General features: G+C 60.7%; 50 protein-coding genes and 18 pseudogenes (1 of these 68 cut by a window edge). 31 read left to right on the top strand and 37 right to left on the bottom strand.

Translation table 11 applies throughout. The features are described from left to right. Positions 1-76 precede the first annotated feature (76 nt). The 6 genes and pseudogenes from L0A91_RS19655 to L0A91_RS05945 form a co-directional block, all read right to left on the bottom strand. A pseudogene (locus L0A91_RS19655) lies at positions 77-220 on the bottom strand (SAM-dependent methyltransferase); the annotation flags it as partial. A gap of 340 nt (positions 221-560) precedes the next feature. Beyond that, positions 561-2285, bottom strand: coding sequence for a ubiquinol-cytochrome c reductase cytochrome b subunit (locus L0A91_RS05960; RefSeq protein ID WP_311198057.1), 1725 nt, complete (start codon positions 2283-2285; stop codon positions 561-563). Beyond that, positions 2285-3169 carry a Rieske 2Fe-2S domain-containing protein gene (locus L0A91_RS05955; protein WP_397333816.1) on the bottom strand — a complete coding sequence of 295 codons (885 nt, stop codon included), beginning with the start codon at positions 3167-3169 and terminating at the stop codon, positions 2285-2287. The genes L0A91_RS05960 and L0A91_RS05955 overlap by 1 nt, the downstream gene beginning before the upstream one ends. Positions 3170-3224: 55 nt before the next feature. Then, positions 3225-3356, bottom strand: a complete 132-nt coding sequence (locus L0A91_RS18575; protein WP_311198056.1) for a hypothetical protein — start codon at positions 3354-3356, stop codon at positions 3225-3227. Beyond that, positions 3356-4176 (bottom strand): annotated as a pseudogene (locus L0A91_RS05950) (c-type cytochrome). Before L0A91_RS05950 ends, L0A91_RS18575 begins: the two are co-directional and overlap by 1 nt. A gap of 52 nt (positions 4177-4228) precedes the next feature. Continuing rightward, a complete protein-coding gene (locus L0A91_RS05945; protein WP_235246218.1) occupies positions 4229-4807 on the bottom strand; it encodes a heme-copper oxidase subunit III in 579 nt (192 codons plus the stop codon). 220 nt (positions 4808-5027) lie between these two features. Here L0A91_RS05945 and L0A91_RS05940 point away from each other — a divergent pair, with 220 nt between their 5' ends. Together L0A91_RS05940 and trpD are read left to right on the top strand one after the other, a co-directional pair. Continuing rightward, positions 5028-5444: a hypothetical protein gene (locus L0A91_RS05940; RefSeq protein WP_235246217.1), complete on the top strand. Its 417-nt coding sequence runs from the start codon at positions 5028-5030 to the stop codon at positions 5442-5444. After that, positions 5441-6498, top strand: a pseudogene (trpD, locus tag L0A91_RS05935) (anthranilate phosphoribosyltransferase). Before L0A91_RS05940 ends, trpD begins: the two are co-directional and overlap by 4 nt. Here trpD and L0A91_RS05930 read toward each other — a convergent pair. From L0A91_RS05930 to L0A91_RS18560, 4 genes and pseudogenes are all read right to left on the bottom strand, one after another. Further along, positions 6487-6768, bottom strand: coding sequence for an Lrp/AsnC family transcriptional regulator (locus L0A91_RS05930; RefSeq protein ID WP_235246216.1), 282 nt, complete (start codon positions 6766-6768; stop codon positions 6487-6489). The pseudogene trpD and the gene L0A91_RS05930 sit on opposite strands and share 12 nt — an antisense overlap. Continuing rightward, positions 6765-7184, bottom strand: a complete 420-nt coding sequence (locus L0A91_RS18570) for a hypothetical protein (RefSeq protein ID WP_311198187.1) — start codon at positions 7182-7184, stop codon at positions 6765-6767. The genes L0A91_RS05930 and L0A91_RS18570 overlap by 4 nt, the downstream gene beginning before the upstream one ends. Before the next feature lie 472 nt (positions 7185-7656). Further along, a pseudogene (locus tag L0A91_RS18565) lies at positions 7657-7827 on the bottom strand (GIY-YIG nuclease family protein); the annotation flags it as partial. 140 nt (positions 7828-7967) lie between these two features. After that, positions 7968-8411, bottom strand: a pseudogene (locus tag L0A91_RS18560) (exonuclease domain-containing protein); the annotation flags it as partial. Between the two features lie 319 nt (positions 8412-8730). On the opposite strand from L0A91_RS18560, the gene L0A91_RS05920 reads away from it, so the two are divergent. The 3 genes from L0A91_RS05920 to L0A91_RS05910 all read left to right on the top strand — a co-directional run bounded on the left by L0A91_RS05920 (position 8731) and on the right by L0A91_RS05910 (position 9736). Further along, positions 8731-8949: a hypothetical protein gene (locus L0A91_RS05920; protein ID WP_235246215.1), complete on the top strand. Its 219-nt coding sequence runs from the start codon at positions 8731-8733 to the stop codon at positions 8947-8949. A 149-nt stretch (positions 8950-9098) separates the two neighbouring features. Next, positions 9099-9425 (top strand): hypothetical protein, encoded by a 327-nt coding sequence (locus L0A91_RS05915; RefSeq protein ID WP_235246213.1) that lies wholly within the window; start codon positions 9099-9101, stop codon positions 9423-9425. Beyond that, positions 9419-9736 (top strand): DUF4157 domain-containing protein, encoded by a 318-nt coding sequence (locus L0A91_RS05910; protein WP_235246212.1) that lies wholly within the window; start codon positions 9419-9421, stop codon positions 9734-9736. The genes L0A91_RS05915 and L0A91_RS05910 overlap by 7 nt, the downstream gene beginning before the upstream one ends. 214 nt (positions 9737-9950) lie before the next feature. Here L0A91_RS05910 and L0A91_RS05900 read toward each other — a convergent pair. Then, a pseudogene (locus tag L0A91_RS05900) lies at positions 9951-11714 on the bottom strand (AMP-dependent synthetase/ligase). A 153-nt stretch (positions 11715-11867) separates the two neighbouring features. On the opposite strand from L0A91_RS05900, the gene L0A91_RS05895 reads away from it, so the two are divergent. From L0A91_RS05895 to L0A91_RS05880, 5 genes are all read left to right on the top strand, one after another. Continuing rightward, a complete protein-coding gene (locus L0A91_RS05895) occupies positions 11868-12344 on the top strand; it encodes an SRPBCC family protein (RefSeq protein ID WP_235246210.1) in 477 nt (158 codons plus the stop codon). Next, positions 12341-13195, top strand: coding sequence for an ROK family glucokinase (locus L0A91_RS05890; protein WP_397333814.1), 855 nt, complete (start codon positions 12341-12343; stop codon positions 13193-13195). Before L0A91_RS05895 ends, L0A91_RS05890 begins: the two co-directional genes overlap by 4 nt. Before the next feature lie 132 nt (positions 13196-13327). Beyond that, positions 13328-13735, top strand: coding sequence for an ROK family protein (locus L0A91_RS19650; protein WP_397333812.1), 408 nt, complete (start codon positions 13328-13330; stop codon positions 13733-13735). Further along, the gene (locus tag L0A91_RS19645) at positions 13732-14301 is read left to right on the top strand and encodes an ROK family protein (RefSeq protein WP_397333811.1); all 570 of its coding nucleotides are present in this window, start codon (positions 13732-13734) and stop codon (positions 14299-14301) included. The genes L0A91_RS19650 and L0A91_RS19645 overlap by 4 nt, the downstream gene beginning before the upstream one ends. 318 nt (positions 14302-14619) lie before the next feature. Further along, positions 14620-15060 carry a hypothetical protein gene (locus L0A91_RS05880; protein ID WP_235246209.1) on the top strand — a complete coding sequence of 147 codons (441 nt, stop codon included), beginning with the start codon at positions 14620-14622 and terminating at the stop codon, positions 15058-15060. A 4-nt stretch (positions 15061-15064) separates the two neighbouring features. Here L0A91_RS05880 and L0A91_RS05875 read toward each other — a convergent pair whose 3' ends face one another. From L0A91_RS05875 to L0A91_RS05865, 3 genes and pseudogenes are all read right to left on the bottom strand, one after another. Next, positions 15065-15337, bottom strand: coding sequence for a hypothetical protein (locus tag L0A91_RS05875; protein WP_235246208.1), 273 nt, complete (start codon positions 15335-15337; stop codon positions 15065-15067). Between the two features lie 104 nt (positions 15338-15441). Continuing rightward, on the bottom strand, positions 15442-15963 hold the full coding sequence (locus tag L0A91_RS05870; RefSeq protein ID WP_235246206.1) for a hypothetical protein: 522 nt from the start codon (positions 15961-15963) through the stop codon (positions 15442-15444). After that, positions 15956-16594 (bottom strand): annotated as a pseudogene (locus L0A91_RS05865) (alpha/beta hydrolase); the annotation flags it as partial. The pseudogene L0A91_RS05865 and the gene L0A91_RS05870, both read right to left, overlap by 8 nt. A 196-nt stretch (positions 16595-16790) precedes the next feature. Here L0A91_RS05865 and L0A91_RS05860 point away from each other — a divergent pair. The 3 genes and pseudogenes from L0A91_RS05860 to L0A91_RS05850 all read left to right on the top strand — a co-directional run bounded on the left by L0A91_RS05860 (position 16791) and on the right by L0A91_RS05850 (position 20113). Beyond that, positions 16791-17688, top strand: a pseudogene (locus L0A91_RS05860) (1-acyl-sn-glycerol-3-phosphate acyltransferase). A 46-nt stretch (positions 17689-17734) separates the two neighbouring features. Continuing rightward, positions 17735-19070 (top strand): annotated as a pseudogene (locus L0A91_RS05855) (class II 3-deoxy-7-phosphoheptulonate synthase). Continuing rightward, a complete protein-coding gene (locus tag L0A91_RS05850) occupies positions 19067-20113 on the top strand; it encodes a low specificity L-threonine aldolase (RefSeq protein WP_235246205.1) in 1047 nt (348 codons plus the stop codon). Before L0A91_RS05855 ends, L0A91_RS05850 begins: the two are co-directional and overlap by 4 nt. Here the strand turns inward: L0A91_RS05850 and pknB are convergent. Both pknB and L0A91_RS05840 read right to left on the bottom strand, forming a co-directional pair. Beyond that, on the bottom strand, positions 20110-22092 hold the full coding sequence (pknB, locus tag L0A91_RS05845; protein WP_235246204.1) for a Stk1 family PASTA domain-containing Ser/Thr kinase: 1983 nt from the start codon (positions 22090-22092) through the stop codon (positions 20110-20112). The genes L0A91_RS05850 and pknB overlap by 4 nt on opposite strands. A gap of 70 nt (positions 22093-22162) precedes the next feature. Then, positions 22163-23497, bottom strand: a complete 1335-nt coding sequence (locus L0A91_RS05840; protein ID WP_235246203.1) for a lytic transglycosylase domain-containing protein — start codon at positions 23495-23497, stop codon at positions 22163-22165. A 169-nt stretch (positions 23498-23666) separates the two neighbouring features. Here L0A91_RS05840 and L0A91_RS05835 point away from each other — a divergent pair, with 169 nt between their 5' ends. Continuing rightward, positions 23667-24044, top strand: coding sequence for an Rv2175c family DNA-binding protein (locus L0A91_RS05835; RefSeq protein ID WP_235246202.1), 378 nt, complete (start codon positions 23667-23669; stop codon positions 24042-24044). An 18-nt stretch (positions 24045-24062) separates the two neighbouring features. On the opposite strand, the gene L0A91_RS05830 is transcribed toward L0A91_RS05835, so the two are convergent. Then, positions 24063-25205, bottom strand: coding sequence for a polyprenyl synthetase family protein (locus L0A91_RS05830; protein WP_235246201.1), 1143 nt, complete (start codon positions 25203-25205; stop codon positions 24063-24065). A gap of 301 nt (positions 25206-25506) precedes the next feature. Here L0A91_RS05830 and L0A91_RS05825 point away from each other — a divergent pair, with 301 nt between their 5' ends. The 8 genes and pseudogenes from L0A91_RS05825 (at position 25507) to L0A91_RS05790 (ending at position 31917) form a co-directional block, all read left to right on the top strand. Further along, positions 25507-25866, top strand: coding sequence for a DUF6504 family protein (locus L0A91_RS05825; RefSeq protein WP_235246200.1), 360 nt, complete (start codon positions 25507-25509; stop codon positions 25864-25866). Next, positions 25866-26325 (top strand): annotated as a pseudogene (locus tag L0A91_RS19640) (SAV_6107 family HEPN domain-containing protein). Before L0A91_RS05825 ends, L0A91_RS19640 begins: the two are co-directional and overlap by 1 nt. Position 26326: 1 nt before the next feature. After that, positions 26327-26851, top strand: coding sequence for a PHP domain-containing protein (locus L0A91_RS18555; RefSeq protein ID WP_311198054.1), 525 nt, complete (start codon positions 26327-26329; stop codon positions 26849-26851). Positions 26852-26888: 37 nt separating this feature from the next. Continuing rightward, a pseudogene (locus tag L0A91_RS18550) lies at positions 26889-28533 on the top strand (hypothetical protein); the annotation flags it as partial. A 39-nt stretch (positions 28534-28572) separates the two neighbouring features. Next, positions 28573-30111, top strand: coding sequence for a hypothetical protein (locus L0A91_RS18540; protein WP_397333853.1), 1539 nt, complete (start codon positions 28573-28575; stop codon positions 30109-30111). A 78-nt stretch (positions 30112-30189) separates the two neighbouring features. Beyond that, positions 30190-30692: pseudogene (locus tag L0A91_RS05800) on the top strand (hypothetical protein). A gap of 144 nt (positions 30693-30836) precedes the next feature. Then, positions 30837-31373 carry a hypothetical protein gene (locus L0A91_RS05795; RefSeq protein WP_235246196.1) on the top strand — a complete coding sequence of 179 codons (537 nt, stop codon included), beginning with the start codon at positions 30837-30839 and terminating at the stop codon, positions 31371-31373. A gap of 118 nt (positions 31374-31491) precedes the next feature. After that, the gene (locus tag L0A91_RS05790) at positions 31492-31917 is read left to right on the top strand and encodes a DUF3040 domain-containing protein (RefSeq protein ID WP_235246195.1); all 426 of its coding nucleotides are present in this window, start codon (positions 31492-31494) and stop codon (positions 31915-31917) included. Here the strand turns inward: L0A91_RS05790 and L0A91_RS05785 are convergent. Next, entirely contained in the window at positions 31914-32402 is a 489-nt protein-coding gene (locus L0A91_RS05785; protein ID WP_235246194.1) for a DUF456 domain-containing protein, read from the bottom strand. The genes L0A91_RS05790 and L0A91_RS05785 overlap by 4 nt on opposite strands. Positions 32403-32500: 98 nt before the next feature. Then, complete coding sequence (locus L0A91_RS05780; protein WP_235246193.1) at positions 32501-32719, bottom strand: hypothetical protein; 219 nt, start codon at positions 32717-32719, stop codon at positions 32501-32503. Between the two features lie 150 nt (positions 32720-32869). On the opposite strand from L0A91_RS05780, the gene sigK reads away from it, so the two are divergent. Both sigK and L0A91_RS05770 read left to right on the top strand, forming a co-directional pair. Further along, positions 32870-33430 carry an ECF RNA polymerase sigma factor SigK gene (gene sigK / locus L0A91_RS05775; RefSeq protein ID WP_235246192.1) on the top strand — a complete coding sequence of 187 codons (561 nt, stop codon included), beginning with the start codon at positions 32870-32872 and terminating at the stop codon, positions 33428-33430. Further along, entirely contained in the window at positions 33427-34056 is a 630-nt protein-coding gene (locus L0A91_RS05770; protein ID WP_235246191.1) for an anti-sigma factor domain-containing protein, read from the top strand. Before sigK ends, L0A91_RS05770 begins: the two co-directional genes overlap by 4 nt. Before the next feature lie 469 nt (positions 34057-34525). On the opposite strand, the gene L0A91_RS05765 is transcribed toward L0A91_RS05770, so the two are convergent. Next, positions 34526-35257, bottom strand: coding sequence for a class F sortase (locus L0A91_RS05765; protein ID WP_235246190.1), 732 nt, complete (start codon positions 35255-35257; stop codon positions 34526-34528). Between the two features lie 6 nt (positions 35258-35263). Next, positions 35264-35965, bottom strand: coding sequence for a CHRD domain-containing protein (locus L0A91_RS05760; protein WP_235246189.1), 702 nt, complete (start codon positions 35963-35965; stop codon positions 35264-35266). A gap of 274 nt (positions 35966-36239) precedes the next feature. Here L0A91_RS05760 and L0A91_RS05755 point away from each other — a divergent pair. From L0A91_RS05755 to L0A91_RS05740, 4 genes and pseudogenes are all read left to right on the top strand, one after another. Then, positions 36240-38336: pseudogene (locus L0A91_RS05755) on the top strand (type IIA DNA topoisomerase subunit B). Between the two features lie 305 nt (positions 38337-38641). Continuing rightward, a complete protein-coding gene (locus tag L0A91_RS05750; RefSeq protein WP_235246188.1) occupies positions 38642-39808 on the top strand; it encodes a DEAD/DEAH box helicase in 1167 nt (388 codons plus the stop codon). After that, on the top strand, positions 39766-39858 hold the full coding sequence (locus tag L0A91_RS05745; RefSeq protein ID WP_235246187.1) for a hypothetical protein: 93 nt from the start codon (positions 39766-39768) through the stop codon (positions 39856-39858). Before L0A91_RS05750 ends, L0A91_RS05745 begins: the two co-directional genes overlap by 43 nt. Then, positions 39858-40946 carry a DEAD/DEAH box helicase gene (locus L0A91_RS05740; RefSeq protein ID WP_235246186.1) on the top strand — a complete coding sequence of 363 codons (1089 nt, stop codon included), beginning with the start codon at positions 39858-39860 and terminating at the stop codon, positions 40944-40946. Before L0A91_RS05745 ends, L0A91_RS05740 begins: the two co-directional genes overlap by 1 nt. 100 nt (positions 40947-41046) lie before the next feature. Here L0A91_RS05740 and L0A91_RS05735 read toward each other — a convergent pair whose 3' ends face one another. The 7 genes and pseudogenes from L0A91_RS05735 to L0A91_RS18535 form a co-directional block, all read right to left on the bottom strand. Beyond that, positions 41047-41364 (bottom strand): substrate-binding domain-containing protein, encoded by a 318-nt coding sequence (locus L0A91_RS05735; RefSeq protein WP_235246184.1) that lies wholly within the window; start codon positions 41362-41364, stop codon positions 41047-41049. A gap of 68 nt (positions 41365-41432) precedes the next feature. After that, a pseudogene (locus L0A91_RS19635) lies at positions 41433-41801 on the bottom strand (LacI family transcriptional regulator); the annotation flags it as partial. After that, the gene (locus L0A91_RS05725; RefSeq protein ID WP_235246182.1) at positions 41732-42013 is read right to left on the bottom strand and encodes a LacI family DNA-binding transcriptional regulator; all 282 of its coding nucleotides are present in this window, start codon (positions 42011-42013) and stop codon (positions 41732-41734) included. The gene L0A91_RS05725 and the pseudogene L0A91_RS19635, both read right to left, overlap by 70 nt. Positions 42014-42022: 9 nt before the next feature. Further along, on the bottom strand, positions 42023-42967 hold the full coding sequence (locus L0A91_RS05720) for a carbohydrate ABC transporter permease (protein ID WP_235246181.1): 945 nt from the start codon (positions 42965-42967) through the stop codon (positions 42023-42025). Next, a complete protein-coding gene (locus L0A91_RS05715) occupies positions 42964-43947 on the bottom strand; it encodes a carbohydrate ABC transporter permease (RefSeq protein WP_235246180.1) in 984 nt (327 codons plus the stop codon). Before L0A91_RS05715 ends, L0A91_RS05720 begins: the two co-directional genes overlap by 4 nt. Positions 43948-44063: 116 nt before the next feature. Next, entirely contained in the window at positions 44064-45083 is a 1020-nt protein-coding gene (locus L0A91_RS05710) for an ABC transporter substrate-binding protein (RefSeq protein WP_311198050.1), read from the bottom strand. Beyond that, complete coding sequence (locus L0A91_RS18535; RefSeq protein WP_311198049.1) at positions 45080-45439, bottom strand: hypothetical protein; 360 nt, start codon at positions 45437-45439, stop codon at positions 45080-45082. Before L0A91_RS18535 ends, L0A91_RS05710 begins: the two co-directional genes overlap by 4 nt. A 251-nt stretch (positions 45440-45690) precedes the next feature. On the opposite strand from L0A91_RS18535, the gene L0A91_RS05705 reads away from it, so the two are divergent. Both L0A91_RS05705 and L0A91_RS18530 read left to right on the top strand, forming a co-directional pair. After that, positions 45691-46965 (top strand): family 1 glycosylhydrolase, encoded by a 1275-nt coding sequence (locus tag L0A91_RS05705; protein ID WP_311198048.1) that lies wholly within the window; start codon positions 45691-45693, stop codon positions 46963-46965. Further along, a complete protein-coding gene (locus L0A91_RS18530; protein WP_311198047.1) occupies positions 46965-47102 on the top strand; it encodes a family 1 glycosylhydrolase in 138 nt (45 codons plus the stop codon). The genes L0A91_RS05705 and L0A91_RS18530 overlap by 1 nt, the downstream gene beginning before the upstream one ends. 78 nt (positions 47103-47180) lie before the next feature. On the opposite strand, the pseudogene L0A91_RS05700 reads toward L0A91_RS18530, so the two are convergent. The 3 genes and pseudogenes from L0A91_RS05700 to L0A91_RS05690 all read right to left on the bottom strand — a co-directional run bounded on the left by L0A91_RS05700 (position 47181) and on the right by L0A91_RS05690 (position 49726). After that, positions 47181-48202 (bottom strand): annotated as a pseudogene (locus tag L0A91_RS05700) (phosphatidylserine/phosphatidylglycerophosphate/cardiolipin synthase family protein). 491 nt (positions 48203-48693) lie between these two features. Then, entirely contained in the window at positions 48694-49422 is a 729-nt protein-coding gene (locus tag L0A91_RS05695) for a DUF389 domain-containing protein (protein ID WP_235246179.1), read from the bottom strand. A 73-nt stretch (positions 49423-49495) separates the two neighbouring features. After that, on the bottom strand, positions 49496-49726 hold the full coding sequence (locus tag L0A91_RS05690; protein WP_235246178.1) for a hypothetical protein: 231 nt from the start codon (positions 49724-49726) through the stop codon (positions 49496-49498). A 137-nt stretch (positions 49727-49863) separates the two neighbouring features. Between L0A91_RS05690 and L0A91_RS05685 the strand changes: the two genes are divergently transcribed. Further along, positions 49864-50211 (top strand): GntR family transcriptional regulator, encoded by a 348-nt coding sequence (locus L0A91_RS05685; RefSeq protein WP_235246177.1) that lies wholly within the window; start codon positions 49864-49866, stop codon positions 50209-50211. A gap of 39 nt (positions 50212-50250) precedes the next feature. On the opposite strand, the pseudogene L0A91_RS05680 reads toward L0A91_RS05685, so the two are convergent. The 6 genes and pseudogenes from L0A91_RS05680 to L0A91_RS18510 form a co-directional block, all read right to left on the bottom strand. Then, positions 50251-51053: pseudogene (locus tag L0A91_RS05680) on the bottom strand (3-oxoacyl-ACP reductase). A 43-nt stretch (positions 51054-51096) separates the two neighbouring features. Next, positions 51097-52448 (bottom strand): annotated as a pseudogene (locus L0A91_RS05675) (aldehyde dehydrogenase family protein); the annotation flags it as partial. A 29-nt stretch (positions 52449-52477) separates the two neighbouring features. Beyond that, positions 52478-53043 (bottom strand): annotated as a pseudogene (locus L0A91_RS18520) (gamma-glutamyl-gamma-aminobutyrate hydrolase family protein). 142 nt (positions 53044-53185) lie between these two features. Beyond that, on the bottom strand, positions 53186-54565 hold the full coding sequence (locus tag L0A91_RS05665; protein WP_235246176.1) for a glutamine synthetase family protein: 1380 nt from the start codon (positions 54563-54565) through the stop codon (positions 53186-53188). A 48-nt stretch (positions 54566-54613) separates the two neighbouring features. Continuing rightward, the gene (locus tag L0A91_RS18515; RefSeq protein ID WP_311198044.1) at positions 54614-55312 is read right to left on the bottom strand and encodes an amino acid permease; all 699 of its coding nucleotides are present in this window, start codon (positions 55310-55312) and stop codon (positions 54614-54616) included. A 32-nt stretch (positions 55313-55344) separates the two neighbouring features. Then, positions 55345-55426 carry the 3' end of an amino acid permease gene (locus L0A91_RS18510; RefSeq protein WP_311198043.1) on the bottom strand. The gene runs 407 nt beyond the window's last position, so 82 of the gene's 489 nt are visible here — the last part of the coding sequence; the start codon falls outside the window, past its right edge; it ends in the stop codon at positions 55345-55347.

Genomic DNA, 55426 nt, shown 5'->3' with positions numbered 1-55426 from the left:
GTCCGACATGCTGCGCGAAGTATGCTCCACCAGGTTGAAGCACTCGATGAATCTCGGCCCAATCAGGGGCGACCGGGTGCCGTGACGTTACAAGTTCAAATGATCGATCTGCCAGGGGCAGGGAACTTCCCTGCTCCGTCTGGACGACCGTTGCTCCGCGTGGAGTCAGCAGGCTGTGGGCCTTTCGGGCATTTGGCACCCAGCTTTCGGTGACAACCATGGTGTCTGGCAGAACCCGTGCCTCAGCGATGACCTCGCCGCCGCCGGTATCGATGTCCAGAGCTGAATGGGCGTTCTGAAGGCGGTGGTGCAACTGACGGGCGAAGCCCCAAGAAGGACGCTCTTCGCTTGCTCGGCCGTCGAGCCAGTCGAACCCCCAGCCAGAAACATCGGCCTCGAGCGCCTCGTCAACTAAGGCATCAAAGGAGCGCATATGCAATTGTCACATCAGATGCAGTGAGGCCCCACTCCGGGGGAGCGGGGCCTCACTGCGTGCGATTGGACGGACTGCTACTTGGCTGACGATCCTTGGTCGATGCCGACCTGGTCCGACCCGCTGGTCAAGGCCTGGTCGCTATGGCCGCTCTCCAACGCATCGTGCTCACCGTGGGGTGTGCCGCAGCAAGTTCGGCTGGTGTGACCGGCTGGATCTGATCCTTGAAGTAGAAGTCAGACAGAGCGCGGCGGGTCTTGTAGCCGAAGGACATCGGCTTACGTACACCATTCTCGTCAACCGGCACACCGTCGAGAGCCGACAGAGGCTCCTGGCGGTCATGCTGCACCAGCGTGTAACGGTCGTACTCGTTCAGCGGTTCGTGCACCTCGAAGAACTCGCCTTCGGGAGTGCGAACGATGCGACCCGATTCCGTGCCGTGCAACACCAAGTCGCGATCTGCACGTTGCAAGGAGATGCACAGGCGCTTGACGATCGGGAACGTGACGATCGGCGCAATGAAGAACAGTGCGCGGAACAAGATCGTCAAGTCGTTGATCGAGAGCCCGAATTTGATCGCGATGATGTCGTTGACACAAGCCAACGCTAGAACCAGGTAGATCGAGATGGCCGAGGCACCGATCGCAGTCCTGACCGGCGCGTTGCGCGGGCGGTCGAGGATGTGGTGCTCACGCTTGTCTCCGGTCACCCAGTTCTCAACGAACGGGTAAGCGATGATGATCGCCCAAACCAAGGGCAAGAGCAGCAACGAGCCCAAGAAGATGTTGAAACTCCAGGTCGTGCCAAAGACTGTGAACTCTAGCCAGCCCGGCAAGAGGCGTAGCGCTCCGTCAGAGAACCACATGTAGAAGTCAGGCTGTGAACCGGCAGTCACCTGCGTCGGGTCATACGGGCCGTAGACCCACACCGGGTTGATCTGGACCAAAGCCGAAATCAGGGCAGTGATACCGAAGACAATGAAGAAGAAGCCGCCAGCCTTAGCCATGTACACAGGCATGAGCGGGAAACCGACAACATTATTGTCTGTCCGACCAGGTCCGGGGAACTGGGTGTGCTTGTGAACCGCGACCAAGACAATGTGGGCGGTGAACAGACCGACCAGCAGGGCGGGCACGATCAGCACGTGGGCGATGAACAGTCGCGGAATGATCGCCTCACCGGGGAAAGCCCCACCAAAGACGAAGAAGGTCATGTAGCTACCGATGACCGGCGCAGACTGCATGAAGCCAGCCATTGCGCGAATACCGGTACCGGAAAGCAAGTCATCCGGCAGCGAGTAGCCAGCAAAGCCTTCGATGATGGCCAGAAGGCTCAACACAGCGCCAATGACCCAGTTGATCTCGCGAGGCTTGCGGAAAGCACCCGTGAAGAAGACTCGTGCCATGTGCAATGCGATGCCCACGATGAACAGCAGCGCTGCCCAGTGGTGCAACTGACGGATCAGCAATCCGCCCTTGATGTCGAAGGAGATGTCGAGAGTGGAGGCATAAGCCTCACTCATGCCGACGCCCTTCAAGGGCACGAACGATCCGTTGTATTCGACGTGTCCCATGCTGGGCACGAACCAGAACGTCAAGAACGTTCCAGTGATGAGGCAGATGACCATGGAGTACATGGCGACTTCGCCCAAGAGGAACGACCAGTGGTCAGGGAAGACCTTCTTCAGGAGAAAGCGCATGCCCTTGGCAGTGCCGACACGCTCATCCGACCAGACGATCGGCGCAGCCAACCTGGGGCTGGTGTCGGCCTTCTCGGTGGTCGCGGTTGCGCCAGCGCCAGAGTTAGCGCGCAGAGAATCGGCTCCCTGGGGGATTCCGGAGTTTGTGCTCATTAGCCACGCTCCCAGAAGCTCGGACCGACGGGTTCGCGGAAGCTGTCATCCGCGACCAGGTAGCCCTCGTCGTCAATGGTGATCGGCAGTTGTGGCAAGGCACGCTTGGCGGGGCCAAAGATGACCTTGCAGTCCTCTGTCATGTCGAAAGTCGACTGGTGACAAGGGCACAACAGGTGGTGGGTCTGTTGTTCGTAGAGAGCAACGGGGCAACCCACGTGGGTGCAGACCTTGGAGTAAGCCACGATGCCGTCGATACCCCAATCGAGTTGCTTTTGGCTCTTCACGTCGCTGGGGTCCAAGCGAACCAAGATGACCTGGTCCTCGGCCTTAGCCTTCATTTCCTCTTCAGCCGTGAGGTTCTCATCGGCGACTTCGCCGATGTAGCCCTCTGGCATGACGTGGAAGACCGAACCGATGGTGACGTCTGAAGCCTTGATGGGCGTCCCACTCGGGTCAATCATCAAGCGCAGGCCCTGCCGCCAGTTGGTGTCGTACAGCTCTTCGCCGGGTAGTGGTCCCAAGCTGCCAACGACCTGGACGACCAGGGGAATCGAGAAGAGTCCCATAGCGACGCCAGCACTCTGCAAGATCAACGGACGTCGACCCAACTGTGAGCCCTGCCAGCCAGAGCGAAGGATTGCTGCCGCACCGTCACGGTCTTCTTCAGGGGAAGCCTGGGGGTGACGCTCTTCAACAATCTCAGTGTCGGGCATCAAGGTTTTTGCCCAGTGGACGGCACCAAAGCCGATGCCACCCATGGAAGCAGCCATGGAAAGGCCGAGCACCAGGTGGTAGAGGCTGACCTCGCCGATACCAATGAAGTAAGCGCGTGCATCCAGGTCGATGAGGAAGTAGGCGACGATGAAAACCAAGGTGCCCAAAACCGAAATGGTGAAGAGAGCAACAACCTGCTTTTCGGCACGTTTTGCTGCCTGCTCATCGACATCGGCGCGACGCGGAATGTGGGGGTAGGCCCGGGTCTTCGAAACGCTCGGGAAGTGCTGCGTTCGACTCAGCGGGCAGGTTCTCGACGCCGTTCTGCTCAGCCGGGAGGTTGTGATCCGTCATCAGGGTGCCTTTCGTCCGAGCCAGACTGCGGCGCCGATCAAAAGACCGATGCCCAGAGTCCACACAAATGCGGCGTCACCGGCTGGGCCCAAGGAACCCATCGAGTTACCGCCATAGGCGTTGCCGCCCTCTTCAATGTCCTTCAGGAAGGCGATGACGTCTTCCTTTTCTTGTGGAGTGATGTTGCTGTCGTTGAAGACAGGCATCGACTGCGGGCCGGTCAACATGGCCTCGTAGATGTGCTGTTCATCGACGTTCATCAGGTTGGGTGCATACTTGCCGCGGGTCAGCGCGCCACCGGTGCCCGAGGAGTTGTGGCACATCGCGCAGTTGGTGCGGAAAATGCGACCGCCCTCAGCGATGTCTGCTCCTTCGAGGTCGAGCCACTCTTCGTCTGGGACCGCGGGGCCAGCGCCGAGGGAGTCGACATAGGCGGCCAACTGAGTGATCTCTTCGTCGCTGAACTTGAGGTTCATCGTGTTCTCGGGAGCCTGGACGCCAGGAGCGTTCAACGGCATCCGGCCGGTTGCGACTTGAAGTCCACAGATGCTGCGCCGACGCCAATGAGCGATGGCCCGGGGCTTTCGATGGATTCCGCAGCGACCCCACCCTGGGCGTTTGATCCGTGGCACGACGCGCAGTTCGCTTGGAAGAGTGCTTCGCCAGCAGCGATGTCGTCCACGCTCGAGGTAGCGGCAGACGTCCCCGGGTCAGCCTTGGGCTGTAGTGCTGCGTAGGCAGTTCCGGTCATGGTCAGACCCAGCAGGAGCAGGATCATCAGCGCTAGTGGGCTGCGACGGCGGGCGGCCAATTTCTTCACTTAGCTGACCTTTCGGTGTAAAAGTTCAAGGCGGACACGATGCGGGGTGTGCTCACTGCAGGACGTAGATCGTCAGGAACAAGGCAACCCAGACGACATCGACGAAGTGCCAGTAGTAGGAGGTCACCACGGCGCCGGTTGCCTGTGCGTGCGTGTAGCGCTTAGCAGTGAAACTGCGACCAATGATGAGGAGGAAGGCGATTAACCCTCCGGTCACGTGGATACCGTGAAAGCCAGTGGTCATGTAAAAGACCGAGGCGTAAGGGTTGGTGCCCAAGCTCAGCCCTTCATGGACCAGTGACGCGTACTCCCACACCTGGCCAGCAATGAAGATCGAGCCAAAGATGTAGGTCAGGACATACCACTCGCGCATGCCCCACTTACCCAGCTCCATCAGGCCTCCGGTGCGGCTTGGCACACCCTGCTCAGCCTTGAAGACACCCAACTGACACCACAGCGAAGAAATGACCAGAATCGTCGTGTTGATCAGTGCAAAAGGCACGTTCAACAGTTCGGTCTGAGTCTCCCAAAGCGTGGGTGCCACCGAGCGGATCGTGAAGTACATCGCGAAGAGTCCCGCGAAGAACATGATCTCGCTCGCGAGCCACACGATGGTCCCCACGGCCACCATGTCGGGTCGAGTCGCCGGCCCGTGGGCCGCTGCCGCACCTGTGGGGGCGCTTGCTGTCACTGATGTTGTCGTCGCCACAAAAACTAGTATGACCTACATAGGATTCCCAGTGGCAACTGACCCCCGAACAGCATCGGGTGATACCGAATCGTGTCCTAGTTGTTTGGCTACACGGCTCGTCCGGCTCACGAGCAGTTCTTCGATTGAGTAGCATCGCCTTATGACCGCTTCGACTTCAGCTGAGCAGACTGCCGGATTGCGCCGTATTAGCGTGCTGCTCTTCAGTGACAACCGGGCCACCCGCGACGCAGTGCGAGTCGGGGTGGGCTCGCACCCTGATCCAGGCGTGAAAGTCGAGGAGTGGATGGAGTGCGCGACTGCGCCAGCGGTGGAGCTGGCCCTGGACGAGGGTGACTACGACGTTCTGATCTTGGATGGCGAAGCGCAGCCCTACGGTGGGCTTGGTCTCTGTCGCCAACTCAAGAACGAGATTTTTGACTGCCCGCCGGTCCTGGTTCTCACTGGTCGACCCAATGACAACTGGCTCGCCTCGTGGTCCCTGGCCGACGGCTCGGTGGCTCACCCGTTGGACCCTGCAGCACTGGCCGCTGCGGTCGCTCGCCTCGCGCACTCGTGAGCGAGACGACCTGGCCTCAGGCATTATCCGCTCTGCTTAACGAGGAAGATCTTTCCGTTGAGCGTGCCGCTTGGGTGATGGACCAGGTCATGAGTGGGTTAGCGACTCCAGCCCAACTGTCAGCCTTCCTGGTGGCGCTACGCGCAAAGGCGAGTCAACCGCCGAGATGGTGGGCTTGTCGCAGACGATGTTGCGATACGCCAACCGCTTTGAGGTTCCAGGCGTGACTCTCGACATTGTGGGCACGGGCGGTGATGGTGCGCATACCGTCAATATTTCGACGATGTCGTCGCTAGTCGCCGCGGGCGCCGGAATTCGAGTGGTGAAGCACGGCAACCGGGCAGCATCATCCAAGACGGGTACCGCTGATGTGCTGGAGAGGTTGGGCGTACGACTCGACCTTTCACCAGATCAAGTTCGCCAGGTGGCACTTGATGCAGGGATTACTTTCTGCTTTGCGGCCATCTTCCACCCCGCGATGAAGTATGCCGGGGGCGTGCGCAAAGAGATCGGCATCCCCACTGCCTTTAACTTCCTTGGCCCACTCACCAACCCAGCCCAACCCACCTACGGTGCAATCGGTGTGGCAAACGAGCGGATGGCGCCGTTGATGGCTCGGGTTTTCGCCGAGCGGGGCCAGTCAGTCGCCGTATTTAGGGGCGATGATGGGCTTGATGAGATTTCGCCGGAAACGACGTCCCACGTGTGGTGGGTCGCGGCCGGTGAAGTAACCGAGTTGGTGTTGGACCCCCGCGAGCTAGGCGTGAGCCATCCCGTGTCATCTCTCACCGGTGGGGACGTTGACGTGAACGCAACAGCTGTCCGGGATCTGTTGGCAGGCCAGCAGGGCCCGATTAGGGACACCGTGGTGTTAAACACGGGCTTGGCTTTGGCCGTATTGACCAGCGGCGAAGAGGGCCTCCCGGCCCCATCAAGTGATAGCGAACTCTATGAGCGGGTACGCGCTGGGATGGCCCTGGCCCAAGAGTCGCTCGACTCTGGGGCGGCCCAGCAAGTGCTGGATCGCTGGGTCAACACAACGTCAGTCGTCTAGGCCGATCGAGAACCCGGCCTCGAGGTCATCGCTGGAGTAGGTCCGAAACGCAATGTGAGTGTTGGTCTCCAGCACACCTGCGACCTTGTTGAGTTGGTCGGCGATGACCGTGTGGAAGTCCTCGTGCTTGGCTACCTTTGCGACGGCCACCAAGTCAATGTCGCCCGTGACTGAATAGACCTCGCTGATCCCCTCGATGGCAGCAATCTCCTGCGCTGCCTCGGGAATGCGAGCTACTTCTGCTTTGATAAGAACGATCGCTGATATCACTTCGCCACCTTAGCCCGGTCGTCGTTCTTGCGGGCGAGCGACGCGAGAATTTGTTGGCGAGACTCCGATCCGCCGACTGGGCAGGTCCACGTCCCCTCAAGGTCAACGATGCGAATGCCCGGCGTGTCTAGCCAGCGCAAGATGAGCTCGGTCTCCTCAGGATGAGCGGCAGGAGAGGGGCTAACGGGGGGATCAACAACCTCTGCAGTTTCGATCATCGCTTGGATGTGTGGCATGGGGTCGACCCCACGGGCTGTCTGGCAACTCCCGGCGAGCCGTCCGTAGCGGATGCAACTAACCTCCCAGCCACCAATGGGGCTGCGGCGGGCTGCGACGATTTGGGCAGATTGTGCCAGCGGGCTGAGCCTTTGAGCCCGAGAGGTGCCGCGCACTGCTGAGGAAAGACGCTCGCGCACCGATATGGCGTCTTCGAACCTCTCCTGTTGGGAGATCCTCCATTCGCTGCTCCAATTGGCTAAACACATGGCTACCGTCACCAACGATGACTTGATGCGCGTGCGAAACGAGGGTGGCGTAGGCAGAACGAGATTGTTTGCCAGTGCATGGTGCTCCACACTTGCCGAGCTCATCAAGGACACAGGATGTGGCCGCTGGGTCGGGGTTGAGGGTTTGCGTGCACTGCCGCAGGGGAATCGCTTCAAGAATGCCCGCGATCGCCTGCTCTCCGCGGGCTCGGTTGGGAAAAGGGCCAGCGTAGGTGGCGCCGTCTGCCTTCACCGTGCGCACTAGAGAGAGCCGCGGGTACGCCTCTTTGGTGAGTTTGACCCACCAAATCTTCTCCGGGTAACGAGAACGGCGGTTGAACGGTGGCTGGTGCTCGGCTATCAGGCGTAGCTCGCGGACCTGCCCTTCAAGTTGTGTCGCACAAACGATCGGAGTGATCGACTCCGCTAGGGCGACCATGTCAGCCATCCGACGACGTGTTTCCGAGGCGGTGAAGTAGTTCTTGGTGCGACGCCGTAGGTCAGAGGAAGTCCCGACGTAAAGGGGACGACCCTTGGCGTCCTTGAAAACATAGACGCCGGGAGCGGAGGGCATCGTGTCTGCCAGGAAGCGCTTGGTTTTTGTGCGGGGGTCACCCGAGCTGAATAACTCGCGAGCTCTTCCATGGTGTGGATGCCCAGATTGCCGACTCGCGCGATGAGGCCGTGCAGCACATCGACGGTGGCTTGTGCGTCGGCGAGGGCCCGGTGATTTGGGGTGGTCGTCGCGCCAAACACTTTGGCCAAGCTAGACAACTTGTGGTTGGGAGATTCGTCACGGGTGACGAGTTGCCGGGCAAGGTGAACGGTGTCGAGGACTTGATTACCCGGCCAGGGATGACCCGTCTTATCTGCGGCTGCCTTAAGGAAAGACACGTCGAATCGTGCGTTGTGAGCGACCAGCACGGCATCCCCGGCGAAATCCAGAAAACTGGGCAAAACAGTGGAGATGTCAGGCGATGTCGCAACCATGGAGTTGGAAATCCCGGTCAAAACCGTGATGAAAGCCGGAATGGCCGTGCGCGGCCGCACCAGTGTTTGGAACTCGCCAAGAACTTCACCACCGCGAACTTTCACTGCACCAAACTCAGTGATGTGGTCGTTGAGAGCGGACCCGCCGGTTGTCTCGAGGTCTACCACCCAAAAGTCACGTCGTGCAACGGCTGACCCAGGTCCTCAAAGGACTGCTGGATGCCGACTGGAACGCGGGTGGTGGTGCTCATGGTGGAAACGTTAGGTCTTCCCTCTGACATACCTAGGGCGCATCGCCGAAAGGGTATGTCAGAGGTCAGATCTAATCTCGTCAGCATCCACTACGGAGGTGACGAATATGTCTCAGAAAGAACGCAACCAACAACGGTTGCCCAGCGGCCCACGCCGTGCCGACGGGCTCTCGCCAGGGCTTGCCACCATAGATTGTCAGTCGTGCCCCGTGCGAGGTCTGCGATGCGGATCTTGCATGGTCCCCGTTGTTGCGCAAGCGTGGATGGGGCACGAGATACCTGTCCGGGACGAATCTGCGGCCGACTCTGGTGAGGCCGATGAGTTGACTGATGAAGAGTGGGCAGCCGTGGATATTTTCGTCCAGGCCGGCTTGGTCAGCTTGTTGGATGCGGCCGATGCCACCGCCCAACGGGTCGTGGTCTCACCGCACCTGCGCCTATCGGACGTTGGATAGCCTCGCCACCTTAAAGGAGCGAGTGCTTCATCTGCTGTCGGCGCAGCGTCAACGTGAAGTGCCCAGGACGGTGTCGCGGTCTTGGAGAATCTCACGCCGGTGTCACGCTCTTGGATAACGAGGGCCGATGAGTACGTAGGCTGACTTGCATGGCATCACATCCGTTGTCGTGGCGAAGTGTGTCGCGGCGAAGTGCGCTCACGATGGTCGGCATGGGCTTCTGGGGGGCCGCTGGTCTCACCGCTTGTGGTCGTGACGCCGTTGATGAGGCATACGTTGAGGTTTCAGGGACATCACCATCGGGACGCCGAGATGTCTATCAGCAATTAGCCGAGGCAGCAGTGCCAGCCATCAACGAGTTGTGGGGGCCGGGGCTCTGCCACGTCCGGTCAAAGTGCTCGTGCCAGCGACGCAGGGTGAGTTCTCAGATCTCACGGGACTGGCGAGTGAACGAGAAGAAGTGCCCGCGGTGGTGATCCCGCAGGGTGAAAGCAGAGTGGTCGTCGTGCACCCGGCTGCCTACGATGCCCTCGATGCAGACGGCAAACGCTTGGTGTTGGCTCACGAGATGACCCACTTGGCTCAAAGCCAGCAAGGCGAAGTGCCGTGGTGGCTACGGGAGGGATCAGCTGAATTCAGCGCCTACCTACAACGTGATGGTGGCTATCCAGGTCGATGGCCCACGGTGTGGCAGGAGACCTCCGCCCTGGTCGAGGCCCAACCGGAGCTGCCGAACCAGCCAGAATCTGGCTCGGGGGATTGCCGACCGCGGTACCCGATCGGCTGACCAGTTATGCAACGGCGTGGACTGTGTGCGCTTGGATGGCGCAACGGTCGGGGGACTCAGGGGTAGTGCCGCGGGTCTATTCGGCGATAGCCGGTGGCGAGTCGATCGGGGCCGTCGCGGCCAAAGAGTGGGGATTAACGGAGTCAGAAATGATCGAAGCCTGGTCCGCATGGTTAGCGAAACAGGCTTCGATCAAGAACTGACGAGTAAGGATCTACTTGTCGTAGAGAGCGTCGACTCGCTCCGACATCGTCTCCATCACACGGTTTCGACGCAATTTCATGGATGGAGTCAGGTAGCCGTTCTCCTCCGTGAAATCTGCCTCAAGGATGTCAAACTTGCGGATCGACTCAGCCCGGCTCACCGCGGCATTGGCGTGATCCACAGCCTTCTGAACCTCAGCCAAAACCAGGTCGTTCGTTCGTGCCTGCTCAACGGTGAGGCCTTCGAGGCCATTGTTGGCAGCCCACGTCGGCAACATCTCGTCATCCAACGTGACAAGGGCACCGATAAAGGGCGCCCGTCACCGACGACCATGCATTGAGAGACCAGCGGGCTTGAGCGCAAGCGATCTTCAAGCACGGCAGGGGAGACATTCTTGCCCGCAGCCGTGACGAGAATTTCCTTCTTACGGCCAGTGACCTTCAGGAATCCATCATCATCCAATTCACCGAGGTCGCCAGTGTGGAACCAACCGTCGCGTAGTGCCTCGGCCGTAGCCTCGGGGTTCTTGTGATAGCCGCGGAAGACGTTGCTGCCCTTAATCAGGATTTCGCCATCTTCAGCGATCCGCACGCCAGCGCCCGGAAGCGGACGACCCACTGATCCAATCTTGATCAGGTCAGGGGTGTTGACGTTGGCAGGCGCTGTCGTTTCGGTCAGGCCATAGCCCTCCAGCACGATGAGGCCAACGCCTCGGAAGAAGTGACCCATGCGCTCGCCAAGGGCAGCGCCACCGGACACGGCATATTGCAGGCGGCCACCCATGGCGTCCTTCAACTTGCCGTAGACCAAGCGGTCGGCGACCTTGTGTTGGGCACGTAGGGCGAAGCCGGGTCCGCCGGTGTCTTGCGCCTTGCTGTAGTCGATCGCGACCTTGGCAGCCCAGGCAAAATTTTGCCCTTTCCGCCAGCCGTAGCCTTCTGCTCGCTCGAGTTGTAGATCTTTTCGAACACTCGAGGGACGGAGAGCAGGAACGTCGGGTGGAATGTGCCGAGGTCCTCAATGACCCGCTTGGGGTCATCGGTGTGACCCAAGGTGGAGCCAGAGTAGATGGCCAGCACCTCAACGAAGCGGGCAAAGACGTGCGCCAGCGGCAAAAGAGCAGAGTGCTCGCGCCGTCGACACTGACAACCTCTTGCAAACGCTCAGTCGCGTTTTCCGTCAGGGCGAGGAAGTTGTCGTGCGTCAACTCGCATCCCTTGGGGCGACCAGTGGTGCCTGACGTGTAAATGATGGTGGCAAGCGATGCCCGATCCAGGGTTGCCCGTCGCTCATCAAGTGACTCGTCAGAGATGTCGCTGCCCGCGGCGGCGAGCTCGTCCAAGCCGCCGGTGTCGATCTGCCAGAGGTCGCGCAACTGCGGTAGTTCCTGGCGAATCTTGGCGACGAGCGACGCGTGGCCAGCATCTTCGACAACCATGGCGACCACAGCAGAGTCAGAGCAAATCCAGGTGACCTGATCGGGCGACGACGTTTCGTAGACCGGCACCGGCACCGCGCCAGCAGTCCACAGCGCAAAATCCGACAAGGTCCACTCATAGCGAGTGCGCGACATGATCGCGACGCTTTCGCCGGCCTCGATGCCAGCAGCCATGAAGCCCTTGGCGAGTTGGCGAACCTCATCATTGAACTGCTTAGCGCTGACGTCACGCCAACTTGAGCCCTCTTTGATACGAACCAACACGTGGTCGGGGTCTTTGCGTGCCCAGTCGTGGGGAATGTCTGAGAGGTTTCCCTCGGTGGTCACGGGGATCAACGGGGGACGACGATGTCCTGCACTGCGGCCTCCTGGCTCCAGGGTGGGGCGGAACGTCTCATGTTAGCCCGAATTGGCCGGATGCGACCTGCCAATTGCCTGTTGGCCTGCGCGTGTCGAAGCCAACGGGTGCCAAGCGGTTAGCCTAAACACATGCCTGACCTCACCGAATCGACCGTTGTGATTGATGCGCTTCCCGGAACGGTCGTCGGCGTAATCGCTGACTTTGAGACCTATCCCGAGTGGGCGCGCGAAGTCCAACGGGTCGAGGTCTTGTCCCACGAGGGCGACGGTTGGGCTGACCGGGTCCGATTCGAGATGAACGCCGGAATCCTCAAAGACACCTATGTCCTGGACTATGCCTGGGAGATCGGCAACGCTGGGGTCGGAAGCATGTCCTGGGAAATGGTGGAGTCGAAGGCGCTTCGGGCGCTTTCTGGCTCCTACGAAATTGTTGAACACGACAGAGGCACTTTGCTCACCTATCGGCTCACCGTAGTGCCGCAGGTGCCCATGCTTGGCGCACTGCGCCGCAAGGCTGAAAAGATGATCGTCGCGACAGCGCTCACAGCGCTGCAGAAACGAGCGGTGCAAGTGCACACCCTTCGCCAGTCAGGAGAAAGTGAATGACCGTCTACATCGGTGTCGACATCAGGGGCACCAAGATCGCAGCGAGCACCGTGGACTCGACGGGCAAGGTGCTTGACAAGGCGCGGCGCGAGACCCCGGCTCAAGATGTCGCTGCGATCGCGAATGCGGTGGCTGAGGTCGCCGCAGAACTACAGGCCAAATCAAGCGGGCGGACCATCGGTGGGATTGGCGTTGCTTGCGCTGGCTTTGTAGACGCCGACGGCGAGGCGGTAGTTTTCGCCCCTAACTTGGCTTGGCGCGACGAGCCGCTGGCCCAGCGCCTGCGCGACGCGACGGGGCTGCCCGTCACGTTGGACAACGACGCCAACGCAGCCGCCTGGGGAGAGTTCAAGTTTGGCGCGGCTCGGGAAGCTAAGGACACCGTCATGGTCACCCTGGGCACAGGGGTTGGCGGCGGCATCGTCAGCCAGGACCAACTCACCCGAGGCGCTCACGGGATGGCCGCCGAGATCGGACACCTTCGCGTCGTGCCAGACGGCCGGCGTTGTGGATGTGGCAATCGGGGATGTTGGGAGCAGTACGCCAGTGGTACCGCCCTCGTGCGTGAGGCACGAGAGATGGTCGCAGCCCAAAGCCCGCACGCCGCCGAGCTGTCGGCACTGTGTGGCGGCGACCCGCAGGCGCTGAACGGAACCATGATCACCACCGCAGCCAAGGCTGGAGACCAAGCCTCGATTGAACTCTTGGAAGACATCGGCCGTTGGGCAGGGGAGGGGATGGCTAGCCTCGCCGCCGTTCTGGACCCTGACATGTTTGTGATTGGTGGCGGTGTCAGCGCTGCTGGTGATCTGGTGCTGGAGCCAGCGCGAGCTGCCTTGCCCGACAACTGACGGCGCGTGGGCACCGACCGATGCCGCCCATGGTGATCGCGGCCCTGGGCAACGACGCCGGAATGATCGGCGCGGCAGACCTGGCAGCGGTTCGATTTGGCCAGTGATCCTCTCGAACAACCGGAGCACCTCGTGTCAGCACCGTTGACAGTCGGTGTTGATATCGGGGGCACAAAGGTTGCCGCTGGCCTCGTCGACGAGGAAGGCCAGGTGCACGCGTTTGGGCGAGCCAGCACCCCGCATCGCAGCACGGAGCCAAGAGTCGTCGAAGACGTCATCGTTGAAGTAGTTCAGACCCTGCTAGGCCAGGCAGCCAATCAAGGTATGCCGGTTGCCGCCGTAGGTGTTGGTGCCGCCGGATTTGTCGCAGCGGATCGCGCGACCGTCACATTTGCTCCGCACCTGTCCTGGCGTGGAGAGCCGTTGCGTGATCGGCTAGAGCAGCGACTCTCGTTGCCGATCAGCGTGGACAACGATGCCAATGCAGCGGCCTGGGCGGAATACCGATTTGGTGCTGGACGGGTCATGCCCGACTCGTGACTTTGACGCTGGGGACGGGGATTGGCGGCGCCATCGTGATGGACGGGCGCGTCGAGCGTGGCCAGCACGGCATGGCCGGCGAGTTCGGCCACATGATCATGGTCCCGCATGGCCGCCGATGTGAATGCGGCAATCGTGGGTGCTGGGAGCAATACGCCAGTGGCAACGTCCTGCAGCGTGAGGGTCAAGCCTTGGCCCGCGCTGGCGGCCCATTGCGGCCGAATTCGAACGGCGGAGCGCGGGGCGACCAGAGGCAGTCAGCGGGCCTATCGTCACCGAAGCGGGGCTCGCGGGTGACCCAGCCGCCCAAGAGCTCCCTAGCCGAAGTAGGCCGCTGGCTGGGGCTGGGCCTAGCAAACTTGGCTGCCGCGCTTGATCCAGGGTGCATCGTGATCGGTGGTGGGGTGATCGCTGCAGGCGACCTGATCCTTGATCCGGCACGGGAAGAAATGGCTCGCAATCTGCCGGGGCGTGGACATCGACCGTTGGCCCCCATCGTTGCCGCCGAGTTGGGCCCAAGAGCAGGACTTATTGGTGCTGCAGATCTGGCTCGGCGAGACTTTTGAGGTCTCAGCCGCAACGACAAGGGGAAGACGAGTGATTGAAGCACCGATGACCGCAAGGCAGCCAGGTCAATGGCGCGTTGCCTCATACAACCTTCGAGCCCTTCAGGACGACGTCCCGGCGGCGGTCCGGGTGATGCGTGCGATCAAGCCAGATGTCGTCTTGTTGCAAGAGATTCCTCGGGTTCCGTTCAGCGCAGGGGCCATGCACGACTTTGCACAGCAATGTGGCTTGACCTGGCCAGGGCGCACCCGGCGGGTGTCGGGGGTGTCGATGCTGGTCCATCCGCAGTTACAGGCAAGCGCAGTGCAAGATCGGCTTTGCCGGTTGAGTTCCTGGGCAACCCCAGGACCTATACGGTCGCGCGCTTGCAGGATGAGTTTGGGTATGCGGCAGTGGCGGCGGCGATTCATCTCCCGCTCATCGCTGAGCAACGGCGCAACCACGTCGGCCAAATCCTTGCCGAACTCACTCGGGACGGGGCCACAGATAGTCTGCCGTGGATTATCGGAGGCGATCTAAACGAAGACCAGAGCGCGCCAGCATGGCAAATTCTCGAGGCCCATGCCAATCTCGCGACCCCGCTGAAGCCATCATTCCCCGCGCATAACGCCCATCGCGTGATTGACGCGATCTTCGCCACCCGCGGAGTTGCGGTTCTCCAAGGAGAAGCTGTCGCTCTGGATCCAGCCGACCTAAAAGCCGCCACGGACCACCTTCCAGTCTGGGCCGACCTGCAACTCCCGGCCCAGAGCAACTAACTGGTTACTGGCTCCCGGGCATGCGCCGGACCAAGAGCACAGCCCCGAGCACGAAGAGGAATGTCCCAAGAAAGGCCCAGGCATTGGCTATCGCTGGGACGAATTGTGTGAGCAGGACGAGCAATAGCCCCAGGCCAATCGAGCCAACAGCGAGCCAGAAACCCACTCCCCGGCCGGTTCGCCGGTCCGGGGGCTCTGGCAGATACCGATCGTGGCCATAGAACGGCATCGGCTCAGGGGTGTGCTTGGATTCCGGCTCTTGTGGCGTCTGCGTCATGTCGGACCCCTTCAACTAGTCCACTCCCAGGAGTGGTCCATCACCAATGGGTAGCTACGACTAACCAGCGCGCTGCTAGGTTCCGCGTTCTGCCGAGATCGATATTAGACCCGGGCACCCCGGTCGGGTCCGTGGCCACCTGGTGGGCGGCGGATCAGTGTCACAAACCCGGCCACTGTTGCTGCCACGCCGATCCACATCCACAGATCATTGCTCAGCACTGGCAGAACCAGGCTGAGGATGATGAGGATGGGGCCGACGGTAAGGCCACCGACGATCGTCCAGAAACTCAGGTCGCCTGCGGGCAGTGGAGGCGGCGGTTCGGGGACGAAGTGGTCGTCATCGTCCGTGTCAGGTCGTTGAGAGGCTCGCCAATCTGAGGTGTATGGCTGCTCTGGCGTCTGCGCCGCAGGCTCGGCTTTCGCGGCGGGCTCAGGTGGTGGTGGCGTCGGGCGCTCGGAGGTGGTTTCGGTTTCGGCCTCAGCCACTTCGTCCGGGGTTGTTATCGGGCCAAACCCAGCCACCATGTCGGCAAATCGCCGGTCAACTTCTGCCGCGCTGACCTCTGGCCTGCCACGGCCATCGGGTGTGGGGTCGGCATCATCGTCGCGGGCACCGTCAGCCATGGGTGCCTACGAAACTGATGACTTCCTCAAGCACCAGCTCTTGGTCATAGTCCAATGTCGCCACATGCCCGGAGTTGGGCAGCCACACCTGACGCACCGAATCACTGCCGACGTTGGCCAAGAAACGGTTCGCCGACGAGAGCGGCACTAGCTCATCGTGAGCTGAGCGCAGCAGCAGGACAGGCTGCTTGAGCAGCACCAGATCGCGAGCCAAACCATCCCAGCGCTGCACGAATGAGTGGAAAGCCTTGAGTGGGAGTCGGTCATACGCCAACTCTTGGGGCCCGTCAGTGCGACGGATTTGCCCAGCAAGACCAGGCAAGGTCGGGAGCACATGCTTGATCACAGGCAGAGCCACGAGACGGGGATCCTCAGCGGCGAAGGCCGGGTTGATGAGAGCCACCGCATCAACCAAGTCGGGACGACCGGCGGCGAGATCGGAAGCGAGGGCCCCACCGAGTGACATCCCGACAACGATCAGGGTGTCGCAGGACTCGCGCAATTCCGTGGCCGCCTGTCGCACCGCCACGAGCCAGTCGGCATACCGCGTGGTGTTCATGTCTTGCCATGTCGTGCCGTGGCCCGGCAACAGGGGTGCGCTGACCGCATACCCCTGGCCGCGAGGGCCTCGAAGATTGGGGACATCGACTGTGGCGTTGAGGTCAGGCCATGGACGACCAGCACGCCGATCCGCGAATTCGCTCCGTCGCCAGCTGACTTAAAGGGTTCTGCACCTTGCATTGTCTGCACATTCGGTATCGTCTCACGAATGCCCTGCACGGCATTGGTGCCGTATGCTCTCGCTCACCCTGACCAGAAAGGTTTCCATGATCTATTGGCTGCTTAAGTCGATCATTATTGGACCGATCGTGCGACTCCTTTTCCGGCCGGTCGTGAAGGGCGAGGAACACATCCCCGAGCAGGAGGTGCCATCTTTGCCAGCAACCACCTCTCGTTTTCAGACTCCATCTTTTTGCCGTTGGTGGTGCCGCGGCGGATCACTTTTCCGGCCAAAATGGAGTACTTCACCGGCAAGGGTGTGAAGGGCATGGCCACCAAGATGTTCTTCACCGGGGTTGGTCAGATTCCTATTGACCGCTCGGGTGGCGAAGCCAGTCTGATGGCGTTGAAGCAAGGCATGAAAGTCCTGCGTCGTGGGGATCTCTTCGGTATCTACCCTGAGGGCACCCGCTCACCCGATGGACGCCTCTACAAGGGCAAGACGGGTGTTGCCCGGATGGCGCTGGAGGCGAAGGTCCCAGTCATCCCGGTTGCGATGATCGACACCGATAAGGCCCAGCCAACAGGTCAAGCCATCCCGAACCTGCATCAAGTAGGCGTAAGTTTGGCAAGCCGCTGGACTTCTCGCGCTACGAAGGCATGGAAGAGGACCGTCTGGTCTTGCGGTCCATTACCGACGAAATCATGTACGAACTGGCGCAACTTTCGGGCCAGGAGTACGTCGACGAATACGCAGCAACCATGAAGGACCGCATCGCCAAGCGTGCCCGGGCCACCGTTGACCAGGCCAAAGCTGGGGTTGACCAGGCGCGCGATCAGGCTGCGCAGGTCACCAGTGAACTCTCTGCACGCTTCGCCCGGGAGCCTGCCGCCGCTGAGCCGTCGCAGAAAGATGCCGCTGAAAGCACTGGCCAACCCCAGGGCAGCGACGAATCCCCAACAAATTGGGCGACAAAGAGGGCTGATGTCCTGAGCACCCCCTGAACGCTTCTACCATGGTGGGGTGCACTCCGACGTAACCGCCGTTCCCGTGGGCCATGTCCTCGACTGGTCAGACCTCCCCGCCAAGCAGCAGCCGACCTGGCAAGACCCGGCGCGCTCGCTGATGTGCTGACGACGCTGTCGCACTATCCACCGCTGGTCTTTGCCGGCGAGTGCGATGTGTTGCGCGACCGGTTGGCCGTGGCCTCAGAAGGCAAGGCCTTCGTGCTGCAGGGTGGTGACTGCGCCGAGACGATGGCTGGCGTCACTGGCCCCAACATTCGCGACCGCATCAAGACCATCTTGCAGATGGCAGTGGTGCTGACCTACGGCGCTGGTATGCCGGTGGTCAAGGTCGGCCGGATGGCCGGTCAGTTCGCTAAGCCGCGCTCATCAAACGATGAAACGCGCGATGGCGTGACGCTGCCTGCATACCGTGGAGACATGGTGAACGGGTTTGAGTTCACTGCTGCCGCCCGTGCGCACGACCCTGATCGACTGCTGCGCGCCTACCACGCAAGCTCTGCCACGTTGAACCTTGTTCGCGCTTTCACTGACGGTGGATTCGCAGACCTGCGTCAGGTCCACCTGTGGAACAAGGGCTTCTTGTCCGGTCCGGCCCAGGCTCGTTACGAGACGATGGCCAACGAAATCGACCGGGCCATGCGCTTCCTGGAAGCTTCTGGCGCAGGCGATGGCGAGGCCCTCAAGCGGGTCGAGTTCTACTCCAGCCACGAGGCCTTGGTGCTCGACTACGAGCGCGCCATGGTTCGTCGTGACTCGCGCACCGGCAACCCCTACAACACTTCTGGCCACTTCATCTGGATCGGCGAGCGCACCCGTGATCTGGATGGCGCTCACATTGACTTTGCGTCGCGCGTTCACAACCCCATCGGGGTGAAGTTGGGCCCGACCACGACTCGTGATGACGTGATGCGACTGATCGACAAACTTGACCCCGAGCGTGTTCGTGGGCGTCTGACGTTCATCACTCGCATGGGTGCTCAAAGATCAACGAAGTGCTCCCGGAACTCCTCGACTCGGTGGGCGAAGACGCTCATCACGTCACGTGGATCTGCGACCCGATGCACGGCAACACCTTCACCTCACCCAGTGGCCACAAGACTCGTCGGTTGGATGATGTCGTCGAAGAGGTCCGTGGCTTCTTCGACGCCCACCGTCAGGTCGGCACCTGGCCAGGTGGCATCCACGTGGAATTGACCGGAAATGATGTGACCGAGTGTGTCGGTGGCTCCGAGCCTGTTGATTTGGATGACCTGGGCAAGCGGTATGAGTCGTTGTGTGACCCGCGGCTGAACCACCAGCAGAGTCTGGAGATGGCTTTCCGGGTGGCCGAAATGCTGGAGCAGGGCAACAAGTCGTGATTGTCGCCGACCTGCGCTCAGACACGCTGACCCAACCCTCGCAGGGCATGCGGGAAGCGATGGTTTCGGCGCCGGTCGGTGACGATGTTTTTGGTGAAGACCCGACTGTTGCTGCCCTGGAACAGCGAGTCGCTGACTTGCTGGGACATGAGCGCGGGCTCTTCACCCCGACCGGCTCAATGGCCGGTCAGTTGGCAGTGCGGGCACACGTTGGTCCTGGGCAAGAGCTCATCGCCGACCATTTGGCCCACGTGTTGCGTGCCGAACCAGGCGCCGCTGCCGCGCTGAGCGGGATCACCAGCAGGAGCTGGCATGCGACTCGCGGTGTCCTGGATCCACAGATGCCGCTGGGCATGATGACCCCCGATGCTGGGCCTTACATGGTCTCGACGACCTGCATTGTCGTCGAGAACACCCATAACTTTGGCGGTGGCACAGTGCAAACGCTTGAGGCGCTGCAGGCCGTTAAGCAGGGCGCTCAAGACGCTGGTGTTGCCGTCCACATGGATGGTGCTCGACTGTGGAACGCTCATATCGCGAGCGGGGTTTCACTAGCTGAGTATGGCGCTTGCGCTGACACCGTCTCGGTATGCCTGAGCAAGGGATTGGGTGCGCCGGTGGGCTCAGTCGTCGTGGGCGACGCCGAAATGATCAGCGAAGCCCGAGTCTGGCGTAAACGCTTTGGCGGGGGTATGCGCCAGATCGGCATCCTTGCCGCTGCGGCTGACTATGCGTTGAGCAACCAGTTGGCTCGGCTGGCTGATGATCATGCTGGCGCCCAGCAGGCCGCCCAGAGTATCCACGCGGCTCATGAAGGTGTGGTGGACCCGGACAACGTGCATACCAATGTGTTGATGTTGGATGTTACCCAAGCGGGGTGGAAGGCAGCCGACTTTGTCGATGCCGCGGCCGAGCGCGGAGTCCGTGGGATGGCCGTTGGCCCCACAGCCGTCCGCTTCGTCTGGCATCTGGGCGTGAGTGCTGAGCAAAGTGCTCACGCTGCCAAGGTGCTGGCTGAGCTGATTGACCGCAGCCCGGCCTAGAGCACCGTCAGGACGATTTCCGTGCCGAAGGGGACTTCCTCACCGGCATCGATGCTCTGGAAGCGAACCGTCCCGAAGAACCCGTCCGCGAGAAGCTCCCGGCTGACCTCGAAGCCCAAGTCTTCTAGTTGAGTCTTGGCCTCGTCGTACTGCGCCCCGATAAGGTCTGGCACCTCAACAGTCTCTGGACCTTCAGAGACGGTGAGAGTGATGACATCGTCGGCGAAGCCGGTGCCTGAGTCAGGGCTTTGTGAGGCGATTGACCCTTCTTCAACGTCGTTGTCGCGGACAGTGTCATCGGCGATTTCCACCGTGAAGCCAGCACCTTCGAGGCTCTGGCGCGCCTCATCTTGTGGGCTCCCGACGACGCTGGGGATGGTGATGGGTTCTGGCCCAGCGCTGACGGTCACATTGACGGCAACCGCCGGGCTGATCTCTGCGCCAACGGCTGGGTCGACACTCAAGATCTGCCCGGTCGGCACCTCCGGGTCGAAGGCGTCAGTCGGCGTTCCCAGCGTGAGGTTTGCTTCGGTCAAGGCTGTTCGGGCTTGGTCCACTGTCAGGCCAGAGAGCTCAGGAACGACGTAACGCTCAGGCCCTCGCGAGACCACGAGGTCAATATTGGTGCCCTTACGCACCGACTCACCTGGGGCAGGGGCCATCGACATCACCGAGTCGAGGGCGACTGTCTCGGAGTACTCCAAAGACTGTGCGGCATCAAGGTCGGCGTCGCTTAGCGTCGCGGTCGCGCTGTCAATGTCCTGACCGACGACGTCAGGAACCATCGTGAAGGCACCCGGACCGGCGGTATAGAACCAGGTAGCCCCAGCGCCACCAGCGCCGAGCACCACGAGGAGAATCGCCAGCAGCAGCCCTCGCCGTTTGCGACGCGGAGCAGGTTTAGGCGCCGTTGTTGTGGTCACCGTGGAGGTGCCTGATGGGGGCTTGCGATTGCCCGAGGTCCGAGCGAAATGACCAGGAGCCGAGGGGCTGCGCGTGGGCACGACAGTCGTAGGTTGATGCACCGGGGCAGTCGCATCAGGGATGGCTGCACCTGCGGTGATCGGATGGATTAGTTGAGTGGCGTCATCGGCCGTCCGGTGCCCAGGAGGCACTTCGTCCAACTCTTCGTTGGAGAGTTGGCCCACTCGTCGGCGCAATTCCAGCAGCAGGCTGCCTGCATCGCTTGGGCGCCCCTCAGGATCGGTGGCGGTTGCCATTGCGATCAGGGCATCGAGGTCAATGGGCACGGTGGGGGTGACTGCGCTGGCTTGAGGCACATCGCCATGCACGTGCGCAAAAGCAACCTGGACCGGGCTCTCGCCAGGAAAGGCCTTCGTCCCGGTCAGCATTTCAAACAGCAGCAGCCCAACGGCATACACGTCTGTGCGCTTGTCAGCCCGGCCATGTTCCACCTGCTCGGGGGAGAGGTATGCCGCGGTGCCCCACATCAGGTCACTAGTGCGGCTCATAGCGCTCGCGGTGATGGCCCGAGCTAGACCAAAGTCAGCGACCTTGACCGTTTCGTTGCGGGTCAGCAGGACGTTCTCGGGCTTGATGTCGCGGTGAATTAGACCAGCTTGGTGAGCAGAAGTCAGGGCCTGCAGGATCTGCTCGGCAATGGTGGTGGCCTGGCGCACTGTGAGCGGACCACGAGCAGCCATGCAGTCTCGCAGCGTCATGCCGTCGACCAACTCCATCACGAGGAAGACGTGGTCGCCGTCCTCGCCCTGGTCATACACCGACACGACGTGAGGGTGCGACAGTTTGGCCGCGGACTGCGCCTCACGCTGGAAGCGACTGACAAAGTCTGCGTCTCGAGCAAGGTCTGCTCGCATCAATTTCAGCGCAACTTTGCGGTGGAGGCGTAAATCGGTTGCCTGGTACACCGTCGCCATGCCGCCATCAGCAAGGTGCGCATCGATGCGGTAGCGGTCATCAAGGACGCTTCCGATGACGTCACTACTGGCAGAGATCACTGCTGCATTCTACGGATGACAGTGCCCTTTTCGTGGGAGGCCGGTCTTGGTGGGACGTCTCACGGGCTATCTACATGCGAGTGCGCAAAGACTGAATGTTCTTCACATACTGCTTCGTGTCGCTGTAGAGCCCGTTGCGTTCAACACTGCCCAAGCCTTGGTAGTAGCCGCCGATTGCTTCGTCTTCAGTGTCTGCGGTGCGCAAAAGCGCTCGCATGATGACGGTGCCGGCGGTGACGTTGTCTTGTGGATCGAGCAAATTGAGATCCCGGCCGACGAGACCAGAAGCCCATTCGCCAGAGGTGGGGATGACCTGCATCGTGCCGATCGCGTTGGCGGGGGAGACCGCCCGCTGGTTCCAACCTGACTCTTGTGAAGCCAAGGCCAGCATCAACGCCGGGTCAACGCCGTGGGCCCGTGCTGTGTCGGTGATCATTTGCTGAGTTTGGTCGGCGTTGGGCACCGGGACGCTGGCGAGGTAGTCACGGTTGGCGGCGGCCGCTCGAGCGGTTGCCGAGCTGTAGGTGTAGGTCAGGAAGGTGTTGTCGACATCTTCGTTGAGTTTGTAGTCGCCGATGTTGTTGGCGGTCCATGGGCCAGAGGTGCCGGCTGGAAGCGAGGCATTGTTTGTTGCGCTCGAACTGCCAGAGCTAGTGCTGCCCGACGCGCTGGGCTCCGTCGTTGTGCTGGCGGCAGAGCCGGTGGTCTTTAACTTCTGGCCGGGGTAGATGAAGTCCGAACTGCTGACCCCGTTGAGGCGAGACAAATTGGCAACGCTAGTGCCGTGTTGCGTTGCCAAGCCGTACAGGGTGTCGCCTGGGCGGACGGTGATAGTGGATGCGCCTGCAGATGACGTGCTCGAACTGGCCGAAGTGGAGGAGCTCGTGCTGCTGCTGGAGGTAGAGGTTGAGCTCGTTGCGGTGCCAGAAGTCTTGAGCCGCTGTCCGGGGTAGATGAAGTCCGAGCTGTTGACCCCGTTGAGGCGAGACAAATTGGCAACGCTAGTGCCGTGCTTTGCGGCCAAGCCGGACAGGGTGTCACCGCTACGCACGGTAATCGTTGCTGAACTCGTGGATGAGGTCGAAGAAGCGGCTGACGTGCTGCTGGACGCTCCGGAGCTGGGCTGGGCGGATGACGTCGCGACCCCTGGCACCTTGACCGTCTGACCAGGCATCAGCCATTTGCCGCCCTGTGGCAGAGAGTTGTGTCCAAGCAAGGAGTTCACGGTGGTGCCGTGGGCAGAGGCGATATCCCAGAGGGTGTCGCCGGCCCTGACGGTGTAGTCAGACCAAGAAGTCTTGGCTGCAGGAGCGAACGAGACGCTGAGCGCTGGGCCGGTCGAGTACGGGGCGTGTTGGGCTGTCGGTGCAGGCAGGTCCATCGGGGGTAGCGCAGCGTCGAGCATGGGGTTTCCTTTTCACTTCAACCTCGGGTGGGACTGACCCAAGAGTGACCAATGTGACATCCGAGACGGTTGTGGGCCGCGGTGCTGAGGGGACGTGTGGGACGCTACCCGAAAGTAAGGGGCGTTTCCAGATGGAAAGCGTGTCGCTACGTGTGGCAGACTTGTAGGCGTGGTAGATGACAGCAATGTAATTCATGAAGCACTAAATTCCGACGACGCATGGTTAGCCGTCCCCGAGATCATGGACCTCACCGGTGATTCTCTTGCGACAGTTAAGACTTGGCTGCAAGAGCGCGATGTGGTTGGGATCCGGCGGGGCAATAACAACGCTTTGCGGGTCCCGAAACTCTTTGTTACCCCCGAAGGCCCGCTCAAGTTTTTGCGGGGAACTATCACTCGTCTGACGGACAGCGGCTACTCGGATGAAGAAATCATCGACTGGCTATACCGCCCAGACTCCACCCTTTTGGGTGGCAGTGCCATTGCTTCGCTGTGTGAAGGTAATAAGACTGAAGTGCGCCGTCGCGCTCAGGAAACAGCCTTCTAGGTCGTCTGTTTCCCAGGCTTAGGTCGCCCTGGCAGTGCTGATGTCAATCAGGCTGTGCAGGGCGTCCAGGCCTTCGCTGGTCGCTTGGGTGATACGGCTGAGCGACTCGGCGGCAATGTCGCTCTGCTCGCTAATCATCTCTTCGGTGCGCTCAACAGCTCCACTGTGAATCAGGATTTCTCGACACCGCTCGACGTCGACGGCACTCAGATCGTGCTGTCCCAGCGATTTTAAGAGGAAGTCGCAGTCATCGGTGTTGGAGTGCTCAAGAGCATGCGCGATGAGCACGGTGCGTTTCCCCTCTCGCAAGTCGTCGCCCGCTGGTTTCCCAGTGCTTTCCGGGTTTCCGTATACCCCTAAGACGTCATCTCGCAACTGAAAAGCTTCGCCTAGAGCCATTCCGTAGGTAGAAAGATCAGCAATTGCTTCTGGCGGGGCACCAGCTGCCTGTGCGCCAATGAGAAGAGGGTGCTCAATGGTGTATTTGGCACTCTTGTACCGAATGACTGCCCTGGATTGGGCAATGCGTTGCTCGTAATTAAGATCTGCCCAATCGCGCATGCTGTGCAAGACATCAAGATACTGACCGGCCATAAGTTGCGTTCTCATGAGATCGAAAGTGGGTCGAGCACGGGCTAATTCGATGCTTGGCATCCCTGAGGTTGTATAAATTTCGTCGCACCAGTTGAGGCACATATCGCCCGCGAGAATGGCGGCCGCGCGACCGAAATCTTCCGGGTCGCCCTGCCACCCAGCTGCTTGGTGCTGCGCGGCGAAGGCGCGGTGAGCAGTGGGCTTGCCTCGACGCGTATCGCTTTTATCCATGACGTCGTCGTGCAAGAGGGCAGCGGCTTGAAAAACTTCAAGGGCGCTCGCGCAGGCGACGAGTTCATCTGAGTCTTCATTGTTGAACGCCCGGTATCCCCAGTAGAGAAAGCCAGCACGCAAGCGCTTGCCGCCGGCAAGCAATGAAGCGACTGCATCGACGAGATCGCTCACCTCAGGGCCGAGCTCTGCCAGCACCTCACGCTGTGCGCTGATGTGAACGTCGAGTGCTGCCTGGACCCGTTGATGCAGGTTGACGCTGGCGAGAGGGTGCGACGTGACGGCGCCCGTTGTTGGGGTGCCCTCAGTGGCAGTGGTTCGCTCAGTTGATGACACCGGATGTCCTTCTGGGTCGGCGCGGGCTTCATTGTGCAGTGCTGAGCCTACGCGGTCGTTCCGGGCCACCCCTCCTCGGCCCGGAACGATTGCGCTGGCGCACCCCGGTGGCCGTGATCTCTATGGTGCCGCAAGGCTGAAATCGAAGACGCACGTTATCCACAAGCAGTGTTTCCTGGCCTCGAGATGGCCCGACTGATGTTCGTTGAGCGCGGGTGTTGACACCCTGTCGGTGGCCTCGCGTACAGTCGAACACATGTTCGAACAAGTGTTCGACTGAGCAGTCAAGGAGGTTAATGCAATGAGTCGGCGATATGACGAGGCAGTGCAAGTCCAACTAGGCCAGGCGCAAGCTGTGGGTGGCCGTTGGCTCACCACAGGGCGTCCCCAGAGTAGTGAGATGGGTGAGATGCCAGATGAGCAGGGTCTGGTGCCGACGGCCTTTTTGTGGCGAGGAAAACTGCACTTAGTGCAAGAGGTGCTCGCTCAATGGACCCAACGACTGCCTTGGTGGCAGTCAGCATGGGAAGAAAGCGGTCAGATCGAAGTTTTAGAGCGTCAGATCTGGCGAGTTGAAGCGCGCGCCGGTCGGGAGTCCAACACTGGCATCTTTGATCTCGCCCAAGGGCAGCCTTGGCAGGTTCTGGGAGTGACTGACTGATGTCGGTGAACTGCGAGATCGAATCAGCCATACCTTCGGCAGATACCCCACCAGTGAGCTCGGTCCTAGAGCTTTTGGAACGCGCCTGGGAAGGCTTGTTAGAGGCATGCCACAGCTCCACTCCACAAGAGAGGTATGAGTTGGCGCACCTGGCTTCACTGCGTGCGGCATCCGCTCTCATAGCGGCCCGGACAACATCCTCTGGCTGGTCTAGGCCGCGCAGCGTGGGAGTTGTTGCCAGCAATAGCTCCAGAGCTAACTGAGTGGGCGATCTTCTATTCCATCTCAGGGCGTAAGCGACTGCAGTTCGGTGAGCCTGGAGCCAGCGCGATTACGAGCCGTGAGGCAGATGATCTGGTCCGGCAAAGCGAAGGGTTCTTGGAGTTAGTCAGAGCCATGCTTCACCTACCCGGCGCCTCCGCTTTGCCGAGCGGGTTGGCCGTCACCCGAAGGAGTTGAGATGGAGCAGGGGTTCCCCCACCTGCATGTTGCCTCGAGCTTTTCGCTGCGGCACGGCGCAAGCACACCAGCGGAGTTAGTGCGCCGTGCCGCCGATCTCGGTCAATCGACTTTGGCGTTGACCGACCGAGACGGGACCTATGGCGCAGTGCGCTTTGTGCAGGCGTGCCAAGAGGTGGGCATCTCACCAGTTTTGGGTGTCGATCTCGTATATGCCCACAGCGAGCAACCTCCTGGTCACCCGGGAGGCAAGCGGCCTCGGGCTCAACCAGCCAAGGGCGGGGTGGTCATGGATGATCGTCGCCCCCGGGTCACGGTGCTGGCACGTGGTCAGCAAGCAGGATTAGCACCAGGGCAGGGGTGGGCAAGAACCTGCCGGATGGTGACCAAGCCCACCTGCGCGGTGAGCGAGGTAAGCCCAGTGTGTCCCTTGATGGGCTTCGTCGGGCCGCAGCTCCAATCGACCACACCAGCCCGGTTGTCGTCATGCTCGGGCCAGATTCAGACTTTGGCCGAGCAGTGCTAGCCGGGCATCGACAACGGGCCGACTCTCTGCTGCGCGGATGGCAACGCTCATTGCCTGCCGATGCACTCGTCGTAGAGGTCGTGTGCCACGGGGGCCAATAGACACCGCCGGCAGTGTGACTCAGGCTGCTCGGATGTGGGCCTTGGCCCGCCAGGCCGGTGTTCCTGCGGTCCTTACCGCGATGGTGCGTCATGCCGCGGTTGCGCAGGCGCGTGTGGTTGATGTCCTCGATGCCGCTCGACGGATGGTGCCGTTAGCCGACCGCCATCTTGATCGGGTGACTACGGCCGGACACCTGACTTCAACAGGAGACATGGTTGCCATCGCAGAACGAGTAGCAGCGGCTTCGGGGTCTGATGCCGATGCATCCGCTTTGCTCCGCCAGACCTTTGCACTAGCTCAAGAATGCCGCTTGGACGGCCGCTCGGATCTTGGCATTGGTGCAGTCCATCTGCCTGAGCCTGAAGTCCTCGGCGCCAAAAGTGTCGGTCACGCTCAGCACATCCTGAGTCAGCGTTGTCACGATGCGCTTTCGTGGAGATACCCAACTCAAACAGCGCAAGCGCAAAAAACGGCACTGTCCCGGCTACAGGACGAGCTGGGGGTGATTGCCGGCCTGGGCTATGGCACCTACTTCCTCACTGTCGCCGCAGTGTGCGATCTCATTCGGGACAACGGTGTCCGGGTCGCTGCTCGAGGGTCGGGGGCCGGCAGTCTGGTGACCTATTTGTTAGGGATCAGCGGCGTGGACCCGTTGCGTCATGACTTATTGATGGAGCGGTTTTGCACCCCGCTGAGAGCGCAACTGCCTGACATTGATGTTGATGTGGAGTCCGCTCGACGGACTGAAATGTATGAAAAGATCCTGGACAAATTCGGCTCGGAGCGTGTCACCTGCGTTTCCATGATGGAGACCTACCGGGTTCGGCATGCGATTCGAGACGTCGCAGCAACCCTAGGAATGCCACCTGGTGAGATCGACGTCATCGCTAAAGCCTTCCCGCATATTCGAGCCAGAGACGCGCGGTTGGCGATCAACGATCTGCCAGAGTTGCGGCGGATGGGCTTTGATGCGCCACGGATGCAGACTCTTTTTGAGCTCGTGGAGAGCCTGGATGGTCTGCCGCGGCACGTCGCCTTGCACCCTGTGGAGTCATCTTGTCGAACACCGGGCTTCTGGATCGGACGCCAGTGGAGTCCAGTTGGCTGGGCTTCCCCATGAGTCAGTTCGACAAAGACGATGTCGAGGACCTCGGCCTGCTCAAGTTGGATGTTCTTGGCATCAGGATGCAGTCGGCGATGTCGCACGCTGTTCAAGAAATTAAACGAGTGGACGGAGTCAGCATCGATCTTGATGATGAGACCCAGATTCCCTTTGACGATCCAGCCACTTTCTCGCTGATTCAGTCCACGCGGACACTGGGCTGCTTCCAGATCGAGTCTCCGGGCCAGCGCGAGCTCATCGGGAAATTCGCGCCGTCCACTTTTGAGGACGTCATCATCGACATCGCTCTTTTCGCCCGGGGCCGGTTAAGTCAGACATGATTCGGCCATTTCTCAATGCCCGACAAGGGTGGAACGAGCCCGAGTATCTGCATAAGTCGCTCATCCCGGCGCTGCGGAGCACCTGCGGAGTCGTGGTCTTCCATGAGCAAGTCCTACGCATCGTGGCTGAGACCACGGGGGCGACGCTGGCTCAAGCAGATGAGGTGCGGCGGGCAATGGGCAGCAGCCAGGGCCAGATTCAGGTTGAGAAGTGGTGGCGCCAGGCTGCAGCGGATAGAGGCTATAGCGACACTGATATCAACCGCATATGGGAGGTGCTAGCGGCCTTTGCCTCCTTTGGGTTTTGCAAGGCGCATGCTGCAGCGTTTGCCCTGCCGACGTATCAGTCCGCATGGCTAAAGACGCACCACACAGCAGCCTTCCTCGCTGGCGTGCTGACTCACGATCCTGGGATGTACCCCAAACGGCTGATTCTGGATGAAGCACGCACGATGGGTGTCAGGGTCTTAGGGCTAGATGTCAACGCATCGCGCGCAGAATTCATCGTGGAGAGTCAGCCAGCTGTAGACGGCTCGGCAGAGCCTGAAGCAATAGCCGGGAGTGAAGCCAAAACTTCGGAGGCTGATGACCGGGTGGAGCGAGATATGGCGCTTATTCAAGGTCGCGCCGCCCACTACGGGATTCGACTCTCTCTTGCCGAGGTCAAAGGGATCACCGAGAGCGAGATGGCCCGCGTTATCGCTGGCCAACCCTTCCACTCGCTAGGTGACTTTTGGCATCGAGCCCAGATCAGCCGACCCGTGGCCGAGCGACTCATTGTGGCAGGGGCCTTTGACCAACTGTGTGGTGTGGGTGCGGCGGCAAGCAGAGGTTCAGGTTTAAGCCGACGCGATCTCTTGCTCCACCTCGCAGAGTTGGATCGCTGGAGCAGAAGTCACCAACGTCAGGGCCGAGGCCCGCGACGCCCCAAAACACGTTTCGCCTCGCGAAACACTGCCGGTGGCGAGGTCGCAGATTTGGCTCGAGGCCAGGCCCAAGGGCATCGGGATTGGGAGCCACAAGCTTCGGTGTCTGCGCAACTGGCACTTGATATCGGCGATCAACCCTTTGAGCAGAGGAGTAGTGGTCTGCCTGAGATGACGCCTGTTGAGCAAACCCAGGCTGAGTTGGAGGTGCTGGGGATGGATGTCACTTCGCATGTCGTCACAACGTATTGGCCGATGCTCAAAGAACTGGGTGTCACTCCAGCGGATCAACTACTGCACCATCGACAGGGTGCTGAGGTTCTCGTGGCGGGAGCCAAGGTGGCGACCCAGACACCACCAGTGCGGTCTGGTCGCCGAGTCGTCTTTCTGACAGTAGATGACGGAACTGGCCCGAGTGATTCGACCTTCTTTGAAGACGCCCAGGGCGAGTACGCCTCAACGGTCTTTCACTCCTGGCTGCTGGTGGTTCGAGGTGTGTTGCGTCGAACCGGGCCTCGTGGACGTTCTGTGCGTGCGAGCGCGGCATGGGACATGTCGCACCTCGCTCAGGTCTACGAGACCGAAGGCATCGAAGCGGTTCGAGCGTTGATGGACAGCGCCAAGAATCAGGAAAGCATCACGACTTCAACCGTTCAACAGCGCCGGGTCTTGCTCCACCCTTCGGGGTTCAAACAGTCGCCCTATGCCGACGTTGGTCCCGCGGGGTCGGGTATAAGCGAGCAAATGAGCAAACTGTGGCACTCAAGCCCCGGTAGCTCTGGTCGATGAGTGCACAGGGATGAAGAGCGAGGAAAGAACATCAAAGAAGTCCCCAGCGATGCTGGTTGCTTGATCTTGCATGTCGATATGGACGCTTTTTATGCCTCAGTGTCGTTGCTGGACCACCCCCATTTGGCCGATAAGCCCGTCATCGTTGGTGGGGGCTGGCGCAGCGTGGTCTTATCTGCGACCTATCCTGCTCGCGCGGCTGGTGTTCGATCAGGCATTCCGGTGGCGCAGGCAAAAGGCTGTGCCCGCAGGCCAGCATCATCCCCCCTGACTACGAGCAGTATTCAAGGGTCTCGGAGACAGTAATGGCCGTTTTTCGGGAAGTAACTGACCATGTCGAGCCAGTGTCAATGGAAGAGGCCTTCCTTGACGTCCGCGCTGCCCGGCGAAGGTGGGGATCCCCGACTCGTATTGGCCAATGGATCAGAGACACTATTGCCGACGAGCTGAATCTGCCCTGTTCTGTGGGTGGTGCTGGCACCAAGGTGGTGGCCAAGATGGCCTCTCGCGCAGCAAAGCCAGATGGCATTTTGATGGTGCCACCGACCGAGGTCGTCAGCTTTTGCACCCATTGCCGGTGAAGTCTCTCTGGGAGTTGGCCCGGCGACCGAGTCCGAACTGCACCGACTCGGTCTGCATACTGTCGCTGATATCGCTCATCTACCGCATTCGACTTTGGCGAGGGCGATGGGCAATGGTGCCGCTGATTACCTCAAGTCCTTGGCTTGGGGGCTGATCATGATGCGGTCAAACCGGTTAAGAGTGAGCGCAGCACGGGAGCCTCTCAGACGTTTGACTATGACATTGATGACCCGGAGCTTTGTCGCAGACAGTTGCTCCACCTCAGTGAGCGGACGGCGGGCAGAATGCGGCGCAGCAACATGCTGGGCCGCACGGTGGTTTTGACCGTACGATTCGCTGACTTCACCACCATTACCCGTTCGCGAACTCTTGCTACTCCAACCAACAGCACGAGAGAGGTTCATGCTGCAGCACAAGCAGCATTAGCGGCACTGGGTCTTCAGCGCGCTCGTGTGCGGCTCTTAGGGTGCGGGTCGAAGGTCTATCCGCGGGATCTGAAACATTGGTTCAACACCGATTGGATGAGCCGAAACACGGCTGGGCAGATGCCGAACGGGCGATGGACCGAGCAGCTTCGCGCTTCGGAGAGGGTGCCGTTCGACCAGCAAGTTTGGTCGGGCCAGACGCCTTACCGGGGCGTCACCCGGCGGCTCTTTGAGCGCAACGGGAACCCGGGGTAGTGATTCAGACGTTGACGACATATCCTGATAACTAAAGCGTCATCGATGACCACGTCGGGCGCTAGCCACTGTCGAGCCGTCCCCTGGCGGTTTGCATCGAACAACCGGGAGGTTCCCCGTGCCGCTCTCCGATCACGAGCAGCGAGTGCTTGAGCAGATGGAGCAGGCCCTCTACGCCGAGGACCCCCGATTCGCCTCAAACCTCAAAAGCACCGGGCAAGCTAAAGTCGCCCGGCGGCGTGCTGCCGTGGGCGTCGTTATTACCCTGGCTGGTCTCGGCCTTGTCGTGCTCTCCGTCGTCCTCCAACAAATCTGGATTGGCGGCCTTGGCTTCGGCGCAATGGTTCTCGGTGGCGCATGGGTTTTCGCACCAGCCCCCGAAAAGAAGCAAACTCTCGGTGCAGTGAAGCCGGATGGTTCTGTGAAGCCCGGCCCCAAGTCCTCACGCAGCAGTAAGCCCGCCAAGAAAAACACTTCGGGCGGCTTCATGCAGCGGATGGAGCAGCGTTGGGAGAAGCGTCGCGACGAGGGCAACGGCTTCTAGCCGCTCAGCGTCAACGTTCCGGCCCAGAGTGCGATCACTGCGAGGGCCGTTAGAAGTTCGATCAAGATATTGAGCCCGATCGCCTTCAACGCGTGCTTAGTAGCGTCCCAAGCATCCCGGTGGTCTCGGCGCCGAGTGCGTTGAACGAGGTAGATACCCAGCGGGAAACCGATAAAGAAGCCGACTACCGGGATAAGAATCGCGCAGATCACCCCGACGATCACCGCGACCAAAAGTGTTGAAGTTGCGACGCCGGCCGCTTTCATCCGCTTGCCAGGCAGTAAAAACTCCAGGAGCACGCCGCAGCCAATAATTGCGCTGCAGGCACCCAACAAGACCCACCCAGTCGTTGAGGATTCCGCGAAAGCCCAGACCGCCACGCCGCCCCAGACCAATAAGAGCCCCGGCAGAATCGGCAAAACGATGCCGATGAGTCCCACCAACATCATCAGCGTGCAGAGCACGGTCACGGCAACCATGCGCATCAGTCTGCCACCGATATAGGCGCGCACCCCCAGCGCAGAACAAGGAAAAGGCCCTTCCCGACAATCGGGAAGGGCCTTCACTCGTTGATGAGGGCTTGCTACTCGGCCGAAGCCTTTGAGTCAGCGAGCAGACGGTCGGACTCGTCGGTGATCTCGACGTTCTCCATGTCGCGCAACTTGTCGTTGTGCTCTCGGCCATGGTGGGCGCAGAACAACAACTGCAAGTCACCGGCAAGACGAGCGCGGACGTAGGCCTGAGCGCCGCAGCGGTCGCACCGGTCTGCAACAGTCAGTTCAGGGGCCATAGTGGTGTTCACGTCAGTGCTCCTTTCATAAAGCAAGAGGCCTTCTGTTGAAGCCTCCGCAAGTAATAACAGTCAAACACGCGACCTTAATCCCCGCCTCATTCAAAACGGCTATTCGTGTCGGTTTCTGCCAATGGCGTAACAGTGAGGCAGCATGGGGGCATGCCCGAGCCGAGCACGACTGACCTTGCCGCGTTGCTACAAGCGACCGCTGCGCAAGACCAAGACGCTTTTGCCCAGCTCTATGACCTGGTCAGTCCACGTCTGCATGGCCTTGTCATCCGCGTCTTGCGAGACGTGGCCCAGGCTGAAGAGGTGACCCAAGAGGTCTTCCTTCAGGTCTGGCGAACAGCGGAAAACTACGATCCCGAGCGTGGAAGTGCCTTGTCGTGGCTGCTAACCCTCGCCCATCGCAGGGCCATTGACCGAGTGCGTTCGGCCCAGTCGCAATCCGATCGTGACCTTGCCTACGAATCACGTGCTGACAGACCTCCACCGAACCCAACGATGGAGGAAGTAGAAGAGAAGATGGCTGCACAGGCCGTGCGTTCCGCCGTGACGGACCTCGGCCCACCGCATCAGGAGGCGCTTGAGTTGGCGTATTTCGATGGGCTAACTCACCGTGAGGTCGCTGACCGACTTGGTATCCCCCTGGGCACAGCTAAAACGCGGATCCGTGATGGGTTACGCAAACTCCGAGAGCAGATGGGAGGTCTGGGATGAAGACCCCTGAAGAGCATGTTGATGGACTCCTGGCCGCCTACGCTGTAGATGCGGTCGATGACGCTGAGCGCGTCCAGGTAGAAAGCCACCTGGCAGAGTGCGCGCCATGTCGTGAAGAACTCGCTCTGTATAGCGAGTCCGTGACCGAGTTCAGCGTTGGTTTGGACGTGGCTCCACCCCAGCACCTACGGGATCAAATTGTTGAGTCTGTAGCGCAAGAAGCGGCGGTCGTGACTCCGCTTGCTCCACGGCGGAGTCGTCGCACACAGCAATGGTTGTGGGGCGTGGCCGCTGCCGGAGTCCTGGCTGTCGGTTCGTGGGGCATCGTGGATATCCTCAACGGTGAGCCCACAAGCGTCACTGACGAGATCATCCAAGCTGATGACACCACGAAGTATTCAGTTGACTTCGAGCAGACGGCACTGACTGTCTATGTATCGCCAACGTCGGACCAAGCAGTTTTGCAGGCGCCTGATATGCCGGCGCTCGCTGAGGACGAGGTCTATCAGGCCTGGTTCGTGACCCCAGAGGGCACAGTGGTATCGGCAGGGTCATTCCCGAAGGCGAGGACGAGTTCGTCCTTGACGGTGATCCATCGCAGGCGACGGCCGTTGCGCTCACGGTAGAGCCCAACCCCGGCGTTGAGCAGCCCACAACTGACCCTGTGGCCGCGATTCCTTTCGAGGCATAGTTGGGTTCTTGACTGACAAACGAAGTGGCCCGGTCTTTCGAGACCGGGCCATTTAGCTGTTGATATGTCGGCAGTTGCCCTCCGTCGTCAGGAGACAAGGCTGCCGGGACCGTCTAAGCCTCGAGAAGTTTTGCAAAGACGACGATGTTGTCGAGGTGAGACCGCTGTACGGGGGCGTAGGCCCCTCAACAAGTCGGACTGGCTGTGGCGGGGATGACCTCGCCCAAGGGTTGCGACGGCGGCCAGGCCAATAGCTCCGGCGCCAAGTGCCAGTGCACTGAAAGCGGCAACGCCCAGCCTGAACGTTCACTTGATCAGATACAGAAATATGACCCCTCGACCTTTCGGCCGGGGGTCATATTCGTGATTGACGATTGAGCTATGAGTTCAAGACAGGACGGAATCTAGGATTCAACCAACTTCGCGAAGACGACGATGTTGTCCTCGTGGGCTCGGTCGTCGGCCGAGTAGGTTCCGCCGCAAGTAATGACTCGCAACTCGGACCCAGTGGTGTTCCCGTAGACGGCCAACGTGGGGAACTCGTCCTTGGGAAACGACGAAATGTCGTACACCTCAAAGGAAGCGGTTGAGCCGTCTTCACGGTCAACGTCGACCACGTCACCGACTTCCACAGCACCCAACTCGAAGAACACCGAAGGGGTTGAACCTGCACTGGTCACATGCCCTTCGATAACAGAGGGGCCGACTTCGCCGGGTGTGGGTGAGCCGTCATACCAAGCGGCCTGGTCATACAAGTCGCCAGAGGGCACCTCAAGCGACCCATCGTCCGCGAGCCCGAGGGCATGGAGATCAGAGGTCACGTCGATGCTGGGGATAGAGATAGAAACGGGCTCCGAGGCCGCCAGTGAGTATGCCGGGGGAGCGGGCGTGTTCACCGCGGTCACAGGCTCATCGGTCTCTGACTCACTCACGTCCTCAGTGGGTGAGGCGTCGGCTGGGGCGCTGGTAGGCGCCGGTTCGCTGCTGACCCCAGCAGTAGCGGCGGAGGCGGGAGCAGGCGGGTCCGCTTGCTGATTCATCCAGACCCAGACCACGCTGACCAACCCGATGAGTGCGATGACCGCGAAGACCGCGGGCAAGAGTCCTCGCCCGCGGCCGTTCGTGGTGGTTGTCATCTCAGGTCAGCTCGAAGCGTTCTCGCGACGACGGGTGGCTGCAATGCCGACAACACCTGCACCGAGTGCGAGAGCACCGAAGGCTGCGACGCCTGCATACTCCATGCCAGCGGTCGAGCCGCCACCGGTGGCGACACCGCCAGCGGGCATGTCCATGGTCGGGTTCAGCTCACCACAGGCAGCAGGGTCAGTTGCTTCGGAGGGCAACGAGGGGTCCAGGTCAGACTCGATGTCGCCGCCGTATTCTCCGTCGCCATCGTGGTCGACACCGTGGACGACAACGACGCCATCACCGGCTGCGATCTGGTCGGCAACTTCCTGGGACACTTCGATCGTCCGCGAGTATGTCGCGTCACCCGTGGGGAAGTTGGCAACGTCGAGGGCAGCATCCGGGCCCGTCTCGCCGGGCTCCTTGGTCAGCGAAACCTGCACACCGCCATAGGAGTCCGCTGCGTCGAGGGTGCGAATAGCACCTTCAAAGCCGGTTCCTTCCATGTTTGGGTCGGGGCAGGAGTTAGTGCCACCGATGTGGATGTGCTGGGCGTGGGGTGCATCTGCGAGAAGACCGGAGGTCTCCAGCGAGATGGTCACCTCAGTGCCGCTCACGCCGGCGTAAGCCGTGCCTGAAGCACCTGAGTCGTTCAACTGGGTCAGTTCCGCCATCAAGTCTTGCTCGTGTTCTGCCGCTGCTGGGCCAGCAAAGGCCATAGGCAAGCCGACGATAGCTGCGATAGCGAGGGGCCGAATCGTGTCTTACGCATCAAATGCTCCTAGTTGACGTGGAGACAAACCGTTGTGTCGTCTCGCTGGTCATGGAGGCATTCGGGGCGGACTCCGCTGTGGATTGGATCACAGCAAAAACTTTGAGATTGAGTGTTCTGCACGGCTGTGTCAGGGCTGAGAGTTACTCTGCTGAAGCAGGGGAAGTTCAAGCAGGGCGTCCAGTGGCGTCCGGCTCGCGTGTCAGCAAGGAGCACTCGTCATGGCCACCGATTATTCGGCCCGCCACCTCCAAGTCCTGGAGGGGCTTGAGGCTGTCCGCAAGCGGCCAGGCATGTATATCGGTTCAACCGACTCCCGCGGGCTGATGCACTGCCTGTGGGAGATCATCGACAACTCGGTTGACGAGGCCCTAGCTGGCGTGGCTGATTGCATAGACATCGTGCTCAAGGCCGACGGCGCCGTTGAGGTCAGCGACAACGGTCGCGGAGTGCCAGTAGACATCGAGCCACGCACGGGTCTGTCTGGCGTCGAGGTCGTCTTCACCAAACTGCATGCCGGTGGCAAATTCGGCGGTGGCTCCTATGCAGCGTCGGGTGGGCTACACGGTGTTGGTGCCTCAGTCGTCAACGCGCTGTCGGCTCGCCTTGACGTCGAGGTCGACCGAGCCGGCAAGACGCACTCCATGAGTTTCCGCCGTGGAGAACCCGGTGCGTTCGATGACCAGGAGGCAAAGACCCCAAGCCGATTTCGCGCCCTTCGACAAGACCTCTGAACTGCGGGTGACCGGAAAGGTCAAGCGCGGTGTGTCGGGCACTCGGGTCACCTACTGGGCAGACCCGCAGATCTTTGGCCGTGGAGCCAAGTTCTCTTACGAAGATCTCGCCAGCCGTGCTCGACAGACTTCGTTCCTGGTGCCTGGCCTACGGATCACGATTCGCGATGAGCGCGGTATCGCGGGGACGCCGGGGGCGGACGGCCCGCACGAAGAGCTTTTCGTGCACGACGGCGGGATCACCGAGTTCGTCGAATACCTAGCTAAAGATCCTGCCGTGACGGACACCTGGCGCTGGCAGGGAGCGGCATCCTTCACCGAAACTGTCCCGGTGCTAGATGACCGGGGCCACATGGTGTCCACCGACGTAGAACGCGAGTGCGTCGTCGATATTGCCGCGCGCTGGGGCACCGGCTACGACACCACCGTTCAAAGTTTCGTCAACATTATTGCTACGCCCAAGGGCGGTAGCCACATGGCAGGTTTTGAGCAAGCGCTGCTCAAGGTGTTTCGCAAGCAGATTGAGGTCAACAGTCGCAAACTGAAAGCGGGCAACGACAAGCCGGACAAGGATGACGTCCTGGCTGGGATGACGGCAGTCGTCACAGTGAGCCTTGCTGAGCCGCAGTTTGAGGGCCAGACCAAAGAGGTGCTTGGCACTGCCGCTGCCCGGCAGATTGTGGCCAAAGTTGTCGAGAAGGAGTTGACCGCGCAGCTCACCTCGGTCAAGAAGCATGACAAATCTCAGTCCAGCTTGCTGCTCGACAAAGTCGTTTCGGAGATGAAGTCCCGACTTTCTGCCCGACTTCACAAGGAGACTCAACGCCGCAAGAACGCACTTGAGTCCTCAACCCTGCCAGCTAAGTTGGCCGATTGCCGCACTACCGACACCGAGCGCTCAGAGCTATTCATCGTTGAGGGTGACAGCGCGTTGGGCACGGCCAAGCTTGCGCGGTCGAGCGAGTATCAAGCCCTGTTGCCAATTCGCGGCAAGATCCTGAACGTCCAAAAGGCCTCGGTCTCTGACATGTTGAGCAATGCCGAGTGTGCAGCAATCATTCAAGTGATTGGGGCGGGCTCTGGCCGCTCTTTCGATGTTGACCTCGCCCGCTACGGCAAGATCATCATCATGACGGACGCCGATGTGGATGGTGCCCACATTCGAACTCTCCTTTTGACGCTCTTCTTCCGGTATATGCGACCGCTCGTTGAAGCAGGCAAGGTCTATGCCGCTATGCCTCCGCTGCACCGCATTGAAGTCAATGCTTCCGGCCGTGCCAAAAAGAGATGCTCTATACGTTCACTGAGGCCGAGATGCGCAAGACCGTGGCTGCCTTCAACAAGCGTGGCCGCACGGTCAAGCAGCCAATGCAGCGGTACAAGGGCCTTGGCGAGATGGATGCAGACCAACTTGCCGAAACCACGATGGATCCGCGGTATCGAACCCTGCGGCGCGTGACGATGGCCGATGCTGCGAGGTCCGAAGAGGTTTTCGAGCTGCTCATGGGGTCCAGCGTGGCGCCTCGTAAGGAGTTCATCATCGATTCTGCTCACGACCTGGATCGTGACCGAATTGATGCCTAACTCCTGGTAGCATTACAGACGGTCCGCCCACGTGAGTCGGACCCTCATGCCCCGGGACGACCCGATCCTGGAGGCCCATCGGGCGCCAAAGAGAGCGCCTGGAGGTAGGTACCAGACACGCTCCAAAGCGTTGAGGCGAACCGACCTCGATGATTTGAGAAGCGAGCGATGCCTACATGGCACAAAGCCCGCGCGCTCTAGCGCGCCCAAGAAAGCCCGACACAGTGCTGCCCAAAGAAGCAGGCACGTGTGCAACGTCAGCAGGGTGGCAGCTCTGCTCCCTCCAATGGCGAAAAGGCTCCCCGTTGGAACGACGAGATGCGCGCCGCCCGCGGCGCAATGGCCAAGCACGTGGTCGTGCCGCTGCGTCTTGGGAAGACCGCCGCGAATCCCGACCGTCGGAGGGCCGCTCTGAGCGTTCCCCCGAGTCACGTGGCTACCGTGGCCGCGACGACAACCGTTCCGGTGGCGGCTACCAGCGTGATGACCGCTCCGGTGGCGGCTACCGTGGCCGCGACGACAACCGTTCCGGTGGCGGCTACCAGCGTGATGACCGCTCCGGTGGCGGCTACCGCGGCCGCGACGACAACCGTTCCGGTGGCGGCTACCAGCGTGATGACCGCTCTGGTGGCGGCTACCGCGGCCGCGACGACAACCGTTCCGGTGGCGGCTACCAGCGTGATGACCGCTCCGGTGGCGGCTACCGCGGCCGCGACGACAACCGCTCTGGTGGCGGCTACCAGCGTGATGACCGCTCCGGTGGCGGCTACCGCGGCCGCGACGACAACCGTTCCGGTGGCGGCTACCAGCGTGATGACCGCTCTGGTGGCGGCTACCGCGGCCGCGACGACAACCGCTCTGGTGGCGGCTACCAGCGTGATGACCGTTCCGGTGGCGGCTACCGCGGCCGCGACGATCGTCAGGGTGGCGGCTACCGCGGTCGCGATGACAACCGTGAGCAAACCCGTGGGTATGGCGAGCGCAGCTTCCGCACCCACCGTGAAGAGCGCGAGGGTCGCCCCGACCGCTACGAGCGTCCCGAGACGCGTCGTCCGTCCAACCGTGACCGCGCGTCGCACGAAGCAACACGCTATGAGCGTCCAGCCCGAACAGAACAGGCCCCAGTGAGCGCACCGACCACCACCGCAGCACCCCAGGCTGCATCATCAGTTCCGGCCGCAGGCTCGGCAGCGCCGCGTTCGCGCGGCCCCGAGGCCAAGGAAGTGACTGGCGACAACGGCTTTGCCGCACTTGGGCTGCACGCCGACCTGGTCGCAGCGCTGGCACGTCAGGGCATCACCGACCCGTTCCCGATTCAGGCTGCCACCATCCCGGATGCTCTCGCTGGCCGTGACCTTCTGGGTCGTGGACAGACGGGCTCGGCAAGACGATGGCCTTCGGCCTTCCGACACTGCACCGTTTGGCCGAGATGCCTCGGGCAACGCCGCACCGCCCGCACGCCATCATCTTGACGCCGACTCGCGAACTGGCCAACCAGATCTACGACGCCTTGCGCCCCTGATGTCGGCATTGAAGCTGCGTCAGCAGTTGATTGCTGGCGGCATGTCCTACACGCCGCAGCTGCGCTCCCTTGAGGAGGGCGTTGACGTCCTCGTTGCCACGCCAGGCCGTTTGTCCGACCTGATTGAGCGTCGTTCGGCTGACTTGTCCAAGGTCGCTGTGACGATTCTGGATGAGGCAGACCACATGGCCGAGATGGGCTTCGTTGAGGCAATTTCGGAAATCCTGGACCTGACGCCGGACAACGGACAGCGCTTGTTGTTCTCCGCCACCTTGGACCACGGTGTCGACAAGGTCGCCAAGAAGTACTTGACCGACCCGATCACCCACTCGACCAACGATGCTCAGGCAAGCGTGTCGACGATGGATCACCACGTCTTCTTGGTGCACCCGCACGACAAGAAGTCGGTGACTGCAGCTATCGCCAACCGCGAAGGCCGCACCGTCGTCTTCGTTCGCACCAAGCTCGGCGCAGACCGCGTGGCTCTGCAGTTGCGTGAGTCGGGCGTCTTCGCGGCGGCCCTGCACGGTGGCCTGAACCAGGCACAGCGCACCCGCGTTCTTGAAGGCTTCAAGAGCAGTGAGATCCCGGTCCTCGTCGCGACCGATGTTGCCGCTCGCGGTATCCACGTTGACGATGTCAGCCTGGTGCTGCAGGCTGACCCGCCGGCAGACCACAAGGACTACCTGCACCGCTCTGGCCGTACCGCTCGTGCAGGCTCCGACGGCGTTGTTGTGACCTTGGCGCTGCCGCACCAGAAGCGTCAGGTCCAGCGCATGTTGGACTCCGCCGGTGTCGATGCCTCGCCGATGAACGTGAATCCCGAGGATGAGGCAGTCATTAGCACTGCAGGTGGCCGGACCCCGACCGCCGAGCCGATCCCGCAGTCGCGTCTTGACGATGTCCTTCGTCCCCCTCGCCGTGGCCGTCCAGGTGGACGCCCGGGTGGCGGTGGCTACCGTGGACGCAACGGTGGCGGAGACCGCGGAGGACGCTCGGGTGGCGGCTACCGTGGCCGAGAGAACTCTGGCGGGCGTGGCGGCGACCGTGGCGGACGCCCACCACGTGGGGCAGATCGCTCCAGGTGAGGTAGTCCGAGGAACGAGTGAGCGCTGACCGTGCCACGATGAGGTGCAGTCGTACGACGCGGCACCAAGTCAGTCGGGACAGTCAGCACTCGGTCGCAACTCATGTTTGAGGGCAGTGAGGGGAAACCTCTTCACTGCCCTCAAGCAGTTCGTGGAGCAAAATCGTGGCGGCGGCGCTGCCTTGGGTAAGGACGTCTTGACGCACAGTCGACAGTTTGAGCACCTCAGAGAGGTAGTGATCGTCAATCCCGATCACCGAAAGGTCTTCAGGTATGCGCAGGTCGGCTTCGGCGGCGGCGGATATGACTCCCATAGCCATCTCGTCACTGCCGGCGATAATTGCAGTTGGGCCTCCGGGCTCGGCAAAGAGGAGTCTGGCCTGACGCGCTGCGTCGGAGGCAGTCCAATCGCAGGACACCACCAAGCATCAGCGACGCTTAATGCGTGACCAGCGAGCGCTTCACGGAAGGCCTTGAGGCGTCGATAGGGCACAAGAGTGTGGGCAGAGTCAGCGGGGACCGCGCCAACGTAGCCAATGCGCTCATGCCCAAGCGCGACGATGTGATCGACGGCAGCGGTCACCGTTTGAGTCTCGTCAATCTGCACGAGGGGATACCCGGGCACGGGATTGCCGATCGATACCAATGGCAGATCAAGGCGGGTGATAAGAGCGAGCTCTTCATCCTGTAACGGGATGTTGACGGCGATCAGGCCATCGACGCGCTTGCTCATCATCTGAGTCGTTAGTTGTCGTCGGTCATAGGTGCTACTGCCTTCAAGATCGATCAGGAGCGCGTGGAATCCATGCTCGCGCAGCGTCTTTCGATTGCGCTGATGGCATTGGCAAAGAACCATCGCGCTAAGAATGGGGTGATGATGCCAATGACCCGAGTGCGGCCAGAGGCAAGGGAGGCGGCGGTGGGGGAGACGACATAGTCCAGCTCTGCGGCGGCCTCAAGCACACGCTGGCGAGTCGATTCTTGAACGGTGTTGATACCCCGGAGGGCGCGAGACACAGTCGCCACAGAGACTCCTGCGACCCGCGCCACATCCGAGATATTTGTCATGGTGTCTGACTAGCCCTTCACGCCACCGGCCAACAGGCCGCGGACGAAGAAGCGTTGCAGGCCGAGGAAGACGGCCAGCGGAACGACCATGGCGATGAAGGCACCAGCGGAAAGCAACTGCCATTCAGAGCCGCGGCTACCAGCAAGGTCACCGATCTTCAGCGTCAACGGCGCCAGATCCGGCCCAGCAAACGTCAAAGCAATCAGCAAGTCATTCCAAACCCAGAGGAACTGGAAGATCGAGAACGACGCGATAGCTGGCACCAACAGAGGCAGCAGCACCTGGAAGAAGATCTTGACGTGTCCAGCGCCATCGACCCGAGCAGCCTCGATGAGGGAGCGTGGAATGTCCATCATGAAGTTGTGCAGCAGGAAGATTGCCAGCGGCAACGCAAAGATCGAGTGCGACAGCCACAAGACCCACAACGAACTGTCGATACCGAAGTTCACGTACTGCGTGAGCAGCGGAATCAAAGCAATCTGGATCGGGACGACCTGCAAGGCAAAGACCGCCACGAACAAGAAGTTGCGACCCTTGAAGTCCATCCAGGCGAACGCGTAGGCAGCCAACAAAGCCAGCGTGATCGGGATGACCACGGCCGGGATCGTGATGACCACGGTGTTCAAGAAGGCTCCGGCGAAGTCCGTGTTGCCGTTCAGAACTGCATCGTAGTTTTCCAGCGACACCTCAGGGTTGCTGAAGAACGTCCACCAGCCCTCGGTCTTAATAGCGCGCTCCGGACGGAACGAGCTAACGAACAGCCCGAACGTGGGCACGGACCAGAGAATCGCCAGCACCAGGGCGAAACCTGAAGCCCACGGCGAGGCCAAACGAGTCTTGGCGTCAACTGAGCGCTGCTCCTTGCGGGACAGCTTGCGTGTCTCGCTAGGACCGGCGACTGCGTCGGCCTCATCAAGTGCTGACTTTGCCTTCGGAGTTGTTGTTTCGCTCATCGCTGCTCCTCCGAAAGTCGCATCTGGCGGATGTTGTAAAGAATGATCGGAATGACCAAGACGAAGAGCAAGACAGCCAAGGCGGCACCGATATCGGGCCGGCCAAAGCTAAAGCTCTGGCTGTAGAACTCGTTGGCCACAATCGATGTCTCGAACTGGCCACCAGTCATCGTCCTGACAATGTCGAAGACCTTTAGCGTTGCCATCGCCACGGTGGTGATCACGACAACGACTGCCGGACGCACCGACGGAAGCGTGACGTAGCGGAACATTGCCATGCCCTGGACTCCGTCCATCTTTGCCGCTTCGATGATCTCGTCCGGAATGGACTTAATTGCAGCCGAGAGGACGGTCATCGCGAAACCGGCCTGGATCCATACCATCACGGCGATGAGGAACAGGTTGTTCAGTGGCGGGCTGAGCAAGAACTGCTGGGGCTCAAACCCAACCATGACGAGCAATTGGTTCAACAGACCAATCTGCTCGATGCCTGCTTGGTCTGGACGGAACTCGTAGACGAACTTCCAGATGATCGATGCCCCCACCATCGAGATGGCCATCGGCATGAAAACGAGGGTCTTGGCAAGTTTTTCACCGAAGGCCCGGTCAACCAGGACGGCGTACATCAGGCCGAAACCGGTCGAGAGCAACGGCACCAGGACGACCCAGAGCGCGGTGTTGAAGAGCACTGTCCGGAAACTTGGCGTGCCAAAAATTGTGGCGTAGTTGTCGAGGAAGACGAACTCTTTGGTTGTGCTCTGGAAGGACTGAATGATGGTCAAGAGCGCCGGATAGAGCAGGCCCAGGACCAAGAGCAAGAGCGCCGGGCCAACGAAGCCCGCGACCGTGACCAAACGGGGCACGCTGGGCTTGTCAGCGAGCCACAAAACGAAACCCATGACCGCGACAAAGAGCGCGACCGCGATCAGCATGACGATGATTTTTTCGCCCGCTGTGGTGGTGTCAAGGAGAAAATCCACTGCGTAAACCTCCTAAAGATTGTGAATTGGCAGGTTGAAGTGTCTACTACGCGAAAGTGGCGGGTGCAGATCACTCGAAGTCATCTGCACCCGCCACCCTCTCTATTCGCTAGGTCCTACTTGGAGGGCCAGCTGGCTTCAACCTCGGCCAGCACCGATTCAGAGGAGTCGCCGGGGGCGATCCACTTCGTCATGGCGGTCCACAGGGTGCCTGCACCAACGGCGGCCGGCATCAGGTCCGAGCCATCGAAGCGAACTTCGGTTGCCTCATCCGTCAGCAGGTCATAGGACAGACGGTCAATGGGCGAGACCAGGAGGTCAGCGTCCATACCACCGTTCGCCGAGATCCAACCGGCACCGGTCGTCTGAGCCTTGACGTCAGACCACTCGGGGCTGGTCAAGTAAGCCTGGAAGGCCTGAACCTCGGGACGGTCGGAGAAAGCAACGGTGAACTCGCCACCAACCAGCAGCGGGCTATCGTCAGCGGCCTCACCAGGCAGGTAGAACGCGAAGACCTCGCCATCCTCGGAGACGTCGGTGCCCTCAGGCCACTGGGCCTGGTAGAAGGACGCCTGACGCATCATGAAGCAGTTGCCATCCTGGATCGGGTAGCCGGCGTCACCAAAGCTGGTGGAGGCGATGGATTCAACGCCGCCCAAGCCACCGTTGACGTAGGCGTCGTTCTTCAGGATCTTGCCTGCCTCGTCCAATGCGGTGACCACAGCCGGGTCATCGAATGGAATCTCGTGGGCGACCCACTGGTCATAGACATCCACGCCAGCGGTGCGCAGCATCATGTCTTCCAGCCAGTCGGTGGCCGGCCATCCGGTAGCGGTACCGGACTCGATGCCTGCACACCATGGCTTGATGTCAGGGTTGTCGGCGACCATCTGGTCGGTCAAGGTGTACAACTCGTCCAGTGTGGTGGGGATCTCGTAACCAGCGTCGGAGAACGCGGTCGGGGAGTACCACACGAAGGACTTCGCGTTGGCGCCAAGGGGTGCACCGTAGAAGGTGTCGTTCACGGAGCCGTAGGTGCGCCATGCCTCGTTGTAGAACTCATCAACGTTGGACTGTGCGGCAGGCGAGACTTCCTGGATGACGTCCGGGTAGCCGTCAGCGATCGTCGCAATCAAGCCGGGCTGGGGATGATGTAGGCGACGTCCGGCGGGTTGCCAGCCTGAAGGCGAACCTGAAGCTGTGCCTCGAAGTCACGTGAGCCTTCGTACTCCACCGTGGCTCCGGTGCACGTCTCAAACGGTGCGTAGGAGTCGATGTGTGGCTGGTCTTCAGGGGAGATGATCGAGGTGTAGACGGAGACAGACTTGCCGTCCAAGTCGCCGTACTCCTCGAAGTCAGCGCAGTCCACGTTGCTGGTGACGTCGGCCAACGGGCCGCTGTCATCGCTGCTTCCGCCACAGGCTGCCAGGGTCACAGTCGCCATACCAGCCGTCATGGCTAGCAAGCGACGAGAAATCTTACGTGAGGGCATATGCCCGCCTCCGTTTCAGCAGGGTGTGCCGAGACGCAGACGCGCCTCGGCGATGAGGGATGTCCCAAATGTAAGCGATCTCACGGCGCTCATGTGATTCATCGCATAACGAGGCCGTAACGATTGTTTCGTGAACTCCTGTACCAGCTTTGGGGAAACTCACAGGTCTGGCCAGTCGTGGAGGCACTAGTGTGGTCGTGGTTGTCAGACGTGAAGCTGGCGACTTCGCCCTTTCGGAAAATGGAGTTCCTATGACTGACCAGGCAACCTTCCCGCCCGAGTTCCTTTGGGGCTCTGCGACAGCCGCCTACCAAATCGAAGGTGGGCGTCATCTGGGCGGGCGCAAGGACAGCATCTGGGACGTTTTTTCACGGCAGCCGGGGGCTGTGCTGAATGCCGACAACGGGGATGTCGCTTGCGATCACATCCACCGGTATGCCGAGGACGTCGACCTCATGCAGCAGCTCAACCTCGGGGCCTACCGGTTCTCCGTCTCCTGGGCACGGGTGTGTCCCGATGGCGGCCCGCCGAGCCAAGAGGGCCTTGACTTCTACTCGCGCCTGGTCGACGAACTCCTGGATAAGGGGATCAAGCCGTGGCTGACTCTCTACCACTGGGATCTACCTCAGGCGCTGGAGGAGGCTGGCGGTTGGCCCAACCGCGACACGGCATACAAGTTTGTTGAGTACGCCAAGATCGTGCACGACGCGCTGGGGGATCGCGTTCCTTACTGGACGACCTTCAACGAGCCGTGGTGCTCGGCATTCTTGGGCTATGGCAACGGTGTTCACGCACCCGGGCGCCGCAACGGTTCGGATGCCTTGGCTGCCGGACACCACCTGATGCTGGCCAGCGGGATGGCCATTTCAGAACTTCGCGCTCGCGACCCAAAGTTGGAGTTTGGTCTCACCCTCAACTTCACCGACATTAAGCCGGCCGATCCGGCCAACCCAGGCGACGTTGATGCCGCTCGCCGCATTGACGGCCTCGCCAACCGATTCTTCGTTGAGCCGATCACCACCGGCGCCTATGCCACTGACGTGATGGAGGATGTCAAGGACCTTTGGCCCGCTGACCTGGTGCAAGAGGGCGATATGGAGATCATCTCCACCCCCATCGACGTGCTGGGCGTCAACTACTACTTCGGCGATGCAGTCACCGGGGTGGACCCCCAGGAGGCCCCTGCGGCCGCAGCAGCAGCCCGCCAGGATGAAGCCGGCTCAGCAAACCCAGGCTCGGAGCACGTCACCACCGTCCTGCGAGGTTTGCCGCAGACCGACATGGGCTGGGAAGTCATCCCGCAGGCGCTCACCGATCTCTTAGTGCGGTTGCAAAACGACTACACCGGGCCCAAGGGCATCCAGTTGTACGTCACCGAGAACGGTGCAGCTTACGCGGATCAACCCGACGAGGACGGTTACGTCAACGACCAGGACCGGATCGCCTACGTGCGAGACCACCTGGGGCGACCAAAGCCGCGATGGATGCTGGCGCGGATGTACGCGGCTACTTCCTGTGGTCATTAATGGACAACTTCGAGTGGGCGCTCGGTTACTCCAAGCGCTTCGGCATCGTCCGCGTGAACTACGAGACCGGCGAACGGACCCCCAAGGCCAGTGCCAGTTGGTATGCGAGCGTCGCCAAAACAGGCGTCATTTCCTAGGTAGTTCATCAGTTCTCGAAAAAGGACGGCCACCCGAAACTACGGGTGGCCGTCCTTTAACGCATGGGGTGCCAATTTCTACTGCAGCGAAGCAGTCAATCGCATCGCATTGTCGACGTACTTGCGGTGCCAGGGGCGACCCGACCACTCTTCTTCGGTCAGGATCTTGCACTCGAGACGGTAGGCGTCTTCCACCGCATGCATCTTTTGCACGATGTCGCCGCCGGTCATCATCATCGACACTTCGTAGTTGAGGTGGAAGGAGCGCAGATCCATGTTGCTGCTGCCGATGACGACGACGTCGTCGTCCACCGAGAAGTGCTTGAGTGCAAAACGTAGGGGGCCTTGTAAAGCTGGATTTTGACCCCTGCCTTGAGTAACTCCTTGTAGTAGGAGGCCTGAGCGTGTTCGACCATGAACTGGTCGCCCTTCTCGGAGACGAACAACTCGACTTCAACGCCGCGCTGAGCAGCGGTTGTGACCGCGTACAGCAGTGACTCGTCCGGCACAAAATACGGGCTGGTGATGGAGACCCGCCTTTTCGCTCCGTAAATGAGGCTGGTGAACAGCCGCAGGTTGTTTTCTTCCACAGTCCCGGGACCGCTGGGCACCACCTGCCCCAAGACTTCGCCTGTGCGTGGAAGGTTAGAAGTCGTAGGCGCATTGTCGACGGCTTGCGTGGCCTTCTCACCGGTCTCGGTGAACCAATCGGTGGAAAACACCGCGTCGAGGGCCTTTGCGGAACTGCCAGTCACTCGACAGGTCAGCTCCACCCATTCGCGCCCGACCTTGTGGTTCTTTTTCTTGTTGTAACCGCGCTCGATCATGTTCTGCGAGCCCATGAAGGCGACTTCGCCATCAACAATGAGGATTTTACGGTGATTGCGCAGATCAGGGCGCCGAAGGTTTTCGCGCAACGGCAGCAGCGGGAGCATCCCGTGCCAATCGATCTGAGTTTCTTGCAGCTTTCTGATCAGCTCTTTGTAGGCGGGGTTGCCCCTCGTGGCGTACTGGTCAAACAACAGCCTGACCGTGACGCCGTGATTGGCTGCACGAGCCAAGGCGGCGAAGAATGGCTCGGTAACGTCATCCCAAGCCATGATGTAAAACTCCACGTGCACCCAGGATTGGGCTTTGTCGATCTCATCGGCCATCGCCTGAATGGACTCGTAGTAATCCTGATAGAGCTGCACATCGCCAGCCTCGACTGGCGGTAGAGCACCGAGGTTTTGGTTGAGCGTCATGGATGTCCGAATATATAGGGGCAGGTCGCCAGGCAACTCAGTGATCGGGTGTGTGGCAACGTTTTTGCGGATGCTATCCAGGGACTCCAACTGACGTCTCATCCGTTCCTTGCCGATGCTGGTCCAGCCCAACATTGTCCAGAGGAACAGACCCAGAAGGGGCAGGGCCATGACGAACAAGACCCAGGCCATACCAGAAGTTGGTCGGCGTCCTTCGGGGATAAACCCCAGGGCAAATGCCCGAATAATAAAGTGCAGGACAACGATGCTCGCGCCGATAGCAGCGGAGATGGTGACCCAATCCGATGCGGCCGCGGAGTCGCCGGTGCTCGCGGCGAGTTCGAGCATCATTGGTTCGTCGCCGGTAGCTCGATCGTGCCGCCAAGGATCAGGTTCACCACGATATCGAGCCCCTCAACATTGGCACCTTCCAGTTCAGCTCGCAGGTCCTCAGCGTTCAATTCGGGCGGCTGACCAACGGCAGTCACGGTGAGGGTGTTTTGAAAGATCCTCACATCGCTGACAGTCCAGTTCTTGTTGTCTGCCCACGCTTCGGTGGCTGCCTGCGTCTCAGCGATGAGGTACTGCTCGCGCGCTACCTGGTAACTGCCGTAGCCCAACGGAATGATGTAGACAGCCAGGATCAGAAGCACCGTGACGAGCGTCTTACCCTTGAATTCGCCCACCTGATACTCCGACTCGACTGCCGCTTGACGCAGACCGGAAGCCAACATGACCAGGGTGCCGGTCGCGATAATGGCCGACACGTTCATGCCAAAGAGAATCAGGGCGCCCAGCGATTCGCCGAAGTGGCCTGATTCAAGGGTGAGGCCAACAACAGCCAACGGGGGAGCCAAGCTGATCGCGATTGCAACGCCAGGCAGCGTGTCAGCGACTTCCTTTCGCGTCATGGCGTAGGCACCAACAAGACCAGTTGCGACGGCACCGATGAGGTCGATCAACTTAGGACTGACTCGGCCAGAGACCTGATCGTTCGTGGCGGCGCTGATGTCACCCTGGATGACCAAACCCAAGGTGAAGCCGACGGCAACGACCGCTACGGCGCCGCCAAGCACTAAGAAAAGGCTGCGTTTGAGTGCTTCTTTTGCGCGAGCACCAAAGCTAGCGCCGTCCCGAGGATGGGCGTCATCAGGGGGCCACGATCATGGCTCCGATAACAGTGGCGGTGGACTCGGCCACGACGCCGACAGAGGCGATGATCGCGGAAAGGACCAAAAGCACCCAGAAGTTGATGACATTGCGACGGCGTGGCCCGGCGCGGAAGTCAACCAAGTTCTTGGCGTCGCTGCCCCCTGTCATAAAGAGGTTGCCAGTGATTCGATCGATGTCACCCTTGGCGATAGGCCCCAAGATATTCAACGTGCTGCTCCTCTAGAACTGGGGTTGCCCCACCAAACGTGCCGACAACGTTTGATCTTAGCCAGCGCACAGACCATTCTCAGTGCTGTGCGCTGCGCCTGAGACGGATCAAGCCAAGGGCTGGGACAGTGGTGTCTATGTTCTCTATTGATTCCGAGGCGAATACCCCTGTCTTCCAACAGATCGCAGATTGTGTCACTGGTGGAGTGAAATCTGGAGCAGTGCCACCGGGGACAAAATTACCTCCGGTGCGTCGCCTGGCAGAAGACCTCGGGATCGCAGCAAACACCGTGGCGAAGGCCTACCGCCAACTAGAAACCGAAGGGCACATCGAGACTCGGGGACGCAACGGCACGGTTGTGCTTGACCCGCCGGACGCCGCGGAAAGTGAGACGAGCGCGGCCGCAGCCACGCTCGTTTCACTAGCCAAAGGTCGGGGCCTCACGCTGGAAGCGACGTTGGGTCTCGTCCGACGTCAGTGGTGATGCTTCAGGCCTCGGGGCTCAAGGCCTGGTATGCCTCGCTCAGTCTTCCAGCGGCGTCACGTAGGCAGAGCTAATCCCGCCGTCCACGAGGAACTCGCTCGCCGTCATGAAACTGGAGTCGTCACTGGCCAAGAAGGCCACGGCGGCAGCCATTTCGGATGGCTCGGCGAACCTGCCCATCGGCACATGCACCAACCGCCGTTGCGCCTTCTCGGGGTCGGCGGCGAAGAGTTCCTGCAGCAGGGGAGTGTTAACAGGGCCAGGGCACAAGGCGTTGACACGGATGCCCTTTCGGGCAAATTGCACGCCCAACTCGCGGGTCATCGAGAGGACGCCGCCCTTGGATGCGCTGTAGGAGATTTGGTAGTTGCTGCGCCCATGACAGCGACAAACGAGGCCGTGTTGATGATCGATCCTTTGCCTTGCTCAATCATGTAGGGCAGAGCGTGCTTGCAGCAGTAGTAAACGCTGGTGAGGTTGACATCTTGAACCTTGCGCCAGGCATCGATGCCGGTGGTCAAGATCGAGTCATCCTCGGGAGGCGAAATCCCAGCGTTGTTGAACGTGATGTCTAACGAGCCATAGGTGTCATGCGCCGTTTTATAGAGGGAGATCACGTCCTCTTCGACCGTCACATCGGTGCGCACGAAGATCCCGCCGAGTTCGGATGCGATTGGCTCGCCGATGCTCGCGTCGCAAATGTCGGCGATAACGACCTTCGCCCCTTCGGAGGCCAGTCGTTTGGCGGTGGCCAAGCCGATTCCGCTCGCGCCGCCGGTGATGACCGCGACTCGGTCAGTCAGGCGGTTGGACGTGATGGCGGGGGAGGGCGCAGTGGTCATGGAGGATTCCTTCGAGAGTCGATAAGTCTGTTGGTGGGTTAGTTGTCTGCGAAAAGACAGTCTTGAGTTCACTGAACGCATCGAGGGCATCGGGGCCCAACTCGCGCCCAAGACCCGACTGCTTGAAGCCACCAAGGGGGTGCTGTAGCGGACCGATGAGTGAGAATTGACGCCGATGTTGCCGGCCTCGACTCCGCGGACAACCCGCATGGCACGGCCCACATCTCGCGTCCAGATAGAGCCGGACAGGCCGTATTCGGTGTCATTGGCGATCCGAATGGCGTCTTCTTCGGTGTCAACGGGCAACACTGAAATGACTGGTCCAAAGATCTCTTCGCTGAAGGCGGGGTCGGTGGGGTTGTCTGCCATCAGCACCGTAGGCGGGAACCAGAACCCAGATCCTTGGGGGCTGCTGCCGGAGATCAGCGTCTCGCGCCCATCGACGTAGGAAGCAACCTTGTCGCGGTGCGCCGCCGTGATCAGCGGCCCCATGAAGGTTGCTTCGTCTCCCGGGTCGCCTACGACGACGTTATTGACGGCAGGTTCAAGGGCGGACAGCACATCATCTAAGACACTGCGCTGCACGAGCAGGCGGGACCGTGCGCAGCAGTCCTGTCCAGCGTTATCGAAAGCTCCATCGGGTGCTGCAGCGCCAGCCACTGCGATGTCTGCGTCAGCAAAAATGATGTTGGCGTTTTTTCCACCCAACTCCAGGGTGACTCTCTTAACCTGATCGGCACAGCCGCGCATCACCTGCTTCCCTACTTGCGTGGATCCAGTGAAGACCACCTTGCGCACGTCCGGGTGCGTCACGAAGCGCTCGCCTACCACTGAACCCTTACCTGGCAGGATCTGCAGCAGATTTTCGGGCAGGCCTGCTTCCAGCGCCAACTCTCCCAACCGCAGCGCGGTTAAGGGTGTGACCTCTGCTGGCTTGAGCACCACAGAGTTGCCAGCCGCGAGCGCGGGCCCAATCGCCCAGCCCGCGATCGGCATCGGGAAGTTCCACGGCACGATGACTCCCACGACACCAATGGGCTCGTGGAATGTCGTGACCATGCCGCCCGCCACGGGGATCTGCTGGCCGAGGTGTCGCTCCGGAGCGCCGGAGTAGTAGGCCAGGACATCGCGAACATTGCCCGCCTCCCAGCGGGCATTGCCCAAGGCGTGTCCGGCATTGCGCACCTCAAGTTGGGCCAACTCTTCGATGTGTTCGTCCACCACGACTGAGAAGCGCCGCAACAGCCGAGCGCGATCGGCCGCGCTAACCCGAGCCCACTGGCGCTGGGCAACCTTTGAGGCGGCAATCGCGGCATCGGTAGCCGCGACGTCATACATCTCGACCGAGGCAATGACTTCTTCGGTGGCGGGGTTAAGGACCTGGGTAGCGGCCATACAAGTGTTGCCTTTCAGTGAGTGCTGTCTCAATGCGCGCGAACGGGCTGTTGTGCAGCCGTGATCAATGCTGCAAAGAGACGATCATCGTCTGCGTTTTCCTCTGGGTGAAATTGGACGCCCAAAGCCCAGCCAGCGCTGGTGGTTTCTACGGCTTGAATGACGGAGTCGTCGGAGGCCGCAGTGACAACCAAACCCTGGGCCACCACGTCAATGGACTGGTGGTGATAGCAGGGGAAGTGAAGGTTGGCCCCACGATCGAATTGATCAGCGAGCCAGGCTCGGTGCTGACGGTGACGTCGCCGAAAACGCCAGGGGTCGGCTGATAGCGGCTGTGCCCAATAACTTCTGGCACGTGTTGGTGCAGCGTGCCACCCAAAGCCACATTCAGCACTTGGATGCCACGACAAATGGCCAGCGTTGGCAGGTCGCCCTCCAGGGCCGCCCGCACCAGAGCAAATTCGTACTCGTCTCGATATGGCTCTGGTGCGCTCGCCGGGTGGGCTGGCGCGGCATACGTGGCTGGGTCTAGATCGCTACCCCCAATCAGGACCAAACCATCCAGGTCATGGACGATGCTCACATCGCTACCCATGGGTGGCAGGAGGAGGGAGTGCCGCCAGCGCGCACGACTGCCTCAACATAGGAGCTGGGGACAATCGCTGCCTCGCGGCGCCACACCCCCCACGCTGCTTCCTTGTAGTACGTCGTGAGTCCGATCCGGGGCCGTGCAGGGCTCATAGCCGTTCGAAACCTCGCCGCAATTCCCAGTCGGTGACAACGGCGTCAAAGGCTTCTACTTCTTTGTTGGCGTAGTTGACGTAGTGCTTGACGACCTCTTCGCCAAAGCACTCCAGCGCGATCTCGGACTCAGCGAAGAGAGTCCGTGCTTCGGCGAGAGAATGCGGGACGTGCTCGGCATCGGAGGTGTATGCGTTGCCAGTCATCTCGTCAGGCAACTTCAATTCGTGCCGAATGCCATAGAGCCCACCGGCCATCATCGCTGCAAGTGCTAAGTAGGGGTTGGCGTCGCCGCCTGGCAGACGGTTCTCCAAGCGAGCTGAAGAGCTTTCGCCGACCAGCCGAACGGCGCAACTGCGGTTGTCTTGGCCCCATGCCACGGCGGTGGGCGCAAAAGAACCCAGGGCGAAGCGCTTGTAAGAGTTGATGTTGGGGGCATAAAAAAGGGTGAACTCGCGCATGGTGGCGAGCACGCCAGCAATGAACTGGTCATAGAGTTTGGTGCGCTCACCGGACTCCTTGTCCCAAAAGACCGTGCTGTCATCGAGGCCACGCAATGAAAGGTGAATGTGGCACGAGCTGCCCTCGCGGTCATTGGGCTTGGCCATAAAAGTGAGCGATTGGCCCATGTCTGCAGCGATCATTTTGGCGCCGGTCTTGTAGACGCTGTGATTGTCGGCGGTAGGCATCACTTCATCGAAGAGGAAGCCGATCTCATGCTGGCCTAAGTTGCACTCGCCCTTGGCGGACTCAACAACCATGCCAGCTTTATACATCTGGTTGCGGATTTCGCGCAGCAGCGGCTCGACCCGCCCTGAGCCCATGATCGAGTAGTCGACGTTGTATTGGTTGGCTGGCACCAGGTTTTGGTAGCCCTTGTTCCAGGCCTCCTCGAAAGTGTCCTTGTAGACCACGAACTCCACTTCGGTGCCTGACACAGCCTTCCAGCCCTGCTCGGCTGCCAGATCTACTTGGGCCTTAAGCATGGATCTGGGCGACATCGACACCGGCGTGCCATCCGTCGTGGTCAGATCGCATTGGACCATGATCGTCTTGTCCAGCCAGGGGATCAGCCGGAAAGTGTCGAGGTCCAAGGCGAAAGCCATATCGCCGTAGCCGGATTCCCAGGATGAGTTGTCGTAGCCATCGACCGTGTTCATCTCGGTGTCCACGGCAAGCAGGTAGTTGCAACCCTCGACTCCGTGTCCCAATGCATGCTCGAGGAAGTAGGCGCCGTGCAGATACTTGCCCTGAAGTCGGCCCTGCATGTCGGTGAAGGCAACGATCACCGTGTCGACGTCCTCGGCCTCAATGAGCTCTGTGACCTTCTCAACAGTGAGCAGGCGTGGGTTGCGAGGGTGAGCGGTTCCGGTCATGGTGAGCTCCTGATCAGCGGTGTTGTGGTCTCAGTGATGGGTAACGAGCTAGCGCAGGTCGGATTCAGCGCTATTGATCTGGTCGAATTCTTCTTCGGGCGCGCTGGACACCAGGTGGTGTCGGCTATAGAACCAGAAGTAGGCGATGAAGGCGGCAAACACCAGGGCAGTGATGCCGGCGGCGCGTGGGTCAACAACAAAGGTGGCGACGACGGCGATGGCGCTCAGCACGAGGGCAACGCCGGTCGTCACTACGCCACCAGGAGTGCGGTATTCGCGCTCCAGGTCAGGCTCGCGGCGGCGCAGCATGATGTGCGACAGGTTGAGCAGGACGTAGGAAACGGTGGCGCCAAACACCGCAATGTTGATCAGCAAGGCGCCGTCCTGGGTGATGGCCGCGAGCAGGAAACCGATCGTGCCTGGGACGATGAGGGCAACCCAGGGGGTCTTGCGTTTGCCGGTGAGCGACAACCAACGGGGCAGGTAACCAGCCCGTGAGAGGGCAAACAACTGGCGCGAATAGGCATAGATGATGGAGAAGAAGCTAGCGACCAAACCGGCTAGCCCGGCGTAGTTCACAAAGCTAGCCAGCGTGGAGTTCTCGCCATAGGCAATGCGTAGCGCTTCGGGGAGCGGGTTTTCGCTCGTGCTGATCACGTCAGCGCCAGCGGCGCCAGGCACCAGGACTAACATCAGCGCTGCAAACACCAGCAAGATCGACATCGCGGTGATGATGCCCTTGGGCATATCGCGCTTAGGGTCGCCCGCTTCTTCAGCGGCTAGGGCACGCCTTCGACAGCGAGGAAGAACCAGATGCCGTAGACCAGGGCGGCTAGAGCGCCGCTGATCCCAAAGGGCAGG

Source organism: Ornithinimicrobium sp. INDO-MA30-4 (genome assembly GCF_021535045.1).
Lineage (GTDB): Bacteria > Actinomycetota > Actinomycetes > Actinomycetales > Dermatophilaceae > Ornithinicoccus.
Note: the sequence above shows the minus strand (reverse complement) of the source record. Positions and strands in the feature narration are given on the sequence as shown.

What these genes read in the sequence shown, in the direction of transcription:
- L0A91_RS05960 (WP_311198057.1), bottom strand. Translation starts at nt 2,285, where the DNA reads ATGAGCACAAACTCCGGAATCCCCCAGGGAGCCGATTCTCTGCGCGCT.
- L0A91_RS18575 (WP_311198056.1), bottom strand. Translation starts at nt 3,356, where the DNA reads ATGACGGATCACAACCTCCCGGCTGAGCAGAACGGCGTCGAGAACCTG.
- L0A91_RS05945 (WP_235246218.1), bottom strand. Translation starts at nt 4,807, where the DNA reads ATGGTGGCCGTGGGGACCATCGTGTGGCTCGCGAGCGAGATCATGTTC.
- L0A91_RS05940 (WP_235246217.1), top strand. Translation starts at nt 5,028, where the DNA reads ATGACCGCTTCGACTTCAGCTGAGCAGACTGCCGGATTGCGCCGTATT.
- L0A91_RS05920 (WP_235246215.1), top strand. Translation starts at nt 8,731, where the DNA reads ATGGTCCCCGTTGTTGCGCAAGCGTGGATGGGGCACGAGATACCTGTC.
- L0A91_RS05915 (WP_235246213.1), top strand. Translation starts at nt 9,099, where the DNA reads ATGGCATCACATCCGTTGTCGTGGCGAAGTGTGTCGCGGCGAAGTGCG.
- L0A91_RS05895 (WP_235246210.1), top strand. Translation starts at nt 11,868, where the DNA reads ATGCCTGACCTCACCGAATCGACCGTTGTGATTGATGCGCTTCCCGGA.
- L0A91_RS05890 (WP_397333814.1), top strand. Translation starts at nt 12,341, where the DNA reads ATGACCGTCTACATCGGTGTCGACATCAGGGGCACCAAGATCGCAGCG.
- L0A91_RS05875 (WP_235246208.1), bottom strand. Translation starts at nt 15,337, where the DNA reads ATGACGCAGACGCCACAAGAGCCGGAATCCAAGCACACCCCTGAGCCG.
- L0A91_RS05870 (WP_235246206.1), bottom strand. Translation starts at nt 15,963, where the DNA reads ATGGCTGACGGTGCCCGCGACGATGATGCCGACCCCACACCCGATGGC.
- L0A91_RS05840 (WP_235246203.1), bottom strand. Translation starts at nt 23,497, where the DNA reads ATGCTCGACGCTGCGCTACCCCCGATGGACCTGCCTGCACCGACAGCC.
- L0A91_RS05825 (WP_235246200.1), top strand. Translation starts at nt 25,507, where the DNA reads ATGAGTCGGCGATATGACGAGGCAGTGCAAGTCCAACTAGGCCAGGCG.
- L0A91_RS18555 (WP_311198054.1), top strand. Translation starts at nt 26,327, where the DNA reads ATGGAGCAGGGGTTCCCCCACCTGCATGTTGCCTCGAGCTTTTCGCTG.
- L0A91_RS18540 (WP_397333853.1), top strand. Translation starts at nt 28,573, where the DNA reads ATGGGCAGCAGCCAGGGCCAGATTCAGGTTGAGAAGTGGTGGCGCCAG.
- L0A91_RS05785 (WP_235246194.1), bottom strand. Translation starts at nt 32,402, where the DNA reads ATGCGCATGGTTGCCGTGACCGTGCTCTGCACGCTGATGATGTTGGTG.
- sigK (WP_235246192.1), top strand. Translation starts at nt 32,870, where the DNA reads ATGCCCGAGCCGAGCACGACTGACCTTGCCGCGTTGCTACAAGCGACC.
- L0A91_RS05770 (WP_235246191.1), top strand. Translation starts at nt 33,427, where the DNA reads ATGAAGACCCCTGAAGAGCATGTTGATGGACTCCTGGCCGCCTACGCT.
- L0A91_RS05765 (WP_235246190.1), bottom strand. Translation starts at nt 35,257, where the DNA reads ATGACAACCACCACGAACGGCCGCGGGCGAGGACTCTTGCCCGCGGTC.
- L0A91_RS05760 (WP_235246189.1), bottom strand. Translation starts at nt 35,965, where the DNA reads ATGGCCTTTGCTGGCCCAGCAGCGGCAGAACACGAGCAAGACTTGATG.
- L0A91_RS05745 (WP_235246187.1), top strand. Translation starts at nt 39,766, where the DNA reads ATGCCTCGGGCAACGCCGCACCGCCCGCACGCCATCATCTTGACGCCG.
- L0A91_RS05740 (WP_235246186.1), top strand. Translation starts at nt 39,858, where the DNA reads ATGTCGGCATTGAAGCTGCGTCAGCAGTTGATTGCTGGCGGCATGTCC.
- L0A91_RS05725 (WP_235246182.1), bottom strand. Translation starts at nt 42,013, where the DNA reads ATGACAAATATCTCGGATGTGGCGCGGGTCGCAGGAGTCTCTGTGGCG.
- L0A91_RS05720 (WP_235246181.1), bottom strand. Translation starts at nt 42,967, where the DNA reads ATGAGCGAAACAACAACTCCGAAGGCAAAGTCAGCACTTGATGAGGCC.
- L0A91_RS18535 (WP_311198049.1), bottom strand. Translation starts at nt 45,439, where the DNA reads ATGCCCTCACGTAAGATTTCTCGTCGCTTGCTAGCCATGACGGCTGGT.
- L0A91_RS05705 (WP_311198048.1), top strand. Translation starts at nt 45,691, where the DNA reads ATGACTGACCAGGCAACCTTCCCGCCCGAGTTCCTTTGGGGCTCTGCG.
- L0A91_RS18530 (WP_311198047.1), top strand. Translation starts at nt 46,965, where the DNA reads ATGGACAACTTCGAGTGGGCGCTCGGTTACTCCAAGCGCTTCGGCATC.
- L0A91_RS05685 (WP_235246177.1), top strand. Translation starts at nt 49,864, where the DNA reads ATGTTCTCTATTGATTCCGAGGCGAATACCCCTGTCTTCCAACAGATC.
- L0A91_RS05665 (WP_235246176.1), bottom strand. Translation starts at nt 54,565, where the DNA reads ATGACCGGAACCGCTCACCCTCGCAACCCACGCCTGCTCACTGTTGAG.
- L0A91_RS18515 (WP_311198044.1), bottom strand. Translation starts at nt 55,312, where the DNA reads ATGCCCAAGGGCATCATCACCGCGATGTCGATCTTGCTGGTGTTTGCA.